This is a genomic window from Roseovarius mucosus DSM 17069 (assembly GCF_000768555.3).
Classification (GTDB): domain Bacteria; phylum Pseudomonadota; class Alphaproteobacteria; order Rhodobacterales; family Rhodobacteraceae; genus Roseovarius; species Roseovarius mucosus.
In genome coordinates this window covers 560841-616308 of the sequence record NZ_KN293975.1, presented here as the reverse complement: position 1 = coordinate 616308, position 55468 = coordinate 560841, and the positions used below count along the sequence as shown (strand labels likewise).

Genomic DNA, 55468 nt, shown 5'->3' with positions numbered 1-55468 from the left:
CATGGTGCGGCTCGACGCCACCCATGTGCGCGCTCTTGAAATCGTGCCGCTCGACGTGCTGCAAGAACACGCCGCCCCGGAGAGCTGAGAGAATGGCGACCGTAACCCTGATTACCGATGCCGAGGCCAGCCCCGAGGTGCGCGCCGTGTTCGATGACATACGCACCACACGCGGATCTGATTTCATTAACAATTTCTGGCGCGCGCTGGCCCATGATCCGGCGCTCCTAGATGCCACATGGCAGCGGCTCAAAATCGTGATGGGCCCCGGCACCCTCGATTCGCTGACCAAGGAACTGATCTATATCGCCGTGTCGGTCGCCAACGGTTGCGAATACTGCGCCCATTCCCACACCGCCGCCGCACGCGCCAAGGGCATGACGCCTGAACAGCATGGCGAATTGCTCGCGGTCATCGGCATGGCCTCTCAGACCAATGCGCTCGCCACCGCCCTTCAGGTGCCGGTCGATGAGGTGTTCAAGGCCTGACGGTCCGCCAACCCAACATCGGGCACCGGCGGCAATGGCCCCTCCATCAGATCGTCGATAAAGAGGCTCAAGAGCTGCGCGCGGCTGTTCACGCCAGCCTTGCGATATATCGCCGTGCTCTGCGCCTTGACCGTCCCCTCCGAGGTGTTGCGCAACGTGGCAATATCGCTGGAGGATACGCCCTTTATGGCAAAAAGCGCCACGTCACGCTCTGCCGGGGTCAGCCCCCATGCCGTAAATCGCTCTTCCAGCACCGCCATAAAGGCCCCCGAGGCCAGTCGCAGATCGGACTCCGCCTTGTCGCGCCGCCGCGCCGACAGCACCATGAGCCGCGCCGTCACAATGACCCCGATCACAAGCCCAAAGGCCGCGCCAATCTCGATGAACTCATAAAGCTGCCAGTTGATCGGCGTGACGCGCAGACCAAAGAGATTGGCCAGAATGTCATATAGAAAAAAGAACGCGCAGGCGAGTTGCACCGCAAAAAGCAGGATATACCCCGCCCGCGCCCTCATGCGCCCAATCCTCGGCAGGTCTTAGTCATCGTCCTTCTTTCGCCGTTTGTCGTCGTCACTGTCGAGCAGGTAATCGTCCTTGCCTTTGCGCTTACGCTTACGCTTACGCTTACCGTCGTCGCCGTCGTCAATGTCGGTCCAGTAATCGCGCAGGATCGCCCCCGTCGCGGGGTTGAGGATGATCTCGCGCCGCGTGTCATCCTCACGAGCGATGATCTGGACCCGCCCCAAGAGCGTCGTCGTGACCGCGATGTCCTCAAACCCCTGTCCCCGCAGCTGCGCCACGATCCGATCGGCGGCGGTCTGTGCGCCCGCAGGCACGGCAAGGACAATTGCGGTTGCGGTCAAAGCGGTCAGAATCAAGCGACGCATGGCACCCTCAGGCAAGAGCAAGGCCCGCACGCGAAACCGCGCGCAGGCCGGATAGCCGCCAGACTGGCGGCTGGACCCGTTTCGGTCAATCGTCATCGCGCTTGTCACGTCCGACAAAATCGCGATCCCGGCTGCGATACTTGACCCCAACCGAGATGTCATCGTCATACTCGGCGCTCTCGATTTCGCGCTTGAGCACGGCGCCGGTGGTGCTGTCATAGACCACTTCCAGCTTTTCAGCACCGCGTATCGCCTCGATCTTGGTCTGGGTCCGCCCGGTCTTGACCTCGATCCGGTCATACCCCTCGGCCTGCAGCGCGGTGACCTCCGTGTCGATCAAGGGGCTGGCCTCAGCCATGACGGGCAAAAGGGCAACAAGCGCGGCATAAACGATAGGTTTCATAAGCAATCTCCACTGGTGTCTATCACTGAACCGGCGGCGGCATGCCCCCGGATAAACTCAGATTGACCCCAAGCAAAAGCCCCGGCCACTGGACCGGGGCTTAAATACGCCACCATAAACCATGGTTTATGCCGTGAACGCGCCTCAGATCTTCATGTCAAAGCCCAGATGCTTGGCGACCGTGAATATATCCTTGTCGCCACGCCCACACATATTCATCACCAAGAGGTGATCCTTGGGCAGGGTCGGCGCGATCTTCATCACATGGGCCAAGGCATGGCTCGGCTCCAGCGCCGGGATGATCCCCTCCTGCGCACAGCAGAGCTGGAACGCTTCCAGCGCCTCGGTGTCGGTGATCGACACATATTTGGCACGCCCCGTCTCATGCAGCCAGCTGTGTTCCGGCCCAATGCCCGGATAATCCAGACCTGCCGAAATCGAATGTCCCTCAAGGATCTGCCCATCGGCATCCTGCAAGAGATATGTGCGATTGCCGTGCAACACGCCGGGCCGCCCGCCGGTCAGGCTTGCGCAATGCTCCATACGGTCGTCAACACCATGCCCCCCGGCCTCGACCCCGATGATATTGACGCTCGGATCATCCAGGAACGGATAGAACAGCCCCATCGCATTCGACCCGCCGCCAATCGCTGCAATCAGAGTGTCGGGCAGACGCCCTTCTGCGGCTTGCATCTGCTCTTTGGTTTCCTTGCCGATGATCGACTGGAAATCTCGCACCATCGCCGGGTAGGGATGCGGCCCGGCCACCGTGCCGATGCAATAGAAGGTGTCGCGCACATTCGTGACCCAATCGCGCAGCGCGTCGTTCATCGCATCCTTGAGCGTACCACGCCCGCTTGTCACCGGCACCACCTCGGCACCGAGCAAACGCATCCGGAACACATTGGGCGCCTGCCGCTCGACATCATGTGCGCCCATGTAGACCACGCATTGCAGCCCGAACTTGGCGCAAACGGTCGCCGTCGCGACCCCATGCTGACCCGCACCGGTTTCCGCAATGATCCGTTTCTTGCCCATCCGGCGGGCAAGGATGATCTGCCCCAGCACATTGTTGATCTTGTGCGCGCCGGTGTGGTTCAGCTCATCCCGCTTGAGGTAAATCTTGGCCCCGCCCAGATGCTGCGTCAGCCGGTCGGCATAATAGAGCGGCGAGGGGCGGCCGACATAATGCGTCCACAGATCGTGCATCTCGTCCCAGAACGATGGATCGGTCTTGGCATGCTCATACTGCTCTTCCAGTTCCAGAATGAGCGGCATCAGGGTTTCCGACACGAACCGCCCGCCGAAATCGCCGAACCGGCCCTTTTCGTCGGGGCCAGTCATAAAGCTGTTGAAGAGATCGTTCATTGTCTCGGGCCTTTGTCATTCGGGAAAGTCTGAGGATGAATATGGGACGCGCAGGGGATTTTCCAGCGAAAAGCGGGGCAATCAGAGGCGGCGGATCACATAGAGCCGCGACCACAGGTCCGGTTCAGCCAGAAGAAAGGGCAAGAACGGCTCTGACCGCTGCGCGATATGGATTTGGCCACTATCCACCAGCGATTCCAGCACCGATTGAAACCCCTGCGCCTTCCAGGTCGCCTCCAGTAGGTTAAATACCCCAATACCGCCGGGGCGTGTCACACGGGTCAGATGAATGAGGCTCTCCGCCGGGGCATGTCCGGGACCAAAGGCCCCGACACAGACGAACCCGGCAAAGCTGTCATCGGCAAAGGGCAGACCGCTGCCCATCTCCGCTTCGACCAGATCGGCGTAATGCCCCGTTGTCTGCGCCGCGGCCAGCATGCCGGGTGAGAGATCGCAGCCAGTGATCGGCCCGTAACCCAGAGTTCGCAGGCTCTCGGCCACCAGCCCAGTGCCACAGGCGGCATCCAGCACTGGGCCTTCGCTGGTTCCCATGAACCGCGCAAACATCGCGGCCCCGAGGCCCGGCAATCGAAACCCCCGCGCCAGATTATCGGCGTCATAGCTCAGCGCCCAATCATTATAGATCGCGCGGGATTGCTCAGGCGTCTTCGCCCCATACACATCGCTCAGATCCTCGGGATCACGGGTCATCACAGCCTCTCTTCGCTCTTTCACAAAGCATCCGTTGCGGGTTCGGGCCTGTCAACCGGAACGCCTAATCCAAGGCCCGCTTGAAACCGACATGCGACGCCGTATAGCCAAGGCTTTCATAAAATCTGCGGCTCTCGGTGCGGGTTTCATTCATTGTCAGTTGGATCAAGCGGCATCCGGCAGCACGCGCGCGCGCCTCGACATCCGCGAACATGAGATGCCCCAATCCCTGCCCACGCAGATGCCTTGCAATCCGCACGCTTTCCACCTGCGCCCGACGCGCCGCCAAAAGCGACAGCCCACTGATCATCGTGATTTGATAGGTGGCCAAAACCGCGCCCTGCGCGTCAACACCCACAATGAGGTGATTGTTGCCCTCGGCCTGCATGGCGTCAAAGGCGGTCAGATACTCGTCCGTATCCCCCAGTTCCCGCCCCCGCCCCAGCACATCGTCGCGCAAAAGCGCAACCACCTGCGCAACCTCATCACGGCGCGCCTCGCGAAATTCAAGCACCTTGGGCATTGCGGATAAACGCGCGGATCAGATCCGAATCCTTTATCCCCGGCGCGGCCTCGACCCCACTTGAGACATCAAGTTGGCGTGCGCCCGTGCGCGCCACCGCCAGGGCCACATTGTCCGGGTTCAGCCCCCCTGCCAAAAGCCATGGCAATTCCCAGTCGCGCCCCGCGATCAAACCCCAGTCAAAGGCCAGCGCATTGCCGCCCGGTCGTGTCGCCCCCGGTGGTGGCTTGGCGTCGATCAAAAGCTGATCGGCCACACCGCTATAAGCGTCGATCTGCGCCAGATCCGCCGCTTCGGCGATCCCGATGGCCTTGATCACCGGCAACCCATAACGCGATTTGACCGCTGCCACCCGCGCCGGGCTCTCATGCCCATGCAATTGCAGGAAATCGAGCGGCACCTGATCCGTCAGCGCATCGAGCGTGGCGTCATCAGCATCCACCGTCAGCGCCACCTTGGCCACCCCCGGCGGCACGCTCAAGGCAAGCGCTCGCGCCTGCGTCAGCCCCACATTACGCGGCGATTTCTCGAAGAACACGAACCCGACATAGGCCGCACCCGCCTCAATCGCCGCCGACACGTCAGCGGCGGCGGTCAGGCCGCAAATCTTGACGCGAATATCTCTGGTCATGCGTGCAGGTTAGCTCGCCTGATCAAGAAGCGCCAGAACCTCATCCTTGCCCTGATGCCGCTCGCCTTTCAGACGCTTGATCTCGGCCCGCAAACTGGCCAGTTCCCGCGCCTGCCGCGCCGCTGCTGCCCGCTCGCCCGCCTCGCGAATCCATTCCCATATGAACCCGACAATCAAACCCATCAGGATGCCGCCAAAGATCACGATGAAAAGCGGCAGATCATAGGTCGGATTGAGCGCGGCAAACCCCGCCAATTCATCGGGCAACACCCGCAAGGTCACGACCCCGCGATTGGCCAGCGCGATCAGGACCAGCGCAAGGGCGAAAATGGCAATCGAAGCATAGCGGATATAGCGCATGGATTACTTTCCGTTGAGCCGGTCACGCAAGAGCTTGCCGGTCTTGAAAAAGGGCACGTTTTTCTCTTCAACATGCACGCTTTCGCCGGTGCGTGGATTGCGACCTGTGCGCGCATCCCGCTTTTTCACCGAGAATGCACCAAAGCCGCGCAATTCGACGCGGTTGCCCTCGGCCAGCGCATCGGTGATTTCGTTGAAGATGGTATTGACGATACGCTCGACGTCGCGCTGATAAAGATGCGGGTTCTCGTCGGCGATTTTCTGTATCAGTTCCGATCGGATCATCGGTGGTCTCTCCCCCGGCCTTATTGTTTGTAACTTTGTGGCAGTTGGGGGGGACTATAGCCAGAATGCTGCGAAACCCAAACAGAAAGCCGAGGCAAGAGGCGGAAATCTATGCGGTTTTTTGCTGACCGCGGGCGATTTCCCCGCCCTGCCCTCACCCGGCGACGACACTTCACGGGCGCGGCCTTGATGCTGCGTCGCGGCATCAGCGCCGCGCGGGTGTTGATTCGGATCGGCGGCCACGCGCCTCCGCACGACGCCACTGGTGGACATTTCGCCACATCCGCCCCATGGTGCGCCGGGCACCGTGAGGACAGGCATGACGGCACGACAGATCATCATAGACACCGATCCCGGTCAGGATGATGCGGTCGCGATCCTCTTTGCCCTCGCCTGCCCCGAGGCGCTCGACGTGCTGGGCCTGACCTGCGTGGCAGGCAACGTGCCGCTCGCCCTGACCACGCGCAACGCGCGCAAGATCTGCGAATTGGCAGGTCGCCCCGATCTGCCGGTCTTCGCCGGGTGCGACCGCCCCCTTGGCCGCGCGCTGATCACGGCAGAGCATGTGCATGGCCGCTCTGGCCTTGATGGCCCCGACCTGCCCGAACCGACCATGCCGCTACAGGATCGGCACGCCGTCGAGTTTCTGATCGACACCCTGCGCGCGCGCCCCTCTGGTACGGTTACACTGGTGCCCATCGGCCCTCTCACCAATATCGCCACCGCCTTTCGGCGCGCCCCCGACATCATCGCGCGCGTTCAGGAAATCGTGCTCATGGGTGGCGCGCACGCGGCGCATGGCAATGTGACACCGGCGGCGGAGTTCAACATCCATGTCGATCCCGAGGCTGCCGCCTGCGTTCTCGCCTCCGGTGCACCGTTCACGATGCTGCCGCTCGATGTGACTCACAAGACCCTCGTCACCCCCTCCCGCAATGCCGCCTTTCACGCCCTCGGCACGCCCGTGGGGGCGGCGGTTGGCGCGCTCACCGGGTTCTATGAACGCTACCACCCCGAGCGCCACGGCACCGACGGCGCGCCGCTGCACGACCCCTGCACGATTGGCTGGCTCTTGCGCCCTGATCTCTTCACCGCCCGCCGCGTCAATGTGGAAATCGAGACCGGATCCGAGTTGACCATGGGCATGACCGTGGTGGATTGGTGGGGGGTCACCAAACGCCCCGCCAATGCCACATTCATCCACGATATTCGCGCGCAGGATTTCTTTGACCTGCTCACTGAAAGGCTCTCGCGCCTATGACCACCGCCCTCAGCCTCGCCCGGCCCGATGATCTGGACCGGCTTTTGCCGCTGGTCGCCGCCTTTCACGACGAAGCCGGCATTGTCCAGTCCGACAGCACCCGCCGTGCCGCGCTTTTGCCCATGCTCGAAGGCAGCCCGCATGGCGTAACCTATTTGATCGGACCGGGGCGCGCGCCCATCGGCTATATCGTCATCAGCTTTGGCTGGTCGGTCGAATTCGGCGGGCTCGATGGCTATGTCGATGAATTCTACATCCGCCCCGGTGTGCGCGGGCGCGGAATCGGCTCTGAGGTGATGGTCAGCCTGCCCAAGGCTCTTGCCGGTGCCGGGCTAAAGGCCCTGCATCTCGAAGTCCGGCGCGACAATGAAAAGGTGCGCGCCCTCTATCGCAAACTGCGGTTCGAGCCGCGCGATGCCTACAGCCTCATGACCTGCGCGCTCTAGACTTTTCCGCGCTTGACCCTAGGTAAACTACATGACCCGACTGATACCGTTCCAAAACAGCTACGCCAATTTGCCCGCGCGGTTCTACACGCAGCAAGCGGCCCTGCCCGTGCGTGCCCCACACCTGATCCGCTTCAACCGGGATCTGGCCGCCGAACTGGGCATCTCCGAGGCCAGCGAAACCGAGCTTGCCAATATCTTTTCCGGCAATCAGGTGCCCGAGGGTGCCTGCCCCTTGGCCCAGGTCTACGCCGGTCATCAGTTCGGGGGCTTCTCGCCGCAACTGGGCGATGGGCGCGCGCTCCTGTTGGGCGAGGTGATTGACCGCAACGGCCAGCGCCGCGACATCCAGCTCAAGGGCTCTGGCCCGACCCCCTATAGCCGGATGGGCGATGGGCGCGCATGGCTTGGCCCGGTCCTGCGCGAATATGTGGTGTCCGAGGCCATGCACGCCCTTGGCCTGCCCACCACCCGCGCCCTCGCCGCCACACTGACCGGCGAGCCGGTTTATCGCGAGGCGGGCGGCCTGCCTGGCGCGGTGTTGACCCGCGTGGCCGCCAGCCATCTGCGCGTCGGAACCTTCCAGTTCTTCGCAGCCCGCCGCGATCTCGACGGGTTGCGCACCCTCTACGACTATACCGTCGCGCGGCACTATCCCCATGTCGAAGGCCCAGCGCATCTCTTGGCCGAGGTGATCCGCGCCCAAGCGCGGCTGGTGGCGGGCTGGCTTTCCATCGGCTTTATCCATGGGGTGATGAATACTGACAACACAACCATTTCCGGCGAAACCATCGACTATGGCCCCTGCGCCTTCATGGATGTCTACCATCCACAGACCGTGTTCAGTTCGATTGATACGCGCGGGCGCTATGCCTATGACAATCAGGCGCATGTGATCGTCTGGAACATGGCGCAACTGGCGACGGCGCTGGTGCCCCTCATGCCCGATCAGGACGAGGCGATCGAGGATTTCACCGCGCTCGTTCATGCCATGCCCGACCAGATCGAGGTCGAATGGCGCCGCGCCTTTGGCCGCAAGATCGGCATTGCCGAGGCGACGGCCGAAGATGCCGCCCTCATCGCCGATCTGCTCGCACGGATGGCCGAGGGGCGGGCGGATTTCACCAATACCTTCCGGGGGCTTCTTGATGGCACAGCGCGCGATCAGTTCATCGATCGCGCAGCCTTTGATACATGGGAGCCGCTCTGGCGCGCCCGCATCGCGCGGGAACCAGACCCAGAGGCGGTGATGCGCGCCGCCAATCCGGCCTTCATCCCCCGCAATCATCGGGTTGAACAAATGATCGAGGCCGCCGTTGCGGGTGATTACGCGCCTTTCGAGCGGTTGCTCGACGTCTTGGCACGCCCCTACACGGATCAGCCAGACGCGGATGATCTCAAACGCCCGCCGACACCGGCGGAGGTGGTCGAAAACACATTCTGCGGCACATGAAAAACGCCGGGGAATGACCCCCGGCGCCTTTGTGTCGATCAGGCCGCGTTCGACCGCGCGCCGCCGCCGCCGCCAGGCTTGCGCCGACGACCGCCACCGGCCCCCGGCTTGCCCTGCTGGCCGCCTCCGTTGAAGCCACCGCCACCACTGCGTCGGCGCGGTCCACCGCGCCCCGCCGCGGGCTTGGGCGATTTCGGATCGGGCAGCACTTCCCAAGGACGGCCCGAGGCCACCGGGATCGTCGTGCCCAACACCTTTTGAATATCCTTCAACTCGCCCATCTCGTCAGGCGCGCAAAAGGCAATCGCCGCCCCGTCCCGGCCCGCTCGCGCGGTCCGGCCAATCCGGTGAACATAGTTGTCGGGTACATTCGGCAACTCGTAATTATAGACGTGTTTGACGTCGGGAATATCAAGGCCCCGCGCCGCCACATCGGTCGCCACAAGGATCTTGACTTGTCCATCACGGAACGCCTTGAGCGCGCGCTCGCGCTGACCCTGGCTCTTGTTGCCATGGATCGCCGCCACGCTGTACCCGGCCTGTTCCAGCCGCTTGGCCAGCTTGTCCGATCCGTGCTTGGTGCGACCAAAGACCAGCGCCAATTCGTTTTTGTGCTTGGCCAACATCTCGATCAGCAGGTCGGGCTTGGCCGCCTTGGCGACAAAATGCACCTCCTGCGTGACCTTATCGGCGGCCTTGCCCGGCGGGCTGACCTGCACCCGCTTGGGATTCTTGAGGTAGCTACCGGCCAGCTCTTCCATCTGCTTGGGCATGGTGGCCGAAAAGAGCATCGTCTGACGCTCTGCCGCCAAGAGACCCGCGATCCGGCGCAGCGCATGGATAAAGCCCAGATCAAGCATCTGGTCCGCCTCGTCCAGCACAAGGAAGTGCGCCGCATCCAGACGCACCGCGCGCCGGTCGATGAGGTCAAGCAACCGGCCCGGTGTCGCCACCAGGATATCGGTGCCCTGTTCCAGCCGCTTGATCTGCGGATTGATCGAGGCACCGCCCACAACAAGGTTGATCTTGATCGGGCTGTCCTTGACCAGCGGCAACAACGCATCGCGGATCTGGCTTGCCAGTTCCCGCGTGGGCGCAAGGATCAGGCTGCGGATGGTCTTGGGCGCGGGCTTGCCCGGTGCCTCCATCAGCGCTGTGATCAGCGGCAGGCCAAAGGCCATGGTCTTGCCAGTGCCGGTCTGCGCAAGGCCCAGAACGTCAAACCCGTTCAGCGCATGCGGAATGGCATGGGTCTGGATCGGGGTCGGCTCCGTGATGCCTGCGGTGGCCAGCTTGCGCACCAATGCAGCAGGCAGGCCCATTTCGTCAAATAGGTTCAAGTCGTATCCTTTCAGGGGCGCGAGGACATCCCGCAGCCCGTCACAGGCGGTGATAGCCACCGCCCGGTCGTCGTGGTTTCACCAACCAGCAGCCAAGGGACCGCATGCCCCCTGCACTCTGACAGGTGTTTGGCCCCACGCGTGATTTTGGGATCATCCGCGACATTTCATAAGATACGCCCGTTTGGGCAGTGCTGCTCACGCGGCAGGAAACGTCGGTTGAGTGCGATATGGAGGCCCCGCGCGCAGAAGTCAAGCGCAGCGTCCCGTTTTGCCCCACACCCCTCGGGTGTGTTGCCTCTGTCATCCTCGGGCTCGACCCGAGGACCTCATGCCCGAAATGCCCCCCCGCGCGAATAGCACCGAAGGTGCCGCGCGGATCGCTGGGCCGTCCCGCGGACCAGCGATTTGGTGAGGGAGCGCCTCACGGTAAGGTCACAAGGGCTTTGCTGGCACAAAGTGGCAACCACAACTGTTGCTTCGCTGGTCCCCGGCCCAGCGACCGCGCGGCTTCTCAGCGCTTCATGCCCCCTCACCGCACCATCCAAACCCCGTCAGGCCAGAACGCATGAAAGGCAAAGGCGAACATCACATCATGCGGCACATCGCGCCCCTGCCCGTCGCGCACCCGCACCGTGCCCACGTCGCGGCCTTTGGCAATGGTCCCGTGATCCAGCGCCGAGGCTTGGCCCGCCTCCCAGCTGATCCTCATCCCTGCCTCCGTCACACCACCCTCTGCCCGAACCCGCGTCAAGGGCCAGGCCCGGTTGCCCACCCGCACCACCCGCTCGAGCGGCGGAATTCCATGCGGCGGGTTCTCGCCGTTGTAGAGAAACGGCCGCGCCGAAGTATCATAGCCCCGATAGGGATTGCGCCCGTAGGACCGATTATAGGCCGGCTCGTCCATCACCAAACCATCCGGATTGCGCGCGCGGAACTGATCCCAGCTTTCCATCCAGCTTGGCACCTGCTTGAGCGTGGTGCCCGTCAGATCGCCCACGATAGCCTCGCCGATCGCCTGTTGCCACCAGCTTTGGGTCTCGCGGTCATACATGACCATATCCGAATGACGCAGCTTGCCCGACACGCCGAATGTGAGCACCCCCCGCGCCGTGCGCCGGTCAAATGTCATGCCTGAATTGCACAAGGGACAGAAGGCGACAGCGACCGGCACGCCCCCCACCGTGTCATTCACGATCTCATGCCAGGTGAGGTAGCGAATTGGGTAGGCGCGCGGCTGTGTTCCGGGGATTTCCAGCGTGATCACCGGCTCTAAGCCCGCAATCCGCCTCTCCGTGGATGCTTTGCGGTATTTTGGCCCGGTTATGGCCGGGATTCCATCCTTGGGCGGCCCGCCCGACATGATCTCGGACCAGTCGCGCACCGTGGTCTTGTCGAAATTCGTTTGCGGCCATTCCGCCCGCCAAGACCGGGGATCGGCATGGGCCAACGAGGCAATCAGCATCAGGGATGTCAGCAGGGCAAGGAAACGGGGCATGGCGGATCCTGTCGTGGCATCGGGTCTGCACCAAGAATGCGGAAGGCACAGGATTCGAACCAGCCCACCCCACGCGATTGTGACCCTGCGTCAGCCGCGCCGCGCCTCGCTCAGCGCCCGGTCCCACAGCCGGTCCCGCATCAGGCGACGAAAGGCGCGCTTGACCTCGCCACTGGCGTCGCGCGTGTAGCACCGCCCATGGGTCAGGATCAGCCGCTCGGGGCCCCAGTCCAGCACCTGCTCGACCAGATCCCCCACCGCCTTGCGCCCGCCCAGACGCCCCGCCAGGCCCAAGGGCGGTTTGCCATCGCTGTCGTCGATCCCCGCCAGCCAGACCAGCGGGCGCATCCAGACGGGCAAAGGCGCGGTCTCCACCGCGATGATGAGCCGTGAGAGGATCGCAGAACGGCTGGCCTGATGCAGAAAGACAACCTCGGTCTGCGCCCCCTCCAGCACGAGCGGCCTGATCTCGCCCGCCCAAGAGGCGGTTTTCACCTCTGCCCCGCGCCAGATCCGCGCGCCGGGATAGGCCGCCTGCCAATCGCCGAGATGCGGCAATTCCGGAGCATGGGGCAGCACGATATGCGCCACGCGCCCGCGTGTCTCGAGCCAATCGCGCAGCCCGTCGGTCAAGACCCCCGGCGCATGCACCCAGAGCGTACCGCCTGACAGCTCGATCACGACCGTGCGCAGCGGCATCGCAACGCCGCCACGCCAGATCACAGGGCCGCCCGCCACCCCCCAAACCCCTTGGGCCAGAGGCTCCGGGACGAGTGTGGGGGCAGCCCCCATGCTTAGTCGGTCACCGTGACGCGTGTCATCACATCAGGCTGGCCGATCACGGCCCCGTTCGGCCCGTTGCCGCGTTTGATCGCATCCACGATCTCCATGCCTTCGGTGACTTCACCGACCACGGTATATTGCCCGTTCAGGAACTCACCCGCATCGAACATGATAAAGAACTGGCTGTTCGCGGAATTCGGGTTCTGAGCGCGCGCCATGCCGACCACACCGCGCAGGAACGGCTTGTCCGAAAATTCGGCCTTGAGATCAGGCCGAGCGCTGCCGCCCATGCCCGCGCGGCTCATGTCGCCGCCCTCCAGCTTGCCAAATTGCACATCCCCGGTCTGCGCCATGAAGCCTTCGATCACCCGGTGAAACACAACCCCGTCATAGGCCCCCTCAGCGGCCAGCGCGGTGATCTGTTCCACATGCCCCGGCGCGATATCCTCAAAGAGGTCAATCTTGACGGTGCCATTGGCCTCGCCCGCGATCTCGATCTCGAGCCCCGTCGCAAGCGCAGGACCTGCCAGCAGGCTCAGTGCAAGTGCGATCTTATACATCTGCGGCCACCTTGACGCTGATCATCCGGTCCGGGTTCGCGGGCGGCTCGCCGCGCGTGATGGCATCGACATGCTCCATGCCCGCGATCACGCGGCCATAGACCGTGTATTGACCATTCAGGAAATGGTTGTCGCTGAAATTGATAAAGAACTGGCTGTTGGCGCTGTTGGGGTTCTGGCTGCGTGCCGCCCCCAGCGTGCCGCGATCATGCGGGATCTTGGAAAACTCGGCCTTTAGATCGGGCAGGTCGCTGCCGCCTGTGCCAGCCATGCGCGGATTGTAATCCTTTTCCATATTCGCGTGCTGCACATCGCCAGTCTGCGCCATGAAGCCGTCGATCACACGGTGAAAGGCCACGTTGTCATAGTGCCCTGCGCGGGCCAGTTCCTTCATCCGTTCGCAATGGCCCGGCGCGATGGCAGGCAACAGCTCGATGGTGACAGTGCCACCCTTCAGCTCCATCAGAATGGTGTTCTCGGGGTCCTTGATCTCGGCCATGGGGCTCTCCTTGATAAATATGCCCAGATACCTAGGCGGTTCCCGCGCGATTGCCAAGCACAGAGGTTGACGCTGGCAAAGACCCGCGCCAATAGAGGCGCGACCAGATTTCGGGAGGCCTGAGGCATGAGCTGGAAAACCCTTGACGACATGGATCTGACCGGCAAGCGCGTGCTGGTGCGCGTCGATATCAACGTCCCCGTTGAAAACGGCCTTGTCACCGACGCAACCCGGATCGACCGGATCGCCCCCACCGTTCTCGACATTCTGGCCAAGGGCGGGCGGCCCATCCTTCTGGCGCATTTTGGGCGTCCCAAGGGCAAGGTCGTGCTGGACATGTCCCTGCGCGTGACCGTGCCGGCGCTCGAGGCCGCCTTGGGCCGCAAGGTGCGGCTGATCGAAACGCTGGAAGGGGCCGAGAACCTGACGGACGAGGCCCTGGCCTCTGACGTGCTGCTCCTTGAGAACATCCGCTTTCACCCCGGCGAAGAGGCGAACGATCCCGCCTTTGCCGCTCGTCTGGCCCAGCTTGGCGATGTCTATTGCAACGATGCCTTTTCCGCCGCCCATCGCGCCCATGCCTCAACCGAAGGGCTGGCGCATCACCTGCCCTCTTGCGCGGGCCGCCTGATGCAGGCGGAATTGCAGGCGCTCGAGGCCGCGCTTGGCACCCCGAAACGCCCCGTCGTGGCCGTTGTCGGCGGGGCCAAGGTCTCGACCAAGCTCGACCTCCTGGGCAATCTCGTGGCAAAGGTGGACAGCCTCATCATCGGCGGCGGCATGGCCAATACCTTCCTCGCGGCCATGGGCCTCGAAGTGGGCAAATCGCTCTGCGAACATGACATGACCGCCACCGCCCGCGAAATCATGCTCAAGGCGGGGGCCGCAGGCTGCAAGATCCTGCTTCCCGCCGATGTGGTCGTGGCGCGCGACTTTGCCGCCGGGGCCGCGCATGAAGTGGTGGGCGCCCATGCCTGCCCGCCCGATGCCATGATCCTTGACGCAGGCCCGCAAGCCGTGGCGCGCATCATCGCCACGCTCGATGCCGCCAAGACGCTGATCTGGAACGGCCCGCTGGGTGCCTTTGAAATTGCCCCTTTTGACACCGCCACCAACGCCGCCGCCTCTCACGCCGCGCACCTCAGCCGGGAGGGCAAGCTCACCTCGGTCGCAGGGGGCGGCGATACCGTGGCGGCGCTCAACAAATCCGGTGCCGCAGAGGGTTTCACCTATATCTCGACCGCAGGCGGTGCCTTTCTGGAATGGATGGAAGGCAAGGATCTGCCCGGCGTTGCAGCACTCAAGGCCTGAGCCATACCACAGCGCCCGCCTGTTAGCGCCACCACGATTGCAAGCCCCGCGCCCCTCGCCTAAGAGGGCGCGAGACCATTTAATGCTTCAGGGGTGTTCCATATGAGCAAGACCGAACAGGCCAACAAACTCCGCGCGGGCCAAGGCTTTATCGCCGCCCTCGACCAGTCGGGCGGCTCCACCCCCAAGGCGCTGCGCCTCTACGGGATTGAAGAAAGCGCCTATGGCTCCGAGGCGGAAATGTTCGATCTGGTGCACGCCATGCGCGCGCGCATCGCGCAGGCACCGGAATTCACCGGCGACAAGGTTCTGGGCGCGATCCTGTTCGAGATGACCATGGACCGCGACATCGGCGGCAAACCTTCGCCCGCCTTCCTCTGGCAAGAACGCGGCGTGGTCCCCTTTCTCAAGGTCGACAAGGGCCTTGCCACGGATACCGATGGCGTCAAGCTGATGAAACCCATGCCCGATCTCGATCCGCTCTTGGAGCGCGCGGTCAAGGCGGGGATTTTCGGCACCAAGATGCGCTCGGTGATCGACGCCGCCAACCCTGCGGGCATCGAGGCCGTCGTGGCCCAGCAATTCGACGTGGGACAGCAGATCCTCGGTCATGGCCTTGTGCCGATCATCGAGCCCGAAGTGACCATTTCGATCCAGGACAAGGCCGAAGCAGAAGAGATCCTGCGCGCCGCCATCCTCGCGCAGCTTGACGCGCTGCCGGCCGATCAAGAGGTGATGCTCAAACTCACCCTGCCCGAATCCCCTAACCTCTACGAGAGCCTCGTCAACCACCCCCGCGTGCTGCGCGTCGTGGCGCTCTCGGGCGGCTATAGCCGGGATGAGGCCAACGCGCGTCTGGCCCAAAATCGCGGCGTCATCGCCAGCTTCAGCCGCGCCCTGACCGAAGGTCTCTCGGCGCAGCAATCGGATGCCGACTTCAACGCCACCATCGCGAAATCCATCGACGACATCTACCGGGCCTCCATCGCGGGCTGATCGCCCGCAGCTTCATCTGGCCCAAAATACCTCGGGGGAGTCCCGGATGAAATCCGGGACGGGGGCAGCGCCCCCACCCCGCCCTCACCCCTTCGCGCGCTTGGCCTCGGCCACGACCTTCTCCGCCAGATCGCGGGCGATGCCAAAGGCCCCCTTGATCCGGTCGCTCTCGCCTTTCCAGTCGCGGCGCACCACGATCTTGTTGTCGCGCACCTTGGCCAATCCCCGCTCGTCATTGATGAACTCCACCAAACCCTGCGGCGAGGCGAATTTGTCGTTGTGAAACTGGATCGTGGCCCCTTTCGGCCCGCCATCGAGCTTGGCAATGCCCGCGCGTTTGCACATCGCCTTGATCCGCACCACCAGCATCAGCATGTTCACTTCGCGCGGCAGCTTGCCAAAACGGTCGATCAACTCGGCGGCAAAGCCTTCCAGCTCCACCTTGGTCTCCAACCCGCTCAGGCGGCGGTAGAGCCCCAGACGCACATCGAGATCGGGCACATAATCCTCGGGGATCAGCACCGGCACGCCCAGATTGATCTGCGGCGCCCACTGCTCGTCGCCCTCCGACAACCCCTCCATCTGGCCCGATTTGATCTTGGCAATCGCCTCTTCCAGCATGGATTGATAGAGCTCGTAACCCACATCGCGCATCTGCCCGGACTGTTCCTCGCCCAGCAGATTGCCCGCCCCGCGAATATCGAGATCCTGTGAGGCCAGCGTGAACCCCGCCCCCAATGTGTCGAGACTGCCCAGCACCCGAAGCCGCTTTTCCGCCCCCGGCGTCAGCGGCACGCGCGGCTTGGTGGTGAGGTAGGCATAGGCGCGCGTTTTCGAGCGCCCGACCCGCCCCCGGATCTGATAAAGCTGGCTGAGGCCAAACATATCGGCCCGGTGAATGATCATCGTATTGGCCGTGGGAATATCGAGGCCCGACTCGACGATCGTCGTCGCCAGCAGCACGTCGTATTTGCCGTCGTAGAACGCATTCATCCGCTCGTCGAGGTCCCCCGCTGCCATCTGCCCATGGGCGATGACATAGGTCACTTCCGGCACCTGTGTTTTCAGGAAATCCTCGATCTCGGGCAGATCGCTGATGCGCGGCACCACATAGAACGACTGCCCGCCGCGATAATGCTCGCGCAAGAGCGCCTCGCGTACGGTGACACTATCGAATTCGCTCACATAGGTGCGGATCGATAAACGGTCCACGGGCGGCGTGCTGATGATCGACAGATCGCGCACCCCCGACAGCGACAGTTGCAGCGTGCGCGGAATCGGTGTCGCGGTCAGCGTCAGCACATGCACATCAGAGCGCAATTGTTTCAACCGCTCCTTATGCGCCACGCCAAAGCGCTGTTCCTCGTCGATGATCAAGAGACCGAGGTTCTTGAACCGTATGCCCTTGGCCAAGAGGGCATGGGTGCCCACGACAATATCCGCCTCGCCGCGCGCCATGGCATCGCGGGTCTTGGCCGCCTCGCCCGTGGAAACAAAGCGCGACAGGGGCCGCACATTGACGGGAAAGCCGCGGAACCGCGACGCGAATTCCTGATAATGCTGCCGCGCCAAGAGCGTCGTCGGCGCAATCACCGCCACCTGTAGCCCGGACATCGCGGCGACAAAGGCCGCGCGCATTGCCACCTCGGTCTTGCCAAAACCGACATCGCCACAGATCAGCCGATCCATCGGCGCGCCGGACCCCAGATCGTTGAGCACATCCTCGATCGCGTGCAACTGATCGTCGGTCTCCTGATAGGGGAACCGCGCGGCAAACGCCTCCCAGGCGTGATGTTCCGGCTCTATGACGGGCGCGCTGCGCAACGCGCGCTCGGCCGCCACCCGGATCAGACGATCCGCCATCTCGCGGATACGCTCTTTCAGCCGCGCCTTCTTGGCCTGCCAGGCGCCGCCGCCCAGCCGGTCAAGCAGCCCCTCTTCGTGCCCGTATTTCGACAAAAGCTCGATATTCTCAACCGGCAGATAGAGCTTGGAGCTTTCGGCATATTCCAGCACGAGGCATTCATGCGCCGCGCCTGCGGCTGTGACCACCTCCAGTCCCAGATACCGCCCGATGCCGTGATCCACATGCACCACCAGATCGCCGATGCTGAGGCTCTGCGCCTCGGTCAGGAAATTCTCGGCCCGCCGCCGTCGCGGCGCGCGGATCAACCGCTCACCCAGCACATCCTGTTCGGAAATCACTGTCAGCCCCGGCGCCTCAAACCCGCTCTCGAGCGGCCAAACCGCCAGATGCAGCCCATGCTTGCCGATGCCCTTGGCGCTGCTGACCCCGACCGCGCCGATCAGCCCCTCATCTTCCAACAGCCCCTCAAGCCGCTCGCGCGCGCCCGTGGAATAGGAGGCCACCAGCACCGGGGACTTCTCAAGCTTTGCCTGAATATGATCCTTCAACGCACTGAAGAGATTTATGTTTTCCTGCTGGCGTTCCGGCGCGAAATTGCGCCCGATACGCCCGCCCGCGTCGATCACCCCCGGCCCGGTCGCCTGCGGCAGCGCCGCGAATTGCAACACGCGCCGGTTCGCCACCGCCGCCGTCCACGCGGCATCGTCGAAATAGAGCAGACCGGGCGCCACCGGCTTGTAGACCGTATCGCCCCGCGATTTCTGGCTCAGCGCCAGATGCCGGGTCTCGTATTGATCCGCGATACTGTCCCAACGCGCCAAGCGCTGCGGCGTCACCTGCTCATCGAGCGTGATGGTGGCGCCGGGCAGATAATCAAAGAGACCCTCCAGCCGCTCGTGAAAGAACGGCAACCAATGTTCGACCCCAGCATGTTTGCGCCCGGCACTCACCGCCTCGTAGAGCGGATCATCGGTGCCCGCCGCGCCAAATTCGATCCGGTAATTCTGGCGAAAGCGGCGGATCGCCTCTTCGTCCAGAATGACCTCAGACACCGGGGCCAACTCCACCCGGTCCAGCTTTTCCGTGGTGCGCTGCGTGCCCGGATCAAACCGACGCACCCCGTCCAGCACATCACCAAAGAGGTCAAGCCGCACCGGCCCCCCCTCGCCCGGCGGGTAAATGTCGATGATCCCGCCGCGCAGCGCATAGTCCCCCGGCTCAGTCACCGTGGGGGCCTGCGTGAACCCCATCCGCACCAGAAACTCGCGCAACGCCTTTTCGTCGACCCGCTCGCCCACCGCGGCGACAAAGGCCGCACCGCGCAGCACTGCGCGCTCAGGCACGCGCTGCGTGGCGGCATTGAGCGTGGTCAGAAGGACGAATTGCGACGGACCGCCATGCGCCAACCCCGCCAGCGTCGCCATCCGCGTCGCGCTGATTTCGGCATTGGGCGACACGCGATCATAGGGCAGGCAATCCCACCCCGGAAAAGTCATCACCGGCATGTCCGGCGCAAAGAACCGCAACGCCGCCTGCATCGCCACCAGCCGCTTGTCATCCCGCGCGATATGCAGAACCGGCGCGCCGGTCTTGGCCACTTCGGCCAGAATGAGCGTGGCGTCAAAGCCTTCGGGCGCGCCGCCCACGGTGATATGCTGCGCCTTGGTCATGATCTTCCTGCGTCTTGCGCCCGGTCAGTGGCGCGTGTCATCCCAGAATATTGGCGTTCATGTTCTGATACATGCCCCACATGGCGGTCACGAAAATCGACACCATGCCAATCACCTGAATAATCAGGCGATGGGTCTGCAACCGCTTGATCAACGCGGCCCCTGTCCACCCCTGCACCGCGATGCGCTGCGCCATCCGCACGGACAAGCCCCCGACCAGCAAAAGCGGAAATCCGAGCAAGAACAACGCCTGAGCGAATTCGTTGTGATAAACGAAACCCAGCAACACGAGCGTGGTCAGAATGAACGCCGTGATCCCCGCCATCAACAACCCGGATTCCTGTACCAGATAGAGCAAGCGGTTGATATTGATCCGCACCATATCCTCGAAATCCGTCATCGCCTGCGCGCTGCGGCCCTTGCGGGCACGAATGGCCATGTCCCATGGCACACCCATCACCCAATGACTTGCCGAGGACCATGTGACCGCCAAGGCGATCCAGAACCAGAGGTTGCTGAATGACCGCATGTCGATCAACTCGAAAACCGTGTCGTACAAGTCCAAATCCGCGCCCCTCTTGCCGCATCGTCGCCTCTCTTAGCGCCGGTGCGCGGCAATTCCTACCCTTGAGATGCGCGAATTTCCATGCCACTCAGTCAGGGTTGATCCAGCCAGAAAGACCGCCCATGCGCCCGACCCAAGCCGCCTTTCCCGCCACCCGCCTGCGCCGCACCCGCGCAACCCCCAGCATCCGCGCCCTCGTGGCCGAGAATACGCTGACAGCGGGCGATCTGATCTGGCCGCTTTTCGTGCGCGACGGCGACGGGATCGAGGAACCGGTGCCCTCCATGCCCGGTGTCATGCGCCGCTCCATCGACCGCGTGGTCGCCGCCGCCCAAGAGGCCGCCGATCTGGGCATCCCGGCCATTTGCCTCTTTCCCTATACCTCGTCCGAGAACCGCACCGCCGATTGCGCCGAGGCGTGGAATCCAGAGAACCTCAGCAACCGCGCCACCCGCGCGATCAAGGCCGCCGTGCCCGGCATCACCGTGATGACCGATGTCGCACTCGATCCCTATTCCGACACCGGCCACGACGGCTTTGTCGTGGAGGGCGAGATCGTCAATGACGCCACGGTCGAGGCTCTGGTGAAACAGGCGCTGTCTCAGGCTGAGGCGGGCGTCGACATCATCGGCCCGTCCGACATGATGGACGGGCGCGTGGGCGCGATCCGCGCAGCGCTCGAGGCGAACGGCTATCCCAATGTGATGATCATGTCCTATGCCGCCAAATACGCCTCTGCCTTCTACGGCCCGTTCCGCGATGCGGTGGGCGCGGCAAACGCGCTCAAGGGCGACAAGAAAACCTATCAGATGAACCCCGCCAACACCGACGAGGCCCTGCGCCTGATCGAGCGTGACCTCAGCGAGGGGGCCGATATGGTGATGGTCAAGCCGGGGATGCCTTATCTCGACATCTGCCGGCGGGCCAAGGAAACCTTTGGTGCACCCACCTTTGCCTATCAGGTCTCGGGCGAATACGCGATGATCATGGCCGCCGCGCAAAACGGCTGGATTGACGGCGAGCGCGCCATGCTGGAAAGCCTGATGTGCTTTAAACGCGCCGGTTGTGACGGGGTGCTGACCTATTTCGCGCCCGAAGTGGCGCGGCTCTTTTCCAGAGGGTAGCGCTCGCGCGCAGTATCCCGCGCATGACCGCAATCCATGGTGACACCAGCGTTGCTTGCCCCTATACTGAGTGTCAGACCGGTATGAGACAAAAGACCGGCCCCATACGAGGCAACAGACAGGCAATCCCATGAGCATTCTGACCAGACGCACCTTTACCCTCGGCCTTATGGCTGGCACGCCGCTCCTTGCGGCCTGCGGCAATGGCGTGGGCAGTTCCGGCGCGGCCACCATCGACGCCCGTGTCGATGCCACGCTGAACCAGATGTATTCCCGCTATCCCAACACGCGCGATCTTGCGGCTAAATCCAACGGCATGCTCATCATGCCGGTCGTGACCGAGGCAGGCTTTCTCGTCGGCGGCGGCTTTGGCCGCGGCGCGCTGCGCATCAACAATGTCACGGTCGATTACTATTCCGCCACCAAGGGCAGCGTCGGCCTTCAGATCGGCGCGCAGCAATTCGCGCATGTGCTCTTTTTCATGACCCCCGATGCGCTTGAGAAATTCCGCCGCTCCTCCGGTTGGGCGGCCGGTGCCGATGTCGAATATGTGTTCAATGACCGGGGCGAGAACCTTCGCGCCGACACGACCACCTCCTCCAGCCCGGTTATCGCTGTGATCTTCGGTCAGGCCGGGGCCTTGGCGGGCGTCTCGCTCGAAGGCATGAAATATACCCGTATCATCCCCTGATACCCTCTATCGCGACGCCGCACGCCCTAGGGCGCTGCGGCGTCAGAGCGGCCAGACGATCAGCAAGAGCGGCAGGCTGACCGCCACCACCAGCACTTCCAGCGGCAATCCGAGCCGCCAGTAATCGCCAAAGCGAAACCCGCCCGGCCCGAGAATAAGCGTGTTGTTCTGATGCCCGATGGGTGTGAGAAACGCACAAGACGCGCCAATGGCCACCGCCATCAGAAAACTGTCCGGGCTGACGCCCAGCGTGCCCGCAATGCTCAGCGCGATGGGGCACATCACGGCGGCAGTCGCGGCGTTGTTCATCACATCCGACAGAAACATCGTGGTGATCAGGATCACCGCCAGCGCCGCCACCGCCTGCCCTCGCGCCACCTCTGCCACCAGAAACTCCGCCAGAACCCCGGCTGCACCCGTGGCCTGCATCGCCCCAGCCACGGGAATGAGCGCGGCCAAAAGAACGATCACCGGCCAGTCAATCGCCGTGTAGACCTCTCGCGGAGGCACCGTGCGAAACAACATCGAGGCCAGCACCGCCAAAGCAAAGCTCGCCGCCGCTGGCAGCACCCCAAACGTGACCAACAGGATCGCCATGCCCATGATCGCCGCCGCCGTGATCGCCATCCGACGGCTTGGCAGGCGCAAATCGCGCGCGCCCAGCGGCACACAGCCCGTGTCATGCATGAAATCCGACAGCGACTCCGCCGGTCCTTGCATCAAGAGCAGATCACCCGAGCGCAGCTTGACCGAGCGCAATCGCGCCCGCGGGGCCTGCCCGGCCCTTGCCACCGCCAAGAGGTTCAGACCATAGCGCGTGCGCAGGTGCAGGTCGCTGGCCGACAAGCCGACAATCGACGATGCAGGCAGCACCGCCACCTCGCGCAGCACCGTATCGCGCTCTTCTCTCGACTTGGCCTCCTCGCCGTCCTCCGCCTCTTCCTCCTCCGGTGCTGCATCCTTGGCGCGTTTGACAGCCTCCTCCAGCGTCAAATCGAACACCGACAGCGTTTCGGCCACCGCCTCGACATCCGCCTCCAGCACCAGCACATCACCTGCGCGAATGCGCCGCCCGCCATGCGGGGCCAAGAGGCGCACCTCATTGCGCACCAGCGCCACCACCTGCGCATCAGAGCTTTCAACCTCCCGCTCGAAGGCGCGCAGCGTTAGGCCGATGGCCTTGCTGCCCTCGCCCACCCGCACCTCGGTCATATAGGCCCCTGCATCAAATTCCGACGCGCCCGCCGCCTTGCGCCTGGGCACCAACCGCCAGCCGATCACGGCAATGGCCACCACGCCCAGCAGCGCCACCGTCACGCCAATCGGCGCAAAATCGAACATCGCAAAGGCGCCGCGCCCAGCCTCGTCGCGAAAGCCCGAGACAATCAGATTGGGCGGCGTGCCGACCAGCGTCGTCATGCCCCCCAGAATGGTGCCAAAGGCCAAAGGCATCAAAACCTGCCCCGGCGGCATCTCAAGCCGATGGGCCAGTTGCACCGCCACCGGCATCAAGAGCGCCATCGCCCCAACATTGTTCATGAACCCCGACAACATCGCCCCAAGACTCAAGAGCGCCGCCATGCTGACAAAGCGCCCCGCCTCACGCGGCAGCACCGCCCGCGCCAGCGCATCGACCGCGCCGGTATTTTGCAAACCTTGGCTCAGCACCAGCACGCAAGCCACGGTGATCACTGCCGGATGGCCAAACCCGGCAAAGGCTTCGGCGGCGGGTACCAGCCCTGTCACGACGCAGGCCATGAGCGCGGCCAACGCCACCACGTCATGGCGCAGCCGCCCCCACAAAAACAGACCCATGGTCAGCGCAAGCACGCCGAGAATCATCATCTGCGGGGCTGTCATCGGGCGATCCTCCAGACCGGAAACGAGAACCCACGACAAAATCACGGACCTGCGGGCGCTTCAACCGCCCGCGGCGTCAATATGCCCTCAATGCAGCGTGAATTCGCCCACCACATTGCGCCACTCCCCCGGCGCGATCAGCTTGCGATGGGTGAAACGCACCGAATGCAGCGGGCCCTCGAGCTCGCGCTGCCAGAATTCGATAAAACCAAAAAGCTTGGGATGATCCGGTGCCAGATCATAATCCTGCCAAAGGTAACTGTTCAGTACGTTGCGAAAATCGGGCATCCGGTAGAAGAATTCCGCCGTCGTCAGCCCGTATCCCTTGAGCATCATTTCCGTCTCAGACATCTGCATGTGTCTCTCCTGTCACTGCCTGACAGGATCATGGTGCCAGAAATAAATTACTTTTCAATTAAAACAGTATATTAGCACTCTGCTTGCCCGGCTGACAAAGGCAATTCCCCAGCCCCATTGCACCCTATATCCTGCCTCTGATATAGTCCTTTCAACAAGATATAGAGAATGATCACAGGACGGTCCCAAACGTGAGCGATACGCCCCAACCCCCTGAAAACATGGATGAAACCCCGCCAGAGCGGCCCAGCCACAGCGGCCCCTCCGTCTCGATCACCCATGAGATGAAAACTTCCTATCTCGATTACGCCATGAGCGTGATCGTCAGCCGCGCGATTCCCGATCTGCGCGACGGCCTCAAACCCGTGCATCGCCGCATCCTCTATGCCATGCACGAGAGCGGCAATACCCACGATAAACCCTACCGCAAATCCGCCCGTGCAGTGGGCGATGTGATGGGTAAATATCACCCGCACGGCGATTCCGCGATCTATGACGCCCTTGTGCGTATGGCGCAGGATTTCTCGATGTCCCTGCCCCTCCTCGATGGTCAGGGCAATTTCGGCTCCATGGATGGCGATAACGCCGCCGCCATGCGCTACACCGAAGTGCGCATGGACAAACCGGCCGCCTATCTCTTGGCCGATATTGAAAAAGAGACCGTCAATTTCCAGGACAACTACGACGGCAAGGACCGCGAGCCCACCGTCCTGCCCGCCCGCTTTCCCAACATGCTGGTCAATGGCGCAGGCGGCATCGCCGTCGGCATGGCCACCAATATCCCGCCGCACAATCTGGGAGAGGTGGTCGATGCCACGCTGGCGCTGATCGACAACCCCGATCTCGAGAGCGAGGATCTGATCCAGTATATCCCCGGCCCCGATTTCCCCACCGGCGGTCTCATGCTCGGGCGGTCCGGCGCGCGCAAGGCCTATCTCGAGGGGCGCGGCTCTGTCATCATCCGCGCCAAGACCCGCGTCGAGGAAATCCGCAAGGACCGCTTTGCCATCGTCATCGACCAGATTCCCTATCAGGTGAACAAGGCCACGATGATCGAAAAGATCGCCGAGGCCGCCCGTGACAAGCGGATCGAGGGTATCAGCCATGTGCAGGACGAGAGCGACCGCAACGGCGTACGCGTGGTGATCGAGTTGAAACGCGACGCCACCGCCGAGGTGGTGCTCAATCAACTCTATCGCTTTACCCCGATGCAGACCTATTTCGGCTGCAACATGCTGGCCCTCAATGGCGGCAAGCCAGAGCAGTTGACGCTGCACCGGTTCCTCTCGCTCTTCATCACCTTCCGCGAAGAGGTGGTCGCGCGCCGCACCGCCTATGACCTGCGCAAGGCGCGCGAGCGCGCGCATGTGCTCTGCGGTCTGGCGGTCGCGGTCTCCAATGTCGACGAGGTGGTCGCTACCATCCGTGGCTCCATGGATGCCGCCGAGGCCCGGCAAAAACTGATGGAACGTCGCTGGCCCGCAGGTGACATCCTGCCCTATATCGCGCTGATCGACGACCCCAGCCACCGCGCCAACGAGGACGGCACCTATAACCTGTCCGAGGTTCAGGCCCGCGCCATTCTCGATCTGCGCCTGCAACGCCTCACACAACTGGGCGTCAAGGAAGTCACCGACGAACTCCAGGACCTCGCAGGCAAGATCAAGGAATATCTCGCCATCCTCGCCAGCCGCGAGCGGATCATGCAGATCATTTCCGACGAGCTGCGCGAAGTGCGTGAACTCTTTGCCGTCCCCCGCCGCACCGAGATCGTGGATTGGTCTGGCGACATGGAGGACGAAGACCTCATTGAGCGCGAGGATATGGTCGTGACCGTCACCAGCGGCGGCTACATCAAACGCACGGCCCTGGCCGATTTCCGCGCCCAAAAACGCGGCGGCAAGGGTCTGTCGGGCATGGCCACCAAGGACGAGGATGTCGTCACGACGCTCTTTGTGGCCAATACCCACACGCAGCTTTTGTTCTTCACCACCTCCGGCATGGTTTACAAGCTCAAGACTTGGCGCTTGCCACTCGGCGGCCGCACGTCCAAGGGCAAGGCGATCGTCAACATCCTGCCTATTCCCACCGGGGTCTCCATCGCGGCCATCATGCCCGTCGACCGCCCCGAAGAAGATTGGGAAGACCTGCAAATCGTCTTTGCCACCTCTGCAGGCGATGTGCGGCGCAATGCGCTGTCGGATTTCACCAATGTCATGCGCAACGGCAAGATCGCGATGGACCTGCCCGAGGGCGTGGAATTGGTCAATGCGCGCATCTGCGGCCCCGAGGATGACGTGATGCTGGTGACGGACTCCGGTCGCGCCATCCGCTTCCCCACAACCGAGGTGCGCGTGTTCAAGGGCCGCAAGTCCACCGGCGTGCGCGGCATCCGCCTCTTGGGCGATGACCGCGTGGTGTCGATGTCCGTGATCCGCCATTTCGACGCCTCCGCCGATGACCGCGCCGCCTATCTCAAGATGCGCCGCCAACTGGCCGGGGCCGAGGACGACGGCACTGGCGAGGACGAAGGCAATGCCGACGCCGCCCTCAGCACCGAGCGGTTCGAGGAAATGCAGGCTGCCGAAAACCTGATCCTGACCATCACCGCGCGCGGCACCGGCAAACTCAGCTCCAGCCATGACTACCCCGTGCGCGGGCGCGGTGGCATGGGCGTGCAGGCCATGGACAAATCCATGCGCGGCGGTGCCGTAGTGGCCTCCTTCCCGGTCACACTCGAAGACCAGATCATGCTCGCCACCTCCAAGGGCCAGTCGATCCGCGTACCGGTCGATGGCATCTCCTTCCGCTCGCGCAGCGCAGGCGGGGTCAAGGTGTTCAACACCGGCACCGGCGAAGAGGTGGTTTCCGTGGCCTGGATCGCCGAGCAGGCCGAAGAGGACGAGACCGCCGAAGGCTGAACCAGCGCCCCCGCGACAGGGTATCATCACGCTCCGGCCGCATTTTCGCCGGATTTACCATGATGATACCCTAGTCGCCTCGCGGCATGGTTGTATTTGTCTCCTTCGGTTCCCGGCACCTCTCACTGCGGATTGTCTCATGGCCAAGCCCACCAGCGCCAGCATGGACCAAACCGGTCTCAACCTGATCCGGATCGTGATCGGTTCGTATTTCCTCGCGCTCTCGCTTGATCTCGTCTCCGGGCTTGATGCGGCCACGCTCTTTGCCGCCCTCATGCCCCATGCGGCGGCGGATTTGATCGGCTCGACGCTGCTCTTTTGCCTAAGCGCGGCCCTGATGGCCGGGCTGCACCTGCGCCTTGCGGCGCTGAGCCTCGCACTCTTGGTCTTCTGCTCCAGCCTCGTGCAAAACCTCATCGCCGTCACCCCCGAGAGCCTCTCGGCCTTCTGGCGCGACCTGACCTTGGCGACGGCGGTGTTGCTCACCTATCTCACGCTCGGCCCCGGCGCGCTGCGCCGGGCCTCGGTGCTGGCCCACCGCGCCCGCCTGCGCCGCGCCATGGCCCAAAGGGCCATCAGCCCGCGCCGCATCACGCCGCAACCGGCACCAAAACGCCCCGTTCAGCAGGAAATCCGCAGCGCCCTCGCCGCAGCCACGATCACGCATCGCCCCGCCGACCGGGATGAGGACGCCGTCGACAATATCTTTGTGAATATCTGACCGGGCCCGCGCCGCTTAACCCAACCTAAACTCTTCCGGCGCAAAATGGACGCGTGACCCCTTGCGCCGGATGCCCGCCGATGAACCTCTATTGCTGCATGATCGACCTCAGGCAGGATGCCAAGGCACTGGCTTTTGCCGCCGCTCTCGATGCCTGGCTCTCGCATCTGCACCACTACGGCACCATCGGCCGCTGGCGCCTATTGCGGCGCAAACTCAATCTCGCCGCCGATGCCTATGGTGATTTCCTGCTTGAAATCGAGGTCGATGATCTGGCCCAGCTTGACTGCGCCTTTCGACTGACCGGCGCGCAGGACGAGGTGACAACCGTGCTGCATGACCGGGTGCATGCCCAGATCGCGCAGGCGCGCTTTGCGCTCTATCGCCCCTTCCCCGATGCCGAACGCGCCGAACGCATGTCCCTCATCTGAGCCCTGCATCATCTGGCCAAAAATACCTCAGGGGGTCCGGGGGACAGCGTCCCCCGCCTATCCGCCCGCTTGTCTCAGCCGCCCGGCTTAGTTCGCGACGTTGTTCGCGGTCGAGGCAAAGCCCACCACCGTGCCAAAGAGGCCAAGGATGGTCTGCACGCGTGTGACCGGCGATTCGGTCGCAAGCAGCGTGTCGCCCGGATTGATCTGAAACTGCCGCGCCGCAAAGAGACCATCCGCATTGGTGAAATCCAGCGAGAAAATCACCTGCCGCATCTCGGGGCCGGGCTTGTCGGGGTTGATATGCTGCCGCTCATATTCACGCAGCACCAACAGCCCCTTGGGATCGGCGCGCGCAGCACTCAGGCCGCCCATCATCGAGACCGCCTCCATCGCCGTGACCTGCTCATCCTCAAAGGCGATCACCTTCTGGCTGCCCGCGGCCCCCAGCACGTTGAACGTGCGGTCATCCTCGGTCACGACGATCTGATCCCCGCCCCGCACCAGCGCATTGCGCGCCGGCTCGGCATATAGGCTCTCCGCCCGCGTCTCATACACCTGCCCGCCCCGCTGCAGTATCACCAGCGGATTGACCATTGCGGGCGAAATGCCGCCCGCGCTCGCCAACACGCTCAGAATGCGCGTGTTGCGCGACTCAAGCGGATAGTTGCCAGGTGCGGCCACACCTCCCACCACATCGACGGCATTGTTGCGCCCCGGCTCGACGGTCAACTGCACCTGCGCCGATGGCGCGATCTCCAGCATCCGCTCCTGCAACGTGGCGCGCGCCTCGGATTCGGTCATGCCACGCAGGTTGATCTCACCGATATAGGGCATGAACACCGTGCCCGAAGGCGAAACCGTCAGTCCCGCGACAGGGGTCGAGCGCGACGCCTCGCTGGCCAGCAAGGAATTTTCCTGATTGTCCCAAACGATGACATTGAGCCTGTCACCCGTCTGGATGGTCGACGAATCCGGGCCACGGCTGGCGGTCAGCCAATGGTAACTGCCCTTCCAGCCCGACGCAGGCCAGAGCGCCAGCGCCGGGGTCGAGCGGCGCGTGACCTCGACCACCTGAAAAGTCGGTGCCTTGTTGTCCTTTTCGGCCAGAACCTCGCTTTGCAGGGCGGCACCCCGGGGCAGACTGCACGCCGCCACCGCAGCAAACATCATCATTCCGAGGATAATCCTGATTGTGCGCGTCACTCTCCGACTCCCCGGTTCCTCTGGCATTGCATCGGTTCCTACCCCGGTCCTGCCGTGCTAGACAATCGGAATCTGCCCATCAACGACAGGCAAAGCCGCATGCTGGCCGAAATACGCCATGACCCAACCGCGCTGATCACCGGTGCCACTGGCCGTCTCGGAACTCTGCTGCGGGCGGCCTGGCCGGCCACGACCGGCCCTCGCCCCCTGTGGCTGGCGCGTCGGGAACCGGCGGATATCCTGTGGTCTCCGGGCGGGGCGCTGCCGCCCAATCTGCCCCCTTGCGACACGGTGATCGCCCTTTGGGGACAGGTCACAGGCACGCCAGAGGATCTCTCGGCCAATGTCGCGCTCGTGCAACACGGGGCGGAACTGGCGCGGGCCTGCGGTGCACGGCGCATGCTTCACCTCTCCTCTGCCGCCGTCTACGGCCCCGGCACCACCCTGACAGAAGCCGACCCACCCCAGCCCGCCAATGCCTATGGCCAGGCCAAGCTGGCGATGGAGGCGGCGGTGCGCGCCCTGCCCCCCGGCGAGACGCGCCATTGCTGCCTGCGGTTGGCCAATGTTGTAGGGGCCGATAGCCTCGCCTCGGCCCTGCGCGCCGCTGATGGCGCGGTGTCGCTCGACCGCTTCGCCGATGACACCGGCCCCTTGCGCAGCTATATCGCCCCGGGCGATCTCGCGCAGGTGCTCTGCGCGCTGTCAGAGCTTTCCCCAGACCGCCTGCCGGACGTGCTCAACGTGACCGCCCCCGCACCCGTGCCGATGGAAAGCCTCGCGCGCGCCGCCGGACGCCCCCTGATCTGGCGAAAAGCCCCGGAAAATGCGGTGCAGGCCGTCACCCTTGATGGCACATCTCTTGCCGCTCTGCTTCCATTTCTGTATCTGAAACAGACAGCACAGCAGATGATCGACGACTGGCACAGTTTGGAGATGGCAGCATGACCCCGGCCAAAAGGGCCTTTGACGTGGCATTCGCGCTGCTGCTGATCGTGCTTTTGTCACCGTTCATCGTCGTGATCGCGCTTTTGATCGCGATCTGCGACGGGCGGCCCGTGTTCTACCTCTCGGAACGGATGAAGACGCCCGATACCCCGTTTTGCCTGTGGAAATTCCGCACCATGCGCGTGGTGGCCAACGATTCTGGCGTCTCCACCGGATACAAGCAGCATCGCGTCACGCCGCTTGGCCGCCGCCTGCGCGCCACCCGCCTTGATGAACTGCCGCAACTGCTCAACGTTTTGCGCGGTGACATGAGCTTTGTCGGCCCCCGCCCGCCGCTGCGCTGCTATGTCGAAAGCTGCCCGGACATCTACGCCCGCGTGCTGGAAAAACGCCCCGGCGTGACGGGACTGGCCACGCTCGTCTACCACCGCACTGAAGAAAAACTGCTCTCGGCCTGCACCAACCACGAGACCGGCGAGACCACCTATGTCACCCGCTGCATCCCGCGCAAGGCGCGGCTCGACCTGATCTGGGCACGTCATCAGAGCCTCTGCTACGACATCCGCCTGATCTGTCAAACGGTGATTCGCGTCTTTTCCCGGCGGCGCACAGTCCGGGCCAACCGCAGCTGATCCGAATGGCTGACGACCGCTATCGCATATATTTTAGACCAATCGGCTAAAAATTGCTCAGAATCGTCTCTCGGCTTTTCAAAACGCTGTTAATCGGCATTCCTTAAGACGCCATGAACGCATACAAAAGATTTGATTTCGACGTACTTGATCTCAGGGGTTAGTGCCGTGCTGTACAAAACCGTCACCTCACTGAAGCAGGGCCAGAAACAAGCGTTTTTCCTGACGCTGGATATGCTGATCGTCGTCGTGTCCTACGTCTTTTCCGTGATTCTCTTCATGGGGCCCACAGCCCTTTCGAGCAATCTCGTCGCTGCCTCCAACGATCTCTTCGCAATGATGTGCGTCGCGGCGGCGCTCGCCACCTATTTCGGCCTGCACAAGGTCAAGCTGAAGTCCTACGAGATGCACGGCATGCTCAGCTCTGGCTGGGTGGCGCTCGCCATCACCGCCAGCGGGATTGCCTTCTCGCTCTTGGACACCAGCGTCGCAGCCCCCGCCACGGTCTATATCGTCTGCGGCATGATGTTCCTCATCCTGTCCGCAACCTCGCGATTGGTGCTGCGCACCGCCCTCTTGCGCATCTACCGCAACGGCAATCGCCGCCTGCGGGTGCTGATCTACGGGGCCGGTCAGACCGGCCAACAGCTTGCGACGGCGCTGGCAACCGACGATGCCGTGCTGCCCATGGCCTTTGTCGATGACGAACCGCGCCTGCAATCTCTGACCATCGCCGGGCTCAAGGTCTACAAGTCCGACGATCTGCCGGACCTTGTAAAGCGTTATGACATTCAGCGCGTGATCCTTGCCATGCCCAGCGCGCCCCCCGCCAAACGCACCCTGCTCACGCGGCGCATCGCGGAACATGGGATAGAGGTGCACGCCCTGCCCTCCTTTGCCGACCTGATTTCCAACGACGCCCGCAGCCTCTATCAAAGCCGCCCCGTCGATGTGAACGAGCTATTGGGCCGCGACGGGCTTGAGGACAAGCTGCCCGGCTCCCGCGACAGCTACAAGGGGCGCTGCATTCTCGTCACCGGCGCGGGCGGTTCCATCGGCTCGGAGTTGTGCCGCCAGCTGATCGCCTATGATCCCGGACATCTGATCCTGCTCGATCACGCCGAACATGCCCTGTTCGAGATCGAGCGCGAATTGCGAAGCCTTGCACCCGAGATGCGGATTTCCCCCGTTCTGGGCTCGGTCTGCGAAAAATCCCTCGTCAACGTGCTCATGCGCTCGCGCAAGGTGGAAATCGTGCTGCACGCCGCCGCCTACAAACATGTGCCCATGGTCGAATCCAACGCCATCGAGGGGATGCGCAACAATGTCATCGGCACCCGCACCGTGGCACAGGCGGCGCGGGACGCGGGCGTCGAACGCTTCATCCTCGTCTCCACCGACAAGGCCGTGCGCCCCGTCAGCGTAATGGGCGCCTCCAAACGCTTTGCCGAAATGATCGTGCAGGACCTCGCCACCCGCACCAGCACCACGCGCTTTTCCATGGTGCGGTTCGGCAATGTGCTGGGATCGTCCGGCTCGGTCATCCCGCTCTTTGCCGAGCAGATTGCCCGCGGCGGACCGGTCACGCTGACCCATGCCGATGTCACCCGCTACTTCATGACCATCCCCGAGGCTGCGCGCCTCGTGCTCTTGGCCGGCTCCTTTGCCCGAGGCGGTGATGTCTTTGTGCTCGACATGGGCAAACCCATCGCCGTGCGCGACGTGGCGCGCAAGATGATCGAAGGCTCAGGGTTGACGGTGCGCGATAAACAGAACCCCCATGGCGACATTGAAATCCAGATCACCGGCCTGCGCCCTGGCGAAAAGCTCTATGAGGAACTGCTGATCGGCTCTGACATGCTGACCACGCCGCACCCCAAGATCCTGCGCGCCCAAGAGGGGCATCTGTCTGAAATCGAACTCGCCAAGGCGCTCAAATCCCTCTCCGAGGCGATCGAGACACGCGATGTGGCCCTCCTGCGCAGCGTGCTGGCCCAGTGGATCGAACAGATCGAAGACCGCCCCGACGCCACCGTCAATCAATAGGCCTCAGCCCGCCAAGTCACCAAATTTCCGGTCGAGATAATCCAGAAGCGGCCCCGCCGTCGGGGCAGCGCCACAGGCGCGCGCAATGACCTCCGCCGGCTCGAATAGCCCGCCATGCCGCTGCACAGACGCGCGCAGCCACGCCGTCGCGGCGGTCAGATCGCCCCCGCGCCAACTGCGCCTCAAGCTCCGGCACCGCCTCCTGCAAGGCGGCAAAGAGGCATCCGGCATAGAGGTTACCCAGACTATAGGTCGGGAAATAGCCAAACAGCCCCACGGACCAATGCACATCCTGCAACACACCCTGCGAGGCGCGATCTACGGCATATCCGAAATCGGCGGCAAAACGATCGTTCCACGCCGCCTCAAGATCGGCCACGCCCAGATCCCCCGCGATCAAGGCCCGCTCCAGATCATAGCGCAGCATGACATGCAGGTTGTATTGCACCTCATCGGCCTCTGTGCGGATATGGCCGCGATGCACCCGGTTCACGGCGCGATAGAATGTCTCTTCGTCGGCAATACCGAAATCGCCGAACCCATCCCGCATCCGCCCATAGAGCCAGCCACAAAACGCCCGGCTGCGCCCCAACTGGTTCTCGTAGATCCGGCTCTGGCTCTCATGCACACCCATGGACACCCCCTGACCGAGAGGGCTCAGGCGATAGTCGGGGTCGATCCCCTGCTCATAGCAGGCGTGCCCGACTTCGTGGATGGTGGAATAGAAACAGTTGAACGGGTCCACCTCGCTCACCCGCGTCGTGATGCGCACATCATCCCCGCTGCCGGAGCTGAACGGATGCACCGCCAGATCAAGCCGCCCCCGGTTCAGATCATAGCCAAAGACCTGCGCCAGTTCTCGCGACAGCGCCAATTGCGCGGAGCGATCGAATGTGCCCTCCAGCTTGGGCCACTCCACATCCAGCGCCACCCCACGCAGCGCCACCAGCCGCGGCCGCATCTCGGCGAACATCGCATCAAGCTTGGCCGCGCCCATCCCCGGCTCGTAATCCTCGAGCAGCGCATCATAGAGCGCGCCGCCCGTCGACAGCGCCGCCGCTTCCTCGCGCTTGAGCCGAACCACCTCGGCCAGCACGGGCGCAAAGGCGGCATAATCATCCGCCGCCCGCGCCTCGGCCCACTGCCCCTGCGCCCGGCTCGTGAGGCGGGCCAGCGCCACCGCCAGATTTCCCGGAACCTTGACCGCGCGCTCGTAATCGCGCCGGATGTGGCGCAGCTGCGCCCGCGCCACAGGCTCGGTTGCCTCCGCCTCGGCCTGCGCCAGCACATCGCCCCGCGCCGGGTCCACCCGCCGCGCATGCAGCACCGCCTGAATCGCACCCGATTCCTCGGCCCGCTGATCGGCGGCCCCGCGCGGCATCATGGTTTCCTGATCCCAGCCCAGCCGCCCGGCCACCTGCGCCAGGGCCTGCGTCTCGCGCTCGCGCGCCATCAGATCGTCATAGGCGCTCATGCTCAGGTGCCCCGAATTGAGGTGGCGCGCGGATACTGGCTCAGGAACCGCGCCCGCAGGATCAGCACCCAGAGGACCACCGCCACGAATTGATGCGCAATCGCCAACTGCCAGGGCGCGATATAAAGCACCGTCATGATGCCCAACACGATCTGCAACAGCAGCACGGCAAAGGCAGCGGTAAAGGCCCCCCGCGTGCGCTCATGCGCGCTCTTGCGCCCACGCAGCCAGACCACCACGGCAAAGACCAGCAAGAGATAGCCGCTCATCCGGTGAATGAACTGCACCGTGCCGGGGTTCTCAAAGAAGTTCCGCCACAGGGGCTGCAAGTCCATCATATCGGGCGGCAGGAATCCCCCCGCCATCAGCGGCCAGTCGGTATAGCTGCGCCCCGCATCAATCCCCGCCACCAGCGCCCCCAGCAGGATCTGCAAGAACGCAAAATGCATGAGCCCCGTCGAGAGACTATAGAGCTTCGCCTCGCGCCCGCGCCGCGCCTGCATCAGCTCGCGCTCTTCGCGCCCGAGCAGGAACACGAACCACGCGATCACCCCAAGGATCACAAAGGCCAGCCCCAGATGCGTCGCCAGGCGGTAAGAGGCCACCGCCACCATCTCGCCCGTCAGACCCGAGGACACCATCCACCAACCGATAGCGCCTTGCGTGCCGCCCAAAGCGCCCAAGAGCAGCAACCGCCCGCTCCAGCCCTTGGGGATCTGCCGCGCGACGAGAAACCCGAAAAAGCCCAAGGCCCAGACCAGCCCGATCACCCGGCCCAATTGCCGGTGCCCCCATTCCCACCAATAGATGAATTGAAACTCCGCTAGGGTCATGCCCTTGTTGATCAACTCGTACTGCGGAATGGCGCGGTATTTGTCGAATTCCTCCATCCAATGCGCCTCGGACATCGGCGGCAGCGCCCCCGTCACCGGCTTCCATTCGGTGATGCTGAGGCCGCTGTCGGTGAGGCGTGTCAGGCCCCCCACCGCGATCATCACCACGACCAAGGCGAAAAGGACCATCAGCCAGACCCGGATCGCCCCCCGCGCACCGCGTCGGCCCGCGTCGATCATGCCGCCCTGTGGCACGGGCTTCTCGGCCCCGGTCTGTCCCACCTCTTCGAAAATGCTGCGTTTTCCGCTCATGCTCACGCCTCTTTCTGTTCGCACCCGGCAACACTAGGGCGCGTCCCTGCCTGCTTCAACCGCGTGCCTTCCAGCGGACCATCTGCCGCATCACCCCGTGCAGGGTCTGCACATCGGCACGCGTCATCGGCATCCGGCTCCACATGTTGCGCAGGTTGGTCTTCATGCTCTCGGCCTTGTGCTCGGGAAAGAAAAACCCGGCCTCCTCCAGCCGCTCCTCGTAATGCGCGGCCAAGGCCTCGACCTCGACCTGCGCGGCCCAGTCAGTCTTGGCCAGATCGACCCGCTCGGGCACGACATGCCCCGCCGCGCGTTGCCATTCATAGGCCACCAAGAGCACGCATTGCCCCAGATTGAGGCTGGCAAATGCCGGATTGACCGGCACGTTGATGATGGCATTGGCACGGGCGATGTCATCATTTTCCAGCCCCGCGCGCTCTGGACCGAACAGCACCGCCACCTTCTCGCCCGCCGCGATCTTCTCGGCGGCCAGAACCATGGCGCGCTCGGGGCTCAGGACCGGCTTGGTCAGCCCGCGCGCCCGCGCGGTCGTGGCCAGAACAAACGTACAATCTTCCACCGCGCCCGCGGTATCCGCAACCAACAGCGCCTCATCAAGAAGCCGCCCCGCCCCGCTTGCCATGGCATCTGCCTTGGGATTGGGCCAGCCATCGCGCGGCGCCACGATCCGCATCCGGTCGAGGCCAAAGTTCCACATCGCCCGCGCTGCCGCCCCGATATTCTCGCCCATCTGCGGACGCACGAGCACAAAGGCTGGCTGGGGTCGGTCACTCGGCATCGGCAATCTCGCTTCGGTGTCATGCAAGGGGGCCCGCCACTGGCAAGCCCCCCTTCATCGGTATTCAGATACTCATATCGACCAGCCCCGCAAGGCGCTGTCGGATCGGATCACTCGGCCGCCTTGGTTGCGACCTCGCCACCCGTCTCGTCAGCGTTGCCACTCTCAGCCTTGGGCGGACGCTTGGCACGTGGCTTGCGGGGGCGCTTGGGGGCCTCGGCGCTGGAGGCGGGGTTCGCCTCTGCCGTCACCTGTGCCTCCGGTTCAGCCCCCTGCTCCGGCGCAGAGCCCGCATCGCCCGCGCGGTCCTGTCCACGGCGCGGTCCCCTTTCGGGCGCATGCGCCCGACGGCGCGACGGCTCGGGTTGCGGCTTGCTCTCGGGCGTCTCGACCAGACCGATGTCCCGGTCGTCATAGCCGCCGATCACATCGGGTTGCGTCTGTGCGGCAGGATCCTGCGACACCGGCTGCTCAGCCTCGTCGCTCTCGCGGCCACCGGACCGCTCTGGCCGGTCGCGGTCGCGCTCCTGTTGGCGGTCGCGGTTGAACCGTTCCTGCTCCTCGCGGCGCGCATCCTGCTCTTTCTGCGCCTCGCTCAGCAGGCGCAGATAGTGCTCCGCATGCTGTTGGAAATTCTCGGTTGCGACCCGGTCGCCCGCCAATTGCGCATCGCGCGCCAATTGGTTGTATTTCTCAATGATCTGCTGCGGCGTGCCGCGTACCTTGCCTTCGGGTCCGGAACTGTCAAACACACGGTTGACGACATTCCCGACGGTGCGGTTGCGGTTCGGCTTGTTCCGCTGACGTGACTTCGATGATCTCATATGGTGCTGTCCAGCCCTGATGCTCAAAATGTTCGCTTGACCCGATGGGCGCCCCTTGCGTCGAATAAAACCGGATCGGACATGTTCTGGCTTGGTGTCAAGCGGGACCGCCCGAATGGGCATCCTCCGTCGTGACTGGACACCAATAAGCACGCGTCGCCCGGTCGCACAAGAGCAAAGCGGAAAATTTCCGCAAATCTAGCCGATTATGGCTCATTTCTGCGTGAACGCACAGGCCAGACCCCGCAGACAACCCGGTCGCGCCCTTCCAGATCAGGCAGGACAGCCACCGCCTCGAATCCCGCCGCGCGCAGGATGTCGGCCACCTCTGGCCCCTGCGTCCAGCCGATTTCGACCATCAACCGCCCACCGGGGTGCAGATGCACGCCCGCCCCGCCCGCAATCGCGCGATAGGCGCTCAGCCCATCCGCCTCATCGGTCAACGCCCCGCGCGGATCGTGCGCCCGCACCTCGGGCATCAGCCCAGCCATTTCCGTCGCCGCGATATAGGGCGGGTTCGACACGATCAGGTCAAACACCCCCGTGACGCCATCGAACCAATCCGCCCGGATCAAATCCAGCCGCGCCGCGACCCCGTTCCGCGCGGCATTGCGCGCCGCCACCTTGATCGCCGCCTCCGAAATATCCGTGGCCACGCCCCGCGCCCCCGACCACTCCGCCAAGAGCGTCACCGCCAGAATGCCACTTCCGGTGCCAAGATCGAGCAAAGCCAAGGGCTTGGGCCCTGCCAAGGCTTCGGCGATCAGGCATTCCGTCTCGGGGCGCGGATCAAGCACATCCGCCGTCACCTCAAAGGTCCGACCCCAAAACTCCCGCCGCCCGAGGATCTTGGCGACAGGTTCCCGCGCCTCCCGCCGCGCGATCAGCGCCGCGAACCGCTCAGCCGCCCCCGGCTCCAGATCATCGCCCAGATGCAGGGTCAGCCGGTCACGCGCAATCCCCACGGCCTCGGCCAAGAGCGCGCGCGCATCCCCGGCCGCCGCCTCGATGCCCGCCACCTCCAACCGCTGCGCCGCCTCCAGCAAGGCCTCGCGCAGGGTCACGACATCTCGGCCAGCAATGTGGCCTGCGCATCGGCGGTCAGCGCGTCAATGACCTCATCGAGATCACCGCCCAACACCTGTTCCAATTTATAGAGCGTCAGGTTGATCCGGTGATCGGTCATCCGGCCTTGGGGGAAATTATAGGTGCGAATCCGCTCGGATCGGTCGCCTGTGCCCACCTGCGCCGCCCGATTGGCGCTGCGTTCGCTGTCCACCCGGTTGCGCTCCAGATCATAGAGCCGGGTTTTGAGGACCTGCATGGCAATCTCGCGGTTGCGGTGCTGCGATTTCTCGGAACTCGTGACCACGATTCCCGTGGGCAAATGCGTGATCCGTACCGCCGAATCGGTGGTGTTCACATGCTGGCCGCCCGCCCCGGACGAGCGCATCGTGTCGATCCGCAGGTCATTGGCGTTGATCTGGATATCCACATCCTCCGCCTCGGGCAGCACCGCCACGGTGGCGGCAGAGGTGTGGATGCGCCCGCCGCTCTCGGTCTCGGGCACACGCTGCACGCGGTGCACCCCCGATTCGTATTTGAGCCGGGCAAAGACCCCCTCACCGCCGATCCGTGCCACCAATTCGCGGATACCGCCCAATTCGCTTTGCTGTTCCTCGATCACCTCAAAGGACCAGCCGCGCGCCTCCGTATAGCGCTGATACATGCGCATCAGGTCCGCAGCAAAGAGCGCCGCCTCTTCCCCCCCCGTTCCGGGCCGGATTTCCAGAATCGCAGGCCGCGCATCCGCCTCGTCTCGTGGCAAGAGCGCCAGTTGCAACGCGGCTTCCATCTCCGGCAACCGCGCCTCCAGCGCCGCCACCTCTTCGCGCGCCAGATCGCGCATCTCGGGGTCGCCCAGCATCGCGCGCGCGCCCTCCAGATCGTCCAGCGCCTGCCGATAGGCGCGGATTTCCTCGACCACGGGCCGCAATTCCGAATACTCGCGCCCAAGGCGGGCAATATCGCCACCGCCCTGCATCATCTGCGCCTCGACGTAATCAAAGCGCTCCGCGATCTGTTGCAATCTGTCCAAGGGTACCATGGGAATGATCCTCTGTCCCATCCTTGTGACTTGGTCAAGAGGCGTCACCTGTGCTAGAATCACAGGATGAAAGCGTTGCTACCCCTCTTTCTGATCTGCGCCACTCCGGCGCTCGCCGATGCCACCATCGGCGGCAAGACGGTGGAATGCTATTGCACCGACCGCAATGGCGCGCGCGTCGAGATGGGCGAGACGATCTGCCTTCAGGTCGATGGCAACATGTTCATGGCGCAATGCCAGATGTCGCTCAACGTGCCCATGTGGCGCAAGATCACGGATGGATGCCTATCCTCCCGCCTGCCCCAATCGCTGCAACCAGCCGTCGATGCGGGTGGCGTTGACGCCCAGATCTGACTTGCCAAAGCGCAGACGCCCGTAAATCTCGAGGGTCTCGCCGTCCTGCCGCAACGTGGTATAGTCGGGAAACCCAAAGAGCCGCGAACGCGTGACATAGGTGATCATGCCCTGCGCCACATCCCCGGCCAGCACTCGCGTGCGCGGCGTGGCGCGGATGATCCCGTCGAGCGCGGCCAGATCCCCCGGCACCACCCGCACGGCCCCGCCCGCAAGATCGCCCGGCGTGGCGCTCTCGGGCATCACATGCCAACGCGCCGGATCACTTGGCGCAAGCCGCACATAGGCCATCCCCGCCACGATCCCGAGCAGGACCAGACCAAGCCAGAGCCTCATCGCAGCGCCCCGATACCGCTCACCCGGCCTGCGCCCCGTCCACGGTCTCGGCCAGCGCCTCGGCCCGCGCGGCGATCTCGGCGAGTGTCTCGACCACCTCGTTGGGCACCACCGGCACCTCGATCCTCTGCGCCTCGGGTGCGGGTGCGGTGCGCAGCTGATCCAGTTCCGCCTCCTTCTCCGCCAGCCGGTCCTCGGCCTCGCGCAGCTTGTCTTGCAGGCCTGCGGTCTTGTCGGCCAGCATCAGACCCGCCATGAGCAACATGCGCGGCTCGGGGATGCGCCCGATCTGCGCCGCCAATACGGCGGCCTCCTCGTCCAACATCTTCGCGGCGGCATAGAGGTAATGCTCCTCGCCCGCCTGACAGGCCACCTCGAAATTGCGTCCCCCGATCTCGATCTGAACCTCAGGCATCCGATGTCTCCGTTTTCTCTGTCTGCTCCGGCGCGGCACCCGCCTCGGCGATCACCTGCCCCAAGGCCGCCAGCACCGCCTCGACCTCGCCCCGATCCGCACCCCGCGCGGCGCGCAGCCCCTCCAACTCGGCCATCATCGCCTTGTTGATCAGATGCGGTTCGACCACGCCCGCCACCTGCGCGGCGCGCAGCGCCTGATTGTTGTCGCGCAACTGCTGATTGGCCTTGCGCAGCGCCTGCAGATCCGCATCGAGCTTGCGCAGGCTTTCGGCCTGCGCCCCCTCCACCGCGTCCAGCTTGGCATGCAGCGCCTTGATCCGCTCCTGCAACTGTGCATTGGCCAGTTGCTCTTCCTCCAACTGCCCCCGCAGCCGCGATACTTCTTCAGGATCGGCGGCGGTTTCAGGCGCGGCCGCGGGCCGCCCCTCCAGCCCCTGCGCGATGCGGTCCAGCGCCGCGGTGATCCGTGCCTGCAACTCGTTTATCTGGCTCATCCTCGAGGGTCCTCGCTTCTTTGCCCGGCTGTCCCACGAATCGCACACCGGGCGGGTTTTGATCAAGTCTAATGAAAGGATCAGCGAAATGCGCCCCCAAACCCGCTCAATCCATCGCTTCAGCCGCCTCGCGCTTGAACTTCTGGACCGGGCTGGTATGCAACGCCCAGATACACCCGTCAGACACCGCCATTCAAAGGATGCACGCCCCGTGGACATCGCCGCCCTTCGCACCGCCAACCCCGATCACTGGTCCAAGGCCACCGCCATCCGCGCGCTGACCCTCGACGCCGTCGCTGCCGCCAACTCCGGCCATTCCGGCATGCCCATGGGCATGGCCGATGTCGCGACCGTGCTCTTTGAGAAACATCTGAAGTTCGATCCCAGCGATCCCAACTGGCCCGACCGCGACCGCTTTATCCTGTCGGCGGGGCATGGCTCGATGCTGCTTTATTCCCTGCTGCATCTGACCGGCTATGCCGACATGACGATCGAGCAGATCCGCAATTTCCGCCAATGGGGGGCCAAAACCGCAGGCCACCCGGAATATGGCCACGCCACCGGCATCGAGACCACCACCGGCCCGCTCGGTCAGGGGATTTCCAACGCCGTGGGCTTTGCCATGGCCGAAGAGATGCTGCGCGCCCGCTTTGGCGCGAAACTGATGGATCACTATACCTATGTCATCGCCGGCGACGGCTGCCTGATGGAGGGTGTCAGCCAAGAGGCCATCGGTCTGGCCGGACGGCACGAGCTGTCGCGCCTGATCGTGCTCTGGGACAACAACAACATCACCATCGACGGCACCGTCGATCTGGCCGATCGCACCGATCAGGTGGCGCGCTTCCGCGCCTCCGGCTGGCATGTGCTGGAAATCGACGGGCATGACCCGATGGCGATTGACGCAGCCCTGACCGAGGCCAAGACCACGGCCCAGCCCACGATGATCGCCTGCAAGACCCATATCGCCCTTGGCCACGCGGCCCAGGACACCTCCAAGGGCCATGGCGCGCTGACCAATGCCGATCAGCTTGCCGCCGCGAAAGAGGCCTATGGCTGGCCCTATGGCCCGTTCGAAATTCCCGCTGACGTGAAATCGGCATGGGAGAAAATCGGCCAACGGGGCGCCGCAACCCATGCCGCATGGGCCAAGCGTCTGGCAGAGGCCTCGCCCGCGCGCCAGGCCGAGATTGCCCGCATCTTCAACCGCGACATGCCGGCGAAACTTGGCGCGCGCATCCGCGCGCTGAAAAAGCAGATCAGCGCCGAGGCCCCCAAGGTGGCCACCCGCCAATCCTCGGAAATGGTGCTCGAGGTGGTGAACCCGATCCTGCAGGAAACCGTCGGCGGCTCTGCCGATCTCTCGGGTTCCAACAATACCCGCTCGGGCGACATGACCGTCTTTGACGTGGACAACCGCAAGGGCCGCTATATCCACTGGGGCATCCGCGAACATGGCATGGCCGCCGCGATGAATGGCATGGCGCTGCATGGCGGCATCCGCCCCTATGGCGGCACCTTCATGTGCTTTACCGATTACGCCCGCCCCGCCATGCGTCTGGCCGCGCTGATGAAGATCCCGACCGTGTTCGTCATGACCCATGACAGCATCGGTCTGGGCGAGGATGGTCCGACCCACCAGCCTATCGAACATCTCGCGATCAGCCGCGCCACGCCCAACACTTGGGTCTTCCGCCCCTGCGACACGGTCGAGACCGCCGAAGCCTGGGAACTGGCGCTGACCTCCAAGGAAACCCCCTCGGTCCTGTCGCTGACCCGTCAGGGCCTGCCCACCTTGCGGCGCGAGCATAAGGCCAAGAACCTGACCGCCCAGGGCGCCTATGTGCTGGCCGATGCGGAGGGCAAACGCCAGGCGATCCTGATGGCCACCGGATCGGAGGTCGAGATTGCCATGAAGGCGCGCGATCTCTTGCAGGCCGAAGGCATCGGCACGCGCGTTGTCTCGATGCCGTGCTGGGAACTCTTCGAGGAACAGGATGACAGCTACCGCAAACGCGTCCTGCCCGCAGGCCCGGTGCGCGTCGCCATCGAGGCGGCGATCCGCTTCGGCTGGGACCGCTGGCTCTACGGCGAGCGCGGCCGCCGCGAAAAGGGCGGCTTTGTCGGCATGCACGATTTCGGGGCCTCGGCACCGGCGCCGACGCTCTACAAGGAATTCGGCATCACGCCCGAGGCCGTGGCGGACAAGGTCAAATCCCTGCTCTGAGCCGGGGACTAAACCCAATGTAGAAGCCCGGATGCCCCGCGTCCGGGCTTTTTATTGGCAATGAGATGTCGCGCAGCACTTGCCCCCGCGCGGAACAAGGCGCGTAGCGCCGCCGCGCGGATCGCTGGGCCGTCCCGCGGCCTAGCGATTTTGAGAGGGAGCGCAATTCTGTGGGGGCACATGGACTTGGCGGGCATAAATTGGCAACCACAACTGTCGCATCGCTAGTCCCCGGCCCAGCGATCCGCGCACCTCTTCCACCACATCCCCCAACTTGCGCGCGCCCACACCCAGCCCCTACACTCTCTCATCATGCCCAGCCTCTGTCGCGATTGCCTGACCCGATTCGACACCGCCCGCCGCTGCCCCGCCTGCGGCAGCCCCCGCATCGTGGCCCATCCCGAACTCTTTGATCTCTCCATCGCCCATATGGATTGCGATGCCTTCTACGCCTCTGTCGAGAAACGCGACAATCCAGAGCTTGCCGACAAGCCGCTCATCATCGGCGGCGGACGGCGCGGCGTGGTCTCGACCGCCTGCTATATCGCCCGCATCAAGGGGGTGCGCTCTGCCATGCCGATGTTTCAGGCGCTCAAACTCTGCCCCGAGGCGGTGGTGATCAAACCGCGCATGCAGGTCTATGCCGAGGCCTCGCGCGCCATCCGCGCCATGATGCTCGATCTCACGCCGGACGTGGAACCGCTCTCGCTGGATGAGGCGTTTCTCGATCTCACCGGCACCGCGCGCCTGCATGGCGCACCGCCCGCCGTGATGCTGGCGCGCCTCATCAAGCGGATGCGCGACGAGTTGGGCCTGACCGGCTCCATCGGCCTCAGCCATAACAAGTTTCTGGCCAAGATCGCCTCGGACCTCGACAAACCGCATGGGTTCGCGGTGATCGGTGCGGGGGAAACCGCCGATTTCCTGCGCGACCGTCCCGTCAGCCTCATCTGGGGCGTGGGCCAGTCCACCCTCAAGGCGCTGAATGACGCGGGCATCCGCAGCTTTGCCGATCTCCTTCGGTGGGACCGCCGCGATCTCAATGCGCGCTTTGGTTCCATGGGCGACCGACTCTGGCATCTGGCGCGCGGGCAGGACCGCCGCCGCGTCTCGGCCAATGCGCCGGTCAAATCCATCTCGAACGAAACGACATTCTACGAGGACACCCGCGACCGCGACCTGCTCGATGGCCACATCTGGCGGCTGGCGGAAAAAGTGGCGGACCGTGCCAAGGCCCGCGCCCTCGCGGGCCGCGTCGTCACGCTCAAGCTCAAGCGCGCTGATCACACGCTGCTCACCCGCCGCCACGCCCTGCGCGACGCCACCCAGCTTGCCGACACGCTCTACCGCACCGCCCGCGCGCTCTTGGATCAGGTACCGCAAGGGGCCGCCTACCGGCTCATCGGCGTCGGCCTGTCGGATCTGGTGCCCGAAACCGCCGCCGACCGCTCGGGCGATCTCTTGGACCCCCAAGCCACCCGCCGCGCCGGGGCCGAACGTGCCACCGACGCCATCCGCGCCAAATTCGGGCCAGATGCAATCGTCAAAGGGCGGGCGTTGCGGTAGGGAATGGGCGCGAGAGGTTCGATCATGTTTTGAGCTATGCCCCAATCACCAAGGCGCGGAATCAAGGTGCCGCAGGCACCGCCGCGCTGCGCCCGACCGCCCCACCGGGCGGGCGCATTTGCAACGGCTCAACTCACTAAAAACGCGGAAGACTTGGCAGGCATAAATTGCCAATAAATACTGTTGCTGCGCCCACCCGGCGGTCGGGCACCGCGCGGCCCCCTACTCCGCCGCCAGTGGCCGCGCCTCGGCGCGCCCGATCTCCGCGATGTCATGGATCACCCCGGACAGCAATTTGCGGAACGCCTCGAAATTGCCGTTGGGCCGAATGAGGCGCTCGTTCATGTAGAGCGCGCGGTCAATCTCCACCTGCACGGCATGGCGCGCGCGCGCCGGGCGGCCATAAGCCTGCGTGATATAAGCCCCGGCAAAGGGCGTGTTGCGCGTAACCACCAGCCCGGCGTTGACGAAGGCCGCCTCGATCCGCTCCACAATCGCCCCATCCGCCGCCGCCCCGAACCGGTCGCCCAGAACGATCTCGGGCCGGCGCACGCCCCGCCGCGCCACCGCATCCATCGCCTCATGCGGCATCGAATGGCAATCAATCAGAATAGACTGCCCGAACATCAGATGCGCCTGATCGAGTTGCCCCTGCAACGCCGTGTGATAGGGCTTCCAGTAATTCTCGATCCGGTGCTCTGCCTCGGCCATGCTCAGCTTGCCCGCATAGATCGCCTGCCCATTGGCCACAACGCGCGGAATGACACCCAGCCCCGAGGCCACACGCGGATTATGCCCCTGCCGCGCCACGCCCTCGATCAGGGCCGGGTCCAATTCATCGGCGCTGCGGTTCAGATCGACATAGGCGCGTGGTGCCCCCGCCTTGATCAACGGCGCTCCATGGAGCGGCGCGCTCTCGAACAACTGATCGACAAACGCATCCTCGGACGAGCGCACCGAATGCTCGTTCAGCGTGGTGCGCCGCAGAAAGGTCCAAGGGTAATCCCGCCCGCTATGGGGCGAGGCGAACACCACCGCCGTGGTCCGCCGTTCGGGATGCGTGAGGTGATAGGCGACCTTGGGCATGCGTGTTCCTTTCCCCCGTGATAATAGACTGAAATTGGTGTTCTAAAAGCCCTTGATCCCCTCTCCGACTCCTTTTATAGACCACCGAACCGGCGCGGATTTCCGCGCCCCTCTTTTTGGGGCAGGCGATCGGCTGGCATTCATGGGCGATTAGCTCAGTGGTAGAGCACTTCGTTGACATCGAAGGGGTCACAAGTTCGAACCTTGTATCGCCCACCATGAATTCACTGTCCCGCACACCGGGACGCCCGCAACCCCAGGCGCTGGCCCGCGCCGCGACAACCGAGGAGACGACCATGAAGGTTCGTAATTCGCTCCGCTCGCTCAAGAACCGGCACCGGGATTGCCGTGTCGTGCGCCGCAAAGGCCGCGTCTACGTGATCAACAAGACCCAGCCGCGTTTCAAAGCCCGTCAGGGCTGAGCCGCGATCAGCCCTGCGGCTGAAGGATCAAAACCCCGCCCAACCGGCGGGGTTTTTCTTTGGGGGATGGCCGCGCCTTGGGTTCGATTGCCGTGCCGCGCGATGGCCAGACCGCGGTTTGGCGATAGAACGGCGGAAACTGCCCGTTTATCCCAGCAAAATCCGTATGCCACCAACGTGTCGCACCACATTGCAAAATCGCCAGACCGGGGGGCGGTCTGGCGATCGCGCGGAACCTTCGGTTCTATTCGCGCGGGCTGCGTCTCAAACCTCGCCTCAATCCCTGAGCAACTCGTTGATCCCGGTTTTGGAGCGCGTCTGCGCGTCCACCCGCTTGACGATCACCGCGCAATAGAGGTTGATGCCATTCTTCGACGGCATCGAGCCTGCGACAACCACGGAATAGGGCGGCACTTCGCCATACATGACTTCGCCGGTCTCGCGGTCCACGATCTTGGTGGATTTTCCGATGAAAACCCCCATGCCCAGAACCGATCCCTCGCGCACGATGCAGCCCTCAACCACCTCGGAGCGCGCACCGATAAAGCAATTGTCCTCGATGATCGTCGGCCCCGCCTGCATCGGCTCCAGCACGCCGCCGATACCGACACCGCCCGAGAGATGCACATTCTTGCCGATCTGCGCACAAGACCCCACCGTGGCCCAGGTATCCACCATCGTGCCGCTGTCCACATAGGCGCCGAGATTGACAAAGGACGGCATCAGCACCACGCCCGGCGCGATATAGGCCGACTTGCGCACGACGCAGTTCGGCACGGCGCGGAAGCCCGCCGCCTTCCACTCGTTGTCGCCCCAGCCCTTGAACTTGCTGTCGACCTTGTCCCACCAGCCCGCGCCCTGCGGCCCGCCTGCGTGCACTTCCATATCCTTGATCCGGAACCCCAGAAGCACCGCCTTCTTGGCCCACTGGTTCACATGCCACTGGCCATCCGCCTGCCGCTCCGCCACCCGCAGGCTGCCGCTGTCAAGCGCCGCCAGCGTTTCCTCGATGGCCTCGCGGGTCTCGCCTCCCGTGGCGGAGGTGATCGTGTCGCGCGCCTCCCAGGCGGCTTCGATTGCGGATTCTAGAACTGCGTTTGACATAGAGCCTCCGGTTACAATTGTTCCACGCGGCTATAGCCAAATGCGCGCGCTCACACAATGCAAGAGACCCGCCCCTGTCGTGGCATGGTCGGGGCGACCCCACGGCCGCCCCAAGGCCGCTTCAGGCGGCAAGATCCAGCTTCACCAGCGTCTGGTTCAACAGGACATAGGCAATCTCGCCAAATGTCACCGGCCCGGTAAAGCCCGCCGTCAGCTTGCCCTCCATATCGCCGTAAACATAGTTGAGAATACAGTTGCACGAATAGCTGCCCTCACCTGCGGACCCAACCTGCGCGGCAAACGTCTTGGCATAGTCCTCCTGCGGGGCCGCCAGACGATACTCAACGCCCGGAAACACAGGGGCGTAAAAGGCCACGCTGCTGGCCTCGGGATCGACCGACTGGAACGACACATTGATCAGCGCACCCGCATAATTAGCCACAAGCGGCAATTTGGTGTCGATGCCCTTATCCGTCACGTACTGAGAGAAATCGACCTCTGCACCGTTCACATAGGCTTTGCGTGCCGAAAATCCGGCCTCGGGAAAGGAGAAAACGAGGCCGGCATCGTCGCCTTGTTTGAAGATATTTACGATATCAAGGCTCGGCTGCATCCCGTCAGGCAAGGCAACATGCAAAAGAACAGCCCCATCCTCATGCTTGGCACCCTGCGCGCCATCAAAAACAGAGGGCGCCACCTTGCCAATTTCTTCCAGATGCACGCCACTGACCCAGCCCAACAGCGGCTGGTCAAACACGTCGCCATAGCCTGCACCGTCCTCGGCAAACCGGGCATGCGCCTCGGAAAAGGCGGGAATGATCACCAGCGTCACGCCACCGGGCTGATAGCCTTGCGCCAAAGTCGGCAAATCCGCCGTGGCCAGATGACGCGCAGTTGCGCGGCTTCCTTCTGGAAAGGTGGTGCAGAAGAGGTGATCACGATCCACCTTGCCACCGGCCTCCGTCATGAAATAGACCGTGCTTCCGCCGATCCAGTTGCCCTTGGGCAATGTGCTCAGCAACTCCGGCGCACCGGCAATCGACATCACCGCGCCGGCCTCGATCCGTGCAGCCACTTCTTGCGGGGTTAGGAATTCGTTCTTCATCGCGTATCCTTCAATATAAATCAGAGAGTTGCCAACTCGGCGCTGGCGGCGGGATTCTTGGCGATAAAGGCACGCAAATCCGCAACAAGAACGCTTAGCTTTGCAGGTTCCGTGCGCGCCTGCACACGGAGCCGGTTCAAAACGATGCGCGTGGCCAGCGATGCCGCTGCCAGATCGCTTGTCCCGTTAATGGCCCGTAACAGGTCCGTTTCCGAAAGTACCATTGAGTGCCCTCCTTGTCCGTTGATCGACACAGGAAGGCCCTGCAAGAAATGCGCCAACTCGCGTGACGCACAGGGATGGAGGGCCGCAATTTCCCGGCACATGCACCAGCGCTGCGGCAGCTATCCCGCCAGATGCACGGGCAGGATGGCCTCAGCCGCCCCGGATCAATTCATCCTCGTCATCCGAGGCCGACAATCCCAGCGCATCCAGGCCATTTTCCAGATGATCCGACAGATGCGGCGTGCCCAAGAGGTAATCGGCGCAGGGTGTGGTCGCCTCTTCATAGGCGGTGCGCTTGGCCTCTTCGAGTTCTTCGGCCTCGAAACTGCCGCGCCCGATCCACATGACGGCAACCAGACTGGCCTGTTCCTCTTCGCTCAGCCGATCCAGAAAGGCGCGCAACTCGCCTTCGGCGCGCTCCAATTCACGCGCCATCAGCACCACCTGCGCGATTTTATGTACCGTGATCTCCAGCATGTTCCCGCCCTCCTGTCGCGCTTATCCTAGCACAGGATTGCCGGGCGCACAGCCACCCGTCCTTGATCTCACGCAAAGAGCCGGTAATAGACCCAATCCGGCAAAAACCGAGACAAACGAAAGACATAGCTGAAAAGTCGCGGGAAATTCCGCTGGAATGCAGCCTCGTCACACATCAATTCGAACATCTCTTGGGCTGCCGCCTCGGGTGTCATGATAAAGGGCATGCGAAACTGGTTCTTGTCCGTCAGCCGCGTCTTGATGAAACCGGGGTTGGCCAGTTGCACCCGCACGCCGCTGCGCCAAAGATCAGCGCGCATCGATTCCGCCAAGGACATGGTCGCCGCCTTGGACGCGGCATAACCAATCGCCCCCGGTAGCCCACGAAACCCCGAGAGCGAGCCGGTCAACACCACATGGCCCGCGTCCCGCGCCACCATATCTGGCAACACCGCGCCGATGACCCGCACTGCGCCGGTGAAATTCACATCCGCCATGGCCACCACTTGTTCGGGGTTCCATTCGGTTGCGGGCATCGGCCAGTAAACTCCGGCCAGCCACACCAGCCCGTCGATCTGCCCCACCGCACGCGCGGCCTCGGCCACGCTGTCGGCGTCCTGCACATCCATGGGCACGGCCCGCGCCCGCCCCGGCAACCCGGCCACGACCTCGTCCAGCCGCTCGGCATTGCGCGCCGACACGATCACCTCGGCCCCGGCTGCGCTGATCTTCTGCGCCAGTGCGGCCCCCAGCCCCTCGCTGGCGCCCACCAGCCAATAACGTTTGCCGCGCCAGTCCATCATGCCTCGACCCGCCGCATCACCGCCACCAATTCCGCCACCTTGATCCCGAACTTGCGAAACTGGCTGCGATTGATCACCACCCCGTTGGGGGCCAGATACATCCAGTCGGTGACGCTCAGCACATGGCCCCCCGCCTCTTTCGGCAGGCGGATGCGATAGCAAAGCCGGGCGGCTGCGCCCATCTGCTGTCCCGTGCCCGTGCCCACCAGATCCTCGGCCTCGGCCCGGATGCTGCCATCATTGCCCAGCTCCAGCTGCCACTCGCGGTCCTGCGCATTGCCGCTGTCATAATCGAAATGCTCGCGCATCACGCCGCGATTGCCCTGCCAACTGGCCTCGAAATCGCCGGTGAACCGCGACGCGACCCGCCCCAGAGGGCCGTAAATCACCCCTTCGCATTTGATCGCGCCGTTCAGATGCTCGCGCAGATCAAACTGCGGACCCTGTTGCGCGTAATCTTCAGGTGCCTGCGCGTCAAAGCCCGCATAACGCTCTTTCAGCAGCACCAGCGCCAGCATCGCGAACGCCCCCAGCAGAGTCCATCCCAAAGCCTCCATCAGATCAGCTCCTTTCCTCAATTGGTGTTCGGGCCAAGAGCGCAATGGCCAAGAGTTTCAAGACACAGGGCACAGCCCCGTAAAGCAGGCTGAGCAGGGTCAGCGCCGCCGCATCGTTGTTCTGCCCGGCGGCAAAGCCTCCTGCCTCAAGCAGGGGCAAGAGCGCCACCGCCGCCAGCGCCAGCGTGAATTTCGACACAAAAGACCAGAGGCCAAAGCCCTCCGCCGCGCCCGGTGACACCTGCGCCATGCGCCGCGCGAAGAGGGCGGGCAAGAGCGTCATATCAGCCCCCATCGCCGCGCCAGAGGCGAGGCAGATCACGCCAAAGGCCCAGAGATCACCTGCGTCCAGCAGGATTGCCCCGGCAAAGGCCGCAATCGACAGGACCATACCCGCCAAGAGCATCCGTTTCGCGCCAAACCGCTCGGCCAGGGTGCCCCAGAGCGGGGCCGCCGCCGCTGCCGACAGAAAAAAGAGCAAGAGAAACGGGCCTTCCCATCCGGGCGCCTGCAACCGGCTCTCGACGAAGAAGAGAAAGAGCGTCGAACTCACGGCCACCGGGGCGGCATTGACCATCGCCACCAGCAGCAAGCGCCGCGCGACCGCATCGCGCAGCACCGGGCCAAAGCCTGTACCGGGCACCCCGCCGCAATCCTGCCATTGCCCCAGCATCGCAAGCGCCGCAAGCCCTGACAAAATCGCAAAGCTCACGGCAAAGCCGCCGAAGCCGCCCAAGACCACCGGGGCCACCGCCGCCGCGCATATCCCCAACAGCGCGCCGGTTTCCCGCCACCGCGCCAGCCGCAAATGTCCCTGCCCCGGCATGGCCGACGCCGTCGCCACGCCCTGCGCGTAAAAGCAGATGGTGAGGTAGCTGAAGGCCGAAAACACCAGCACCAGCATGGTCGCGAACCACCAGAGCGGCGCAATCGGCGGCGCAATCGCAAAAAGGCCCAGCATCGCCGCCGCCATCACCGCCACCGCAATCCAGACGGTCAACGCGCGATGCGCCCGCAGCCGCTCTGCCAATCGCCCCAGCGCCGGGTCCTGCACCACATCAATCAGCCGCAACGCAAACAGCACCGCGCCCAGCGCGCCCAAGGACACGCCATATTCATCCACATAGAATTTCGGCGCATGGATATAGAGCGGCAGCCCCGCTGCCGCCAAAAGCGCGCCAAAGAGCGCATAGCCCGGCAGGCGCGGCGCGCTCTGCGCCACGGTCCCGGTCAGAACCGCACTCACCGGCTCACCTCGTCGGCGGGCGGTGCCGGGCGGCTGTGAAACCGCGCCCCCTTCCACCACAGCTTGAGCGCCTGCCAATGGATCAGGCCCAGCACCCGCCGCGACCCCAAGGGTCGCCGCAGCATGGCGCGCAGCAGCCCGCCCGTGGTCAGAGGCTTGCGCGCGCCCACCAGCGTGGCAATCACACCGCCATGACCGCCCGAGAAATCAATCCAGACGCCAATCCGGTCCTCGCGCAGATCAAAGCGAAATTCATAGCCGCCTTCGATCTGCAGAAAAGGCGATACATAGAATATTTTGCGCGCCCGGATGCGATCCTCTGCCGTGATCGGCCCCATGTCGTCGCGGTGGCAGAGATAGGAATGACGGTCCCCATAGGTATTCGTGACCTCGGCGATGATCACCGGCACCTGACCGGCGGCATCGCGACAAATCCAGAAACTGACCGGGTTGAACACATGCCCCAACATGCGCGGCTGTGCCAATAGCTCGATCTGCGCGGGCGCGGGCATCTGCCGTTCCGCCAGCACCGCGCGCACCCAGGCGGCCCCTTGCCCCTGCCCCGGCGCGCCGCCGTGATCCCGGTCCCAGACCGAGGCGAGCCCCCGCCGGTTGCGCCCAAAAAGACGTGGCGCGTCCACCTCGGCCTCTGCGTCCAGAAGCACATAATCAATGCCGTAACGAAAGGCGTTTTCAATCCCGCCCTTGCGCCCATGCCAGGTATGGCCCGCGATATGATCGACCCGGCTCACGCCACCGCCACGGTCTGCGCGGCCTTGGCGCAAATCGCCTCGGCCACTTCCAGCCCGCTCGACAGCCCGTCCTCGTGAAACCCGTGCCGCATCCAGGCGCCGCAAAACCATGTATTGCGCCGCCCATTTCCGGCCCGCACGCGGGATTGGGCCGCCACCGCCTCCAGGTCGTAGACCGGATGGCGCAGCGTGACCTGATCGTAGATCAGCGCCTCGCGAATGGGCCGCGTGGTGTTGAGCGTGACGAAATGCGGATCGTCCTGCGGAATGGGTTGCAGGCTGTTCATCCAGTAGGTCAGATCAATCTGACCCACCCGCTTGACGCGGGCCTCGGTATAGTTCCACGACGACCAGACCGCCCGACGGCGCGGCATCACGCTGGCATCGGCATGCAGGATGATGTCATTGGGCTGATAGGCAATCGCGCCCACATCGCGGCGCTCGGTCTCATCGGCATCCGACAAGAGCCGCAGCGCGTCATCGCTATGGGCGGCAATCACCACCTCGTCGAACCCCTCCCACTCACCGCCTTGAACCCGCACCTCGACACCCTCGGCCAGACGCCGGATCCCTGCCACCGGCGCGCCCAGCCGGGTCTCGGCCCCCTTTGGCGCGCAGGGATTGCTCCAACCGGCGGACATAGGCCACCGACCCGCCGACCACCGTATACCACTGATGCTGTTCGCTATAACCAAGCAAGCCGTGCTGCTTGAAAAACGTCACCAAGGGCTGCGCTGGAAAATCCAACACCTGCTCCACCGGCATCGACCAGATCGCGCCGGAAAAGGGCGTGAGATAATAGTCGCGGAACGCGCGGCCCAGTTTCATCTTGGCGATCAGCCCGGCCATGGTCAAACCCGGCTCGCGGCACGCCTCCAGCGCCCCGGCGTTGAAGCGGAATATATCGCGCAGCATCGCCCAATGCGCCGGGTTGGCCAGATTGCGCCGCTGCGCAAAATACGCGCCCGCACCCTGAAGCCCATATTCCAGCGCGCCGCCCCGAAAGGAGGCCCCGAAACTCATCGTGCTCGGGGCGACAGGCACCTCCAACCGCTCGAAAAGCGCGCTCAAATGCGGATAGGTGGCATAGTTGAACACGATAAAGCCGGTATCGACCGGTTGATCCCCGCGCTTGCCCGCCATGATCGTGCGCGCATGTCCACCCAGCCGCGCCTCGGCTTCGAACAGCACGACATGGTGCTTGTCCGCCAATCGCTCCGCCGCCCCCATTCCCGTAACACCGGCGCCGATCACGGCGATTTTCTTGCGCGCGGCGGCGCTCGTTTCAAAGGGCATGGGGCGTTTCACCTGTCTATGTGCAGTTTGTCTGCGTTCATACCCATCATTACGGGCCGAAACCGCAAACGGATTAGATTGTTTTTCGTAGGTCCTTCAGGTTTTTTTCATCCGGCGGTGATCCACCATGAACCGCATCGCGTAACTCGTCTATGTTAAACGATGCCACCCTCCTTCTTGATCCTCCCCCCTCGCCGGTGCCCATGGCCCGTGCTATGAGGCGCGGGACAACGGGCAAACGGGCGGGACCGGCACAGGTGACAACGGCACGAGAGACTGAGAATACCGATTGGGTGGCCTGTATCGCGGCCATTCGCGATCAGGGGGACGAGGCCGCCTTTGCCCGGCTTTTCGCCCATTTCGCCCCACGGGTTAAGGCATTTTTGATGCGCTCCGGCGCGGATGCCACGCTCGCCGAGGAATGCACCCAAGAGGTCATGTCGACCCTCTGGCAAAAGGCGCATCTCTTCGATCCCACTCGCGCCTCTGCCGCCACCTGGATTTTCACCATTGCGCGGAACCGTAAAATCGACGCGCTGCGCAAACAAAGACGCCCCGAACCCGAGGATTTGCCCTGGGGCCAGGACCCGGAACCCGACCAGGCCGACGTGCTCGCCCTGCAACAAGAAAGCGACCAACTGGGGCGCGCCATCGCTGCCCTGCCCGCGAAACAGAGGGAATTGATCGAAAAGGCCTATTTTGGCGATCTCAGCCATTCCGAGATTGCCGCCGACACGGGCCTGCCGCTCGGCACGATCAAATCCCGCATCAGACTGGCGCTCGACCGACTGCGCCACGCAATGAAGTAAAGTGTATGTCATGACCAGAAACCAGATCACCCATCACCTGACCGACGCCCTCCTGATGGCCTATTCGGCAGGGACCTTACCCGAGGCGTTCAACCTGACGGTGGCCACACACCTGTCGCTGTGCGACGACTGCCGCGCCCGGGCGGCGGCCTTTGACAGCGTGGGCGGCGCGATGATCGACGGCGCAGACACGGTCGAACTGGCCCAAGACAGCCTTGCCGCCACAATGGCGCGCATCCGCGCCAGCAAACCACAGCACGAGACACCAGCCCCCCGCGCCGGTCTCTTTCCGGCCCCCTTGCGCGACTACGTGGGCGGTGATCTCGACGCCGTGCGGTGGCGGCCCGTCGGCATGGGCGTGAAACAGGCGATCCTGCCCACCTCTCGCGCCGCGACAGCCCGTCTGCTGTTTATCCCGGCAGGCGCTGCAGTGCCCGACCACGGCCATCGTGGCACGGAATTGACCCTCGTGCTGCAAGGCGCCTTTTGCGATGAGGTCGCGCGCTTCGGCCCCGGCGACATCGAGGTGGCGAACGAAGAATTGAACCACACCCCTGTCGCGGAAATCGGCGCTGATTGCATCTGCTTGGCCGCGACCGACGCCCCACTGCGCTTCCGCGCGCTGATGCCGCGCATCGCGCAACCGTTCCTGCGGATCTGAGCGCTCCCCGCTCAGCGCTTGTCCCCCGTGCGCGCCCTGTTCTCCAGCCACGGCGCGCATGGGGGCGGAAAACCCAAGTTACTCCCTGTCAACAACCCGCGTTTCCACGCGCGATGATTTTTCCAGCGTGCGATGCACCGGGCATTTATCCGCAATCTCGCGCAGCTTTTGGCGCTGAATGGCGGTAAGATCTCCCTCCAGCCGGATCACCCGGGTAAAGACATCCACCTTGGCCTCGCCCCGCGCGTCGGCATCCTGCGCATGCACCTTGTCATGGCACACATCGACGCTCACATGCGTGAGCGGCCAGCCCTTGCGCCGCGCATACATCCGGATCGTC

At 63.9% G+C, this 55468-nt stretch carries 58 protein-coding genes, 1 tRNA gene and 2 pseudogenes (2 of these 61 only partly in view); 22 read left to right on the top strand and 39 right to left on the bottom strand.

Going from position 1 to position 55468, the window contains the following annotated elements:
- On the top strand, window positions 1-88 hold the 3' portion of the coding sequence (locus tag ROSMUC_RS03095; RefSeq protein WP_037269383.1) for a DUF2237 family protein. 293 nt of this gene lie to the left of the window's left edge; the window shows 88 of its 381 coding nt (coding positions 294-381); the start codon falls outside the window, past its left edge; the stop codon is at window positions 86-88.
- 4 nt (window positions 89-92) lie between these two features.
- Complete coding sequence (locus ROSMUC_RS03090; protein WP_037269381.1) at window positions 93-488, top strand: carboxymuconolactone decarboxylase family protein; 396 nt, start codon at window positions 93-95, stop codon at window positions 486-488.
- Here ROSMUC_RS03090 and ROSMUC_RS03085 read toward each other — a convergent pair.
- The 9 genes from ROSMUC_RS03085 to ihfB form a co-directional block, all read right to left on the bottom strand.
- On the bottom strand, window positions 455-1003 hold the full coding sequence (locus ROSMUC_RS03085; protein ID WP_052115234.1) for a helix-turn-helix transcriptional regulator: 549 nt from the start codon (window positions 1001-1003) through the stop codon (window positions 455-457). The two genes, ROSMUC_RS03090 and ROSMUC_RS03085, sit on opposite strands and share 34 nt — an antisense overlap.
- Window positions 1004-1024: 21 nt before the next feature.
- Window positions 1025-1471 carry a hypothetical protein gene (locus ROSMUC_RS03080; protein WP_102105838.1) on the bottom strand — a complete coding sequence of 149 codons (447 nt, stop codon included), beginning with the start codon at window positions 1469-1471 and terminating at the stop codon, window positions 1025-1027.
- The gene (locus ROSMUC_RS03075; RefSeq protein ID WP_037269892.1) at window positions 1461-1778 is read right to left on the bottom strand and encodes a hypothetical protein; all 318 of its coding nucleotides are present in this window, start codon (window positions 1776-1778) and stop codon (window positions 1461-1463) included. Before ROSMUC_RS03075 ends, ROSMUC_RS03080 begins: the two co-directional genes overlap by 11 nt.
- Window positions 1779-1922: 144 nt before the next feature.
- Window positions 1923-3146, bottom strand: a complete 1224-nt coding sequence (gene trpB, locus ROSMUC_RS03070; protein WP_037269378.1) for a tryptophan synthase subunit beta — start codon at window positions 3144-3146, stop codon at window positions 1923-1925.
- An 81-nt stretch (window positions 3147-3227) separates the two neighbouring features.
- Window positions 3228-3857: a class I SAM-dependent DNA methyltransferase gene (locus ROSMUC_RS03065; protein ID WP_037269375.1), complete on the bottom strand. Its 630-nt coding sequence runs from the start codon at window positions 3855-3857 to the stop codon at window positions 3228-3230.
- Between the two features lie 64 nt (window positions 3858-3921).
- Window positions 3922-4380, bottom strand: a complete 459-nt coding sequence (locus tag ROSMUC_RS03060) for a GNAT family N-acetyltransferase (RefSeq protein ID WP_102105837.1) — start codon at window positions 4378-4380, stop codon at window positions 3922-3924.
- Window positions 4364-5011, bottom strand: coding sequence for a phosphoribosylanthranilate isomerase (locus tag ROSMUC_RS03055; protein ID WP_037269373.1), 648 nt, complete (start codon window positions 5009-5011; stop codon window positions 4364-4366). Before ROSMUC_RS03055 ends, ROSMUC_RS03060 begins: the two co-directional genes overlap by 17 nt.
- 9 nt (window positions 5012-5020) lie before the next feature.
- A complete protein-coding gene (locus ROSMUC_RS03050) occupies window positions 5021-5371 on the bottom strand; it encodes a lipopolysaccharide assembly protein LapA domain-containing protein (RefSeq protein WP_037269371.1) in 351 nt (116 codons plus the stop codon).
- A gap of 3 nt (window positions 5372-5374) precedes the next feature.
- A complete protein-coding gene (gene ihfB, locus ROSMUC_RS03045; RefSeq protein WP_008282380.1) occupies window positions 5375-5656 on the bottom strand; it encodes an integration host factor subunit beta in 282 nt (93 codons plus the stop codon).
- A gap of 319 nt (window positions 5657-5975) precedes the next feature.
- On the opposite strand from ihfB, the gene ROSMUC_RS03040 reads away from it, so the two are divergent.
- From ROSMUC_RS03040 to ROSMUC_RS03030, 3 genes are read left to right on the top strand one after another with little or no spacing between them, the layout of a single operon-like run.
- The gene (locus ROSMUC_RS03040; protein WP_037269367.1) at window positions 5976-6917 is read left to right on the top strand and encodes a nucleoside hydrolase; all 942 of its coding nucleotides are present in this window, start codon (window positions 5976-5978) and stop codon (window positions 6915-6917) included.
- A complete protein-coding gene (locus ROSMUC_RS03035) occupies window positions 6914-7363 on the top strand; it encodes a GNAT family N-acetyltransferase (protein WP_037269365.1) in 450 nt (149 codons plus the stop codon). Before ROSMUC_RS03040 ends, ROSMUC_RS03035 begins: the two co-directional genes overlap by 4 nt.
- A gap of 31 nt (window positions 7364-7394) precedes the next feature.
- Window positions 7395-8816, top strand: a complete 1422-nt coding sequence (locus ROSMUC_RS03030; RefSeq protein WP_037269362.1) for a protein adenylyltransferase SelO — start codon at window positions 7395-7397, stop codon at window positions 8814-8816.
- 38 nt (window positions 8817-8854) lie between these two features.
- Here ROSMUC_RS03030 and ROSMUC_RS03025 read toward each other — a convergent pair whose 3' ends face one another.
- The 5 genes from ROSMUC_RS03025 to ROSMUC_RS03005 form a co-directional block, all read right to left on the bottom strand.
- The gene (locus ROSMUC_RS03025) at window positions 8855-10138 is read right to left on the bottom strand and encodes a DEAD/DEAH box helicase (RefSeq protein ID WP_102105855.1); all 1284 of its coding nucleotides are present in this window, start codon (window positions 10136-10138) and stop codon (window positions 8855-8857) included.
- Between the two features lie 550 nt (window positions 10139-10688).
- The gene (locus ROSMUC_RS03020) at window positions 10689-11654 is read right to left on the bottom strand and encodes a DUF3179 domain-containing protein (protein ID WP_037269359.1); all 966 of its coding nucleotides are present in this window, start codon (window positions 11652-11654) and stop codon (window positions 10689-10691) included.
- A gap of 90 nt (window positions 11655-11744) precedes the next feature.
- Complete coding sequence (locus tag ROSMUC_RS03015) at window positions 11745-12446, bottom strand: DUF4336 domain-containing protein (RefSeq protein ID WP_037269358.1); 702 nt, start codon at window positions 12444-12446, stop codon at window positions 11745-11747.
- 2 nt (window positions 12447-12448) lie between these two features.
- The gene (locus ROSMUC_RS03010) at window positions 12449-12997 is read right to left on the bottom strand and encodes a peptidylprolyl isomerase (RefSeq protein WP_037269355.1); all 549 of its coding nucleotides are present in this window, start codon (window positions 12995-12997) and stop codon (window positions 12449-12451) included.
- The gene (locus tag ROSMUC_RS03005) at window positions 12990-13496 is read right to left on the bottom strand and encodes a peptidylprolyl isomerase (protein ID WP_037269353.1); all 507 of its coding nucleotides are present in this window, start codon (window positions 13494-13496) and stop codon (window positions 12990-12992) included. The genes ROSMUC_RS03010 and ROSMUC_RS03005 overlap by 8 nt, the downstream gene beginning before the upstream one ends.
- 126 nt (window positions 13497-13622) lie before the next feature.
- Between ROSMUC_RS03005 and ROSMUC_RS03000 the strand changes: the two genes are divergently transcribed.
- Window positions 13623-14807 (top strand): phosphoglycerate kinase, encoded by a 1185-nt coding sequence (locus ROSMUC_RS03000; RefSeq protein WP_037269351.1) that lies wholly within the window; start codon window positions 13623-13625, stop codon window positions 14805-14807.
- A gap of 102 nt (window positions 14808-14909) precedes the next feature.
- A complete protein-coding gene (locus tag ROSMUC_RS02995; RefSeq protein WP_037269348.1) occupies window positions 14910-15803 on the top strand; it encodes a fructose bisphosphate aldolase in 894 nt (297 codons plus the stop codon).
- An 84-nt stretch (window positions 15804-15887) separates the two neighbouring features.
- On the opposite strand, the gene mfd is transcribed toward ROSMUC_RS02995, so the two are convergent.
- Entirely contained in the window at window positions 15888-19340 is a 3453-nt protein-coding gene (gene mfd, locus ROSMUC_RS02990) for a transcription-repair coupling factor (protein WP_037269346.1), read from the bottom strand.
- A 37-nt stretch (window positions 19341-19377) separates the two neighbouring features.
- Window positions 19378-19905 carry a hypothetical protein gene (locus ROSMUC_RS02985; protein WP_037269343.1) on the bottom strand — a complete coding sequence of 176 codons (528 nt, stop codon included), beginning with the start codon at window positions 19903-19905 and terminating at the stop codon, window positions 19378-19380.
- Window positions 19906-20027: 122 nt separating this feature from the next.
- On the opposite strand from ROSMUC_RS02985, the gene hemB reads away from it, so the two are divergent.
- Entirely contained in the window at window positions 20028-21029 is a 1002-nt protein-coding gene (gene hemB, locus ROSMUC_RS02980) for a porphobilinogen synthase (protein ID WP_037269341.1), read from the top strand.
- A gap of 130 nt (window positions 21030-21159) precedes the next feature.
- On the top strand, window positions 21160-21720 hold the full coding sequence (locus ROSMUC_RS02975) for a lipid-binding SYLF domain-containing protein (RefSeq protein ID WP_037269339.1): 561 nt from the start codon (window positions 21160-21162) through the stop codon (window positions 21718-21720).
- A 42-nt stretch (window positions 21721-21762) separates the two neighbouring features.
- On the opposite strand, the gene ROSMUC_RS02970 is transcribed toward ROSMUC_RS02975, so the two are convergent.
- Together ROSMUC_RS02970 and ROSMUC_RS02965 are read right to left on the bottom strand one after the other, a co-directional pair.
- Window positions 21763-23625, bottom strand: coding sequence for an SLC13 family permease (locus ROSMUC_RS02970; RefSeq protein ID WP_245875097.1), 1863 nt, complete (start codon window positions 23623-23625; stop codon window positions 21763-21765).
- A gap of 42 nt (window positions 23626-23667) precedes the next feature.
- Complete coding sequence (locus tag ROSMUC_RS02965; RefSeq protein WP_037269335.1) at window positions 23668-23937, bottom strand: usg protein; 270 nt, start codon at window positions 23935-23937, stop codon at window positions 23668-23670.
- A gap of 221 nt (window positions 23938-24158) precedes the next feature.
- Between ROSMUC_RS02965 and gyrA the strand changes: the two genes are divergently transcribed.
- The 3 genes from gyrA (at window position 24159) to ROSMUC_RS02950 (ending at window position 28010) form a co-directional block, all read left to right on the top strand.
- On the top strand, window positions 24159-26858 hold the full coding sequence (gyrA, locus tag ROSMUC_RS02960; protein ID WP_037269332.1) for a DNA gyrase subunit A: 2700 nt from the start codon (window positions 24159-24161) through the stop codon (window positions 26856-26858).
- A 139-nt stretch (window positions 26859-26997) separates the two neighbouring features.
- Window positions 26998-27579, top strand: coding sequence for a hypothetical protein (locus ROSMUC_RS02955; protein WP_037269330.1), 582 nt, complete (start codon window positions 26998-27000; stop codon window positions 27577-27579).
- A gap of 80 nt (window positions 27580-27659) precedes the next feature.
- Window positions 27660-28010 carry a DUF6614 family protein gene (locus ROSMUC_RS02950; RefSeq protein ID WP_037269327.1) on the top strand — a complete coding sequence of 117 codons (351 nt, stop codon included), beginning with the start codon at window positions 27660-27662 and terminating at the stop codon, window positions 28008-28010.
- A gap of 87 nt (window positions 28011-28097) precedes the next feature.
- Here the strand turns inward: ROSMUC_RS02950 and ROSMUC_RS02945 are convergent, their stop codons facing one another.
- On the bottom strand, window positions 28098-29216 hold the full coding sequence (locus ROSMUC_RS02945) for a polysaccharide biosynthesis/export family protein (protein ID WP_342748333.1): 1119 nt from the start codon (window positions 29214-29216) through the stop codon (window positions 28098-28100).
- Window positions 29217-29315: 99 nt separating this feature from the next.
- Between ROSMUC_RS02945 and ROSMUC_RS02940 the strand changes: the two genes are divergently transcribed.
- From ROSMUC_RS02940 to ROSMUC_RS02930, 3 genes are all read left to right on the top strand, one after another.
- Complete coding sequence (locus ROSMUC_RS02940) at window positions 29316-30164, top strand: NAD-dependent epimerase/dehydratase family protein (protein WP_037269886.1); 849 nt, start codon at window positions 29316-29318, stop codon at window positions 30162-30164.
- Window positions 30161-30796, top strand: coding sequence for a sugar transferase (locus ROSMUC_RS02935; protein WP_037269324.1), 636 nt, complete (start codon window positions 30161-30163; stop codon window positions 30794-30796). Before ROSMUC_RS02940 ends, ROSMUC_RS02935 begins: the two co-directional genes overlap by 4 nt.
- A 168-nt stretch (window positions 30797-30964) precedes the next feature.
- Window positions 30965-32842, top strand: coding sequence for a polysaccharide biosynthesis protein (locus ROSMUC_RS02930; RefSeq protein ID WP_037269323.1), 1878 nt, complete (start codon window positions 30965-30967; stop codon window positions 32840-32842).
- Window positions 32843-32845: 3 nt separating this feature from the next.
- On the opposite strand, the pseudogene ROSMUC_RS02925 reads toward ROSMUC_RS02930, so the two are convergent.
- The 6 genes and pseudogenes from ROSMUC_RS02925 to prfA form a co-directional block, all read right to left on the bottom strand.
- A pseudogene (locus tag ROSMUC_RS02925) lies at window positions 32846-34316 on the bottom strand (carboxypeptidase M32).
- A 2-nt stretch (window positions 34317-34318) separates the two neighbouring features.
- Window positions 34319-35461, bottom strand: a complete 1143-nt coding sequence (ctaA, locus tag ROSMUC_RS02920; RefSeq protein WP_037269322.1) for a heme A synthase — start codon at window positions 35459-35461, stop codon at window positions 34319-34321.
- Window positions 35462-35516: 55 nt separating this feature from the next.
- Complete coding sequence (locus ROSMUC_RS02915; protein ID WP_037269320.1) at window positions 35517-36260, bottom strand: RNA methyltransferase; 744 nt, start codon at window positions 36258-36260, stop codon at window positions 35517-35519.
- Between the two features lie 110 nt (window positions 36261-36370).
- Window positions 36371-37084 carry a DUF4167 domain-containing protein gene (locus tag ROSMUC_RS02910; RefSeq protein WP_037269319.1) on the bottom strand — a complete coding sequence of 238 codons (714 nt, stop codon included), beginning with the start codon at window positions 37082-37084 and terminating at the stop codon, window positions 36371-36373.
- A 206-nt stretch (window positions 37085-37290) separates the two neighbouring features.
- On the bottom strand, window positions 37291-38148 hold the full coding sequence (gene prmC, locus ROSMUC_RS02905) for a peptide chain release factor N(5)-glutamine methyltransferase (RefSeq protein WP_037269317.1): 858 nt from the start codon (window positions 38146-38148) through the stop codon (window positions 37291-37293).
- Window positions 38145-39191, bottom strand: coding sequence for a peptide chain release factor 1 (gene prfA, locus ROSMUC_RS02900; protein WP_037269314.1), 1047 nt, complete (start codon window positions 39189-39191; stop codon window positions 38145-38147). The genes prmC and prfA overlap by 4 nt, the downstream gene beginning before the upstream one ends.
- 66 nt (window positions 39192-39257) lie before the next feature.
- On the opposite strand from prfA, the gene ROSMUC_RS02895 reads away from it, so the two are divergent.
- Window positions 39258-39545, top strand: coding sequence for a hypothetical protein (locus ROSMUC_RS02895; RefSeq protein WP_075571702.1), 288 nt, complete (start codon window positions 39258-39260; stop codon window positions 39543-39545).
- Here the strand turns inward: ROSMUC_RS02895 and ROSMUC_RS02890 are convergent.
- The 3 genes from ROSMUC_RS02890 to ROSMUC_RS02880 are packed head-to-tail and all read right to left on the bottom strand — an operon-like array spanning window position 39477 to window position 40792.
- Window positions 39477-39881: a DUF1499 domain-containing protein gene (locus ROSMUC_RS02890; protein ID WP_037269313.1), complete on the bottom strand. Its 405-nt coding sequence runs from the start codon at window positions 39879-39881 to the stop codon at window positions 39477-39479. The two genes, ROSMUC_RS02895 and ROSMUC_RS02890, sit on opposite strands and share 69 nt — an antisense overlap.
- A 19-nt stretch (window positions 39882-39900) precedes the next feature.
- Window positions 39901-40296 (bottom strand): cell division protein ZapA, encoded by a 396-nt coding sequence (locus ROSMUC_RS02885; RefSeq protein ID WP_037269311.1) that lies wholly within the window; start codon window positions 40294-40296, stop codon window positions 39901-39903.
- Window positions 40289-40792, bottom strand: a complete 504-nt coding sequence (locus ROSMUC_RS02880; RefSeq protein WP_037269310.1) for a hypothetical protein — start codon at window positions 40790-40792, stop codon at window positions 40289-40291. Before ROSMUC_RS02880 ends, ROSMUC_RS02885 begins: the two co-directional genes overlap by 8 nt.
- A 211-nt stretch (window positions 40793-41003) precedes the next feature.
- On the opposite strand from ROSMUC_RS02880, the gene tkt reads away from it, so the two are divergent.
- Entirely contained in the window at window positions 41004-43019 is a 2016-nt protein-coding gene (gene tkt, locus ROSMUC_RS02875; protein WP_037269884.1) for a transketolase, read from the top strand.
- A 312-nt stretch (window positions 43020-43331) separates the two neighbouring features.
- Window positions 43332-44585 carry a DNA polymerase IV gene (locus ROSMUC_RS02870; RefSeq protein WP_075571701.1) on the top strand — a complete coding sequence of 418 codons (1254 nt, stop codon included), beginning with the start codon at window positions 43332-43334 and terminating at the stop codon, window positions 44583-44585.
- 222 nt (window positions 44586-44807) lie between these two features.
- Here ROSMUC_RS02870 and ROSMUC_RS02865 read toward each other — a convergent pair whose 3' ends face one another.
- A complete protein-coding gene (locus ROSMUC_RS02865) occupies window positions 44808-45671 on the bottom strand; it encodes an N-formylglutamate amidohydrolase (RefSeq protein ID WP_037269305.1) in 864 nt (287 codons plus the stop codon).
- Window positions 45672-45815: 144 nt separating this feature from the next.
- On the opposite strand from ROSMUC_RS02865, the gene ROSMUC_RS02860 reads away from it, so the two are divergent.
- Window positions 45816-45890, top strand: a tRNA-Val gene (locus tag ROSMUC_RS02860).
- 77 nt (window positions 45891-45967) lie between these two features.
- Window positions 45968-46093 (top strand): type B 50S ribosomal protein L36, encoded by a 126-nt coding sequence (gene ykgO / locus ROSMUC_RS02855; protein ID WP_008282420.1) that lies wholly within the window; start codon window positions 45968-45970, stop codon window positions 46091-46093.
- Between the two features lie 276 nt (window positions 46094-46369).
- Here ykgO and dapD read toward each other — a convergent pair whose 3' ends face one another.
- From dapD to ROSMUC_RS02810, 9 genes and pseudogenes are all read right to left on the bottom strand, one after another.
- Complete coding sequence (gene dapD / locus ROSMUC_RS02850; RefSeq protein ID WP_037269303.1) at window positions 46370-47197, bottom strand: 2,3,4,5-tetrahydropyridine-2,6-dicarboxylate N-succinyltransferase; 828 nt, start codon at window positions 47195-47197, stop codon at window positions 46370-46372.
- Between the two features lie 121 nt (window positions 47198-47318).
- Entirely contained in the window at window positions 47319-48302 is a 984-nt protein-coding gene (locus ROSMUC_RS02845; RefSeq protein ID WP_037269299.1) for a DUF6976 family protein, read from the bottom strand.
- A gap of 20 nt (window positions 48303-48322) precedes the next feature.
- Entirely contained in the window at window positions 48323-48526 is a 204-nt protein-coding gene (locus tag ROSMUC_RS02840; protein ID WP_037269296.1) for a hypothetical protein, read from the bottom strand.
- Window positions 48527-48677: 151 nt separating this feature from the next.
- Window positions 48678-49004: a DUF3775 domain-containing protein gene (locus ROSMUC_RS02835; RefSeq protein WP_037269293.1), complete on the bottom strand. Its 327-nt coding sequence runs from the start codon at window positions 49002-49004 to the stop codon at window positions 48678-48680.
- A 68-nt stretch (window positions 49005-49072) separates the two neighbouring features.
- Window positions 49073-49807, bottom strand: a complete 735-nt coding sequence (locus ROSMUC_RS02830) for an SDR family NAD(P)-dependent oxidoreductase (protein ID WP_037269290.1) — start codon at window positions 49805-49807, stop codon at window positions 49073-49075.
- A complete protein-coding gene (locus ROSMUC_RS02825) occupies window positions 49804-50364 on the bottom strand; it encodes a DUF3833 domain-containing protein (RefSeq protein WP_037269288.1) in 561 nt (186 codons plus the stop codon). Before ROSMUC_RS02825 ends, ROSMUC_RS02830 begins: the two co-directional genes overlap by 4 nt.
- A gap of 4 nt (window positions 50365-50368) precedes the next feature.
- A complete protein-coding gene (locus tag ROSMUC_RS02820) occupies window positions 50369-51610 on the bottom strand; it encodes an MFS transporter (RefSeq protein WP_102105836.1) in 1242 nt (413 codons plus the stop codon).
- Window positions 51607-52362, bottom strand: coding sequence for a DUF1365 domain-containing protein (locus ROSMUC_RS02815; protein ID WP_037269285.1), 756 nt, complete (start codon window positions 52360-52362; stop codon window positions 51607-51609). The genes ROSMUC_RS02820 and ROSMUC_RS02815 overlap by 4 nt, the downstream gene beginning before the upstream one ends.
- Window positions 52359-53658: pseudogene (locus tag ROSMUC_RS02810) on the bottom strand (NAD(P)/FAD-dependent oxidoreductase). The gene ROSMUC_RS02815 and the pseudogene ROSMUC_RS02810 overlap by 4 nt, the downstream one beginning before the upstream one ends.
- Window positions 53659-53873: 215 nt before the next feature.
- Between ROSMUC_RS02810 and ROSMUC_RS02805 the strand changes: the two are divergent.
- Window positions 53874-54467 carry a sigma-70 family RNA polymerase sigma factor gene (locus ROSMUC_RS02805; RefSeq protein ID WP_206018419.1) on the top strand — a complete coding sequence of 198 codons (594 nt, stop codon included), beginning with the start codon at window positions 53874-53876 and terminating at the stop codon, window positions 54465-54467.
- Window positions 54468-54477: 10 nt separating this feature from the next.
- A complete protein-coding gene (locus ROSMUC_RS02800; RefSeq protein WP_037269881.1) occupies window positions 54478-55128 on the top strand; it encodes a ChrR family anti-sigma-E factor in 651 nt (216 codons plus the stop codon).
- Window positions 55129-55206: 78 nt separating this feature from the next.
- On the opposite strand, the gene ROSMUC_RS02795 is transcribed toward ROSMUC_RS02800, so the two are convergent.
- Window positions 55207-55468: the final stretch of a bifunctional alpha/beta hydrolase/OsmC family protein gene (locus ROSMUC_RS02795; RefSeq protein WP_037269276.1), read on the bottom strand. 959 nt of this gene lie beyond the right edge of the window; 262 of the gene's 1221 nt are visible here — the last part of the coding sequence; its start codon lies beyond the right edge, outside the window; its stop codon occupies window positions 55207-55209.

Coding starts and splice junctions, on each gene's coding strand:
- ROSMUC_RS03090 (WP_037269381.1), top strand. CDS start 93: ATGGCGACCGTAACCCTGATTACCGATGCCGAGGCCAGCCCCGAGGTG.
- ROSMUC_RS03085 (WP_052115234.1), bottom strand. CDS start 1,003: ATGAGGGCGCGGGCGGGGTATATCCTGCTTTTTGCGGTGCAACTCGCC.
- ROSMUC_RS03080 (WP_102105838.1), bottom strand. CDS start 1,471: ATGACGATTGACCGAAACGGGTCCAGCCGCCAGTCTGGCGGCTATCCG.
- ROSMUC_RS03075 (WP_037269892.1), bottom strand. CDS start 1,778: ATGAAACCTATCGTTTATGCCGCGCTTGTTGCCCTTTTGCCCGTCATG.
- trpB (WP_037269378.1), bottom strand. CDS start 3,146: ATGAACGATCTCTTCAACAGCTTTATGACTGGCCCCGACGAAAAGGGC.
- ROSMUC_RS03065 (WP_037269375.1), bottom strand. CDS start 3,857: ATGACCCGTGATCCCGAGGATCTGAGCGATGTGTATGGGGCGAAGACG.
- ROSMUC_RS03060 (WP_102105837.1), bottom strand. CDS start 4,380: ATGCCCAAGGTGCTTGAATTTCGCGAGGCGCGCCGTGATGAGGTTGCG.
- ROSMUC_RS03055 (WP_037269373.1), bottom strand. CDS start 5,011: ATGACCAGAGATATTCGCGTCAAGATTTGCGGCCTGACCGCCGCCGCT.
- ROSMUC_RS03050 (WP_037269371.1), bottom strand. CDS start 5,371: ATGCGCTATATCCGCTATGCTTCGATTGCCATTTTCGCCCTTGCGCTG.
- ihfB (WP_008282380.1), bottom strand. CDS start 5,656: ATGATCCGATCGGAACTGATACAGAAAATCGCCGACGAGAACCCGCAT.
- ROSMUC_RS03040 (WP_037269367.1), top strand. CDS start 5,976: ATGACGGCACGACAGATCATCATAGACACCGATCCCGGTCAGGATGAT.
- ROSMUC_RS03035 (WP_037269365.1), top strand. CDS start 6,914: ATGACCACCGCCCTCAGCCTCGCCCGGCCCGATGATCTGGACCGGCTT.
- ROSMUC_RS03030 (WP_037269362.1), top strand. CDS start 7,395: ATGACCCGACTGATACCGTTCCAAAACAGCTACGCCAATTTGCCCGCG.
- ROSMUC_RS03025 (WP_102105855.1), bottom strand. CDS start 10,138: ATGGGCCTGCCTGCTGCATTGGTGCGCAAGCTGGCCACCGCAGGCATC.
- ROSMUC_RS03020 (WP_037269359.1), bottom strand. CDS start 11,654: ATGCCCCGTTTCCTTGCCCTGCTGACATCCCTGATGCTGATTGCCTCG.
- ROSMUC_RS03015 (WP_037269358.1), bottom strand. CDS start 12,446: ATGGGGGCTGCCCCCACACTCGTCCCGGAGCCTCTGGCCCAAGGGGTT.
- ROSMUC_RS03010 (WP_037269355.1), bottom strand. CDS start 12,997: ATGTATAAGATCGCACTTGCACTGAGCCTGCTGGCAGGTCCTGCGCTT.
- ROSMUC_RS03005 (WP_037269353.1), bottom strand. CDS start 13,496: ATGGCCGAGATCAAGGACCCCGAGAACACCATTCTGATGGAGCTGAAG.
- ROSMUC_RS03000 (WP_037269351.1), top strand. CDS start 13,623: ATGAGCTGGAAAACCCTTGACGACATGGATCTGACCGGCAAGCGCGTG.
- ROSMUC_RS02995 (WP_037269348.1), top strand. CDS start 14,910: ATGAGCAAGACCGAACAGGCCAACAAACTCCGCGCGGGCCAAGGCTTT.
- mfd (WP_037269346.1), bottom strand. CDS start 19,340: ATGACCAAGGCGCAGCATATCACCGTGGGCGGCGCGCCCGAAGGCTTT.
- hemB (WP_037269341.1), top strand. CDS start 20,028: ATGCGCCCGACCCAAGCCGCCTTTCCCGCCACCCGCCTGCGCCGCACC.
- ROSMUC_RS02975 (WP_037269339.1), top strand. CDS start 21,160: ATGAGCATTCTGACCAGACGCACCTTTACCCTCGGCCTTATGGCTGGC.
- ROSMUC_RS02965 (WP_037269335.1), bottom strand. CDS start 23,937: ATGCAGATGTCTGAGACGGAAATGATGCTCAAGGGATACGGGCTGACG.
- gyrA (WP_037269332.1), top strand. CDS start 24,159: ATGGATGAAACCCCGCCAGAGCGGCCCAGCCACAGCGGCCCCTCCGTC.
- ROSMUC_RS02955 (WP_037269330.1), top strand. CDS start 26,998: ATGGCCAAGCCCACCAGCGCCAGCATGGACCAAACCGGTCTCAACCTG.
- ROSMUC_RS02950 (WP_037269327.1), top strand. CDS start 27,660: ATGAACCTCTATTGCTGCATGATCGACCTCAGGCAGGATGCCAAGGCA.
- ROSMUC_RS02940 (WP_037269886.1), top strand. CDS start 29,316: ATGCTGGCCGAAATACGCCATGACCCAACCGCGCTGATCACCGGTGCC.
- ROSMUC_RS02935 (WP_037269324.1), top strand. CDS start 30,161: ATGACCCCGGCCAAAAGGGCCTTTGACGTGGCATTCGCGCTGCTGCTG.
- ctaA (WP_037269322.1), bottom strand. CDS start 35,461: ATGAGCGGAAAACGCAGCATTTTCGAAGAGGTGGGACAGACCGGGGCC.
- ROSMUC_RS02915 (WP_037269320.1), bottom strand. CDS start 36,260: ATGCCGAGTGACCGACCCCAGCCAGCCTTTGTGCTCGTGCGTCCGCAG.
- ROSMUC_RS02910 (WP_037269319.1), bottom strand. CDS start 37,084: ATGAGATCATCGAAGTCACGTCAGCGGAACAAGCCGAACCGCAACCGC.
- prfA (WP_037269314.1), bottom strand. CDS start 39,191: ATGGTACCCTTGGACAGATTGCAACAGATCGCGGAGCGCTTTGATTAC.
- ROSMUC_RS02895 (WP_075571702.1), top strand. CDS start 39,258: ATGAAAGCGTTGCTACCCCTCTTTCTGATCTGCGCCACTCCGGCGCTC.
- ROSMUC_RS02890 (WP_037269313.1), bottom strand. CDS start 39,881: ATGAGGCTCTGGCTTGGTCTGGTCCTGCTCGGGATCGTGGCGGGGATG.
- ROSMUC_RS02885 (WP_037269311.1), bottom strand. CDS start 40,296: ATGCCTGAGGTTCAGATCGAGATCGGGGGACGCAATTTCGAGGTGGCC.
- ROSMUC_RS02880 (WP_037269310.1), bottom strand. CDS start 40,792: ATGAGCCAGATAAACGAGTTGCAGGCACGGATCACCGCGGCGCTGGAC.
- ROSMUC_RS02870 (WP_075571701.1), top strand. CDS start 43,332: ATGCCCAGCCTCTGTCGCGATTGCCTGACCCGATTCGACACCGCCCGC.
- ROSMUC_RS02865 (WP_037269305.1), bottom strand. CDS start 45,671: ATGCCCAAGGTCGCCTATCACCTCACGCATCCCGAACGGCGGACCACG.
- ykgO (WP_008282420.1), top strand. CDS start 45,968: ATGAAGGTTCGTAATTCGCTCCGCTCGCTCAAGAACCGGCACCGGGAT.
- dapD (WP_037269303.1), bottom strand. CDS start 47,197: ATGTCAAACGCAGTTCTAGAATCCGCAATCGAAGCCGCCTGGGAGGCG.
- ROSMUC_RS02845 (WP_037269299.1), bottom strand. CDS start 48,302: ATGAAGAACGAATTCCTAACCCCGCAAGAAGTGGCTGCACGGATCGAG.
- ROSMUC_RS02840 (WP_037269296.1), bottom strand. CDS start 48,526: ATGGTACTTTCGGAAACGGACCTGTTACGGGCCATTAACGGGACAAGC.
- ROSMUC_RS02835 (WP_037269293.1), bottom strand. CDS start 49,004: ATGCTGGAGATCACGGTACATAAAATCGCGCAGGTGGTGCTGATGGCG.
- ROSMUC_RS02830 (WP_037269290.1), bottom strand. CDS start 49,807: ATGATGGACTGGCGCGGCAAACGTTATTGGCTGGTGGGCGCCAGCGAG.
- ROSMUC_RS02825 (WP_037269288.1), bottom strand. CDS start 50,364: ATGGAGGCTTTGGGATGGACTCTGCTGGGGGCGTTCGCGATGCTGGCG.
- ROSMUC_RS02805 (WP_206018419.1), top strand. CDS start 53,874: ATGAGGCGCGGGACAACGGGCAAACGGGCGGGACCGGCACAGGTGACA.
- ROSMUC_RS02800 (WP_037269881.1), top strand. CDS start 54,478: ATGACCAGAAACCAGATCACCCATCACCTGACCGACGCCCTCCTGATG.